This is a genomic window from Candidatus Eisenbacteria bacterium (assembly GCA_020847735.1).
In the GTDB taxonomy this organism is placed as follows: Bacteria; Eisenbacteria; RBG-16-71-46; order RBG-16-71-46; family RBG-16-71-46; genus CAIXRL01.
The window spans coordinates 57,672-115,342 of the sequence record JADLBL010000008.1; the positions used below are offsets into that span (position 1 = coordinate 57,672).

The following is a 57,671-nucleotide window of genomic DNA, read 5'->3' on the forward strand; positions in this document are numbered from 1 at the left end:
TGGGCGTGCCCTTCTCGGTCTTGAGCACGAGCTTCTCGAGGTCGCTCACCGACTTCACGTAGCCGCGGCCGCGAACCATGTACTCGCGGCCCGAGATCTCGACGAGACGCCCGCCCACGTCGTTGTTGCCCTTGCGTACGGCCGTGACTACCGCGTCGAGTGGCAGCCCGTACGCCGCGAGGCTCGCGGGGTTCACGGTGATCTGGTACTGGCGTACCTGACCGCCGACCGTCGCCACCTCGGAGACGCCGGGCACGCTCTGCACCGCGTAGCGCATGAACCAGTCCTGGTAACTACGGAGCTCGTCGGTCGAGTGCCGCCCGGAACGGTCGACGAGCGCGTACTGGAAGACCCATCCGACGCTCGTCGCGTCGGGTCCGAGTTCGGTCGTCACGCCCGCGGGGAGGCGCGACGAGATCTTGGAGAGGTACTCGAGCACGCGCGTGCGGGCCCAGTAGATGTCCGTCCCGTCCTGGAACACGACGTAGACGAAGCTGTAGCCGAAGTCCGAGAAGCCTCGGATGGCCTTGACCTTCGGCGCACCGAGCAGCGAGGTGATGATCGGATAGGTGACCTGGTCCTCGATGATGTCCGGGCTGCGGTCCCAGCGTGAGTAGACGATCACCTGGGTGTCGGAGAGGTCCGGCAACGCGTCGAGCGGGATGTTCTTCATCGTCCACACCGAGATCACCAGCGCCACCAGCGTCGCGGCGATGACCAGGTAGCGGTTCTCGGCGGAGAATCGGATGATCTTCTGGATCATGGCTTCTTCTCCGTCATGGCCGCGAGGGAGGCACGCAGCTGTGACTCGGAATCCACGAGGAAGTTGGCTCGCGTCACCACCTGCTCCCCTGCCTTCAGCCCGCTCTTCACCTCCACCTCGCTGCCGTTGCGCGCGCCGAGCTGTACTTCGCGGGGCGAGAACTTGCCCTCGCCCAGCGCGATGAAGACAACGTCCTTCGTTCCGGAGCGGATCACGGCATCCGCAGGGACGCGCAGGCCCGTGCGGTCGCGGCCCTCGAGCACGACGTCGCCATACATCTCCGGCTTCAACTCCAGCCCGCGATTCGCGAAGTGCATGTGGACCTTTGCCGTTCGCGTTGCCGGGTCGAGCAGCGGATCGATGAAGGCGACGTTTCCACGGAAGCTGCGGCCCGGGTAGGTCTTGACGGTCAGGACGGCAGGCATGCCGACATGAACCGATCCGAGATCGCTCTCGTAGGCGTCGGCCATGACCCAGACTTCGCTGAGGTCGGTGATCTCGTAGGGCGTGTCACCCACGTTGACGCTGGCCCCCTGCACCACATTCTTGGCCGTGACGACACCGCTGATCGGCGATACGAACGTCAGCGCCCGCGACGGAGTGCGCGTCTGTTCGAGCCGGTGAATCTCCTCGGCCGGCACGTCCCACAACTCGAGCTTGCGCCGCGCCCCCTCCACGAGCGCCGCGCCGCTGTTATCTGTCGAGCCTGCCTTGTTCAACGCGTCCCGCGTCTGCAGGGCGAGGACATACTCGTTCTCGGCGGCGAGCAACGAAGGGCTGTAGAGTGAGAAGAGCGGCTGGCCGCGGCGCACCGGCCTTCCCACGAAATCGACGAACATCTTCTCGATGTAGCCCTCCACCTTGATGTTCGTCTTGCGGACCCGAGTCGGGTCGACTTCGACCCTCCCGACGGTGCCCCAACTGCCCGAGACCGACCCGCGCGTCACGGGAGCAACGTGCAGTCCGATCAGTTGCTGCCGCGCCGGATCGATTGTCACGGTGGCCAGCCCGTCCACCGACGGCCCCCCGCCCTGCGCGTCGTCCTGGTAGACCGGGACGTAGTCCATTCCCATCTCGTCCTTGCGGGGTGTGGGCGACGTTTGGCTGGGATTCATGGGCGAGCGATAGAAGAGGATCTTGCGCTCGGCTTTGCCCGCGACGGCCGCCTCTTTGGCCTGTCCTTTCACTTCGACCAGCTTCATCCCGCAGATGGGACAATCGCCCGGATGGTCCGACGTGATCGTGGGGTGCATCGGGCACTGGTAGAGCGGTTTCTCCACGGAAGCCGACGTGCCGACGGGTGCCGCTCCGTGCTTTTGCATCGCCATCCAGGTCACGCCCACACCCAGAATCACTCCGGCGACGAGCAGCACGATCGCAACGGCCACGAGCTTCACCATCGGCTGCGACGACGCCGGCCTCGCCGTCCTGGTTTCCTTGGCCTCGAATGCGTTGTTCCAGTCGTTCACGATGTCCTCCGGGCTACATCTTCGGCATGGCCGACGAGGTGGATCCCGCGGCAGCCGCGGGGGGTGCGCTGCCGGCACGCGTGGGAGCCGAACCCATGCCACTGCTGCCGGACATGGACGCGCCTCCTATGCCACCGAGCGCCGGACCCGAGACCGGGTCGAGGCTGACTTCGTGCTGGGCGATGTCGATACGTTGGGCCGCGGCGACAGACTCGTAGAAGCCGACGAGGTCGGTCAGGTAACCGCTCAGTGCTTCGAGCACAGAGGCGAACGGAACTTTGCCGACTGTGTACTGCGCCATGGCGCTCGACACGGTGGCGTCCGACTGGATCAACAAGCCCGAGCGGTAAAGGCGGTTCGTCTCGAGCAACGCGGTGAGCATTGCTCGACGTTCCTCCAGCCGCTGCCGCACGAGCCGGCGGATGGTCTCCGCGCTACTCTCGGCCGCCTGACCACGCAGCCGATACTCGCGCACGGCATTGGACTGCTTGCTGCCCGCCCAGAGTGGCAGCGGCACCGACACGCCCGCCTGCCACATCGGCTCGAACTCACCGCCGCGCGGCATCACGCCACCGCTCACGGTCAGGTCCGGGTAGTACTCCTTCCTTGCGAGCGACACGAGTGCGCCCGACTGCTCGACCGCGAGCAGCGCCCTGTGCAACTCCGGGCTGCGGGCCTCGGCGTCGGCCGTTGCGCTCAACGAATCAGGCAGCGGAGGATCTGCGACTTCCCCAAGGGAAACGGCCGTGGGAATCACCTGATCCAGCGGGTGCCCCACCGAGCGGTTCAATACAGCAAGGCGACGCCTCTCCTCCGCCACGAGCGCCCAGCGCTGCTGCTGAAGCCGGGTTCGCTCGAGCTGGGCGCGCAGGACATCCGACTGCGCCCCTTCCCCGGTCTCGTAGCGTGATCTGGAGAGCCCTTCTGCTTGAATCCAGAGAGCTTCGAGCGTACCCAGGATCCGGATCTGGTCGCGCACGAGAAGCAGGTCCACGTAACCCCGCTCAACCTCTGCCTGCACCGAGAGACGAGCCCGCTCGAGGTCGGATTCGGACTGCTTCGCTCCCAATGACTGCGTCTTCGCACGGAGCGAGCGCTTGCCATACCAGGGGAATGTCTGCGCTCCGACGATGGACCAGTAGCTCGTCTCCATGGTCCCGATCTGCAGGCCCTGGAATCCGTCGTTCTGGACACCGAGCGAAAGTACCGGGTCGGGAAGTGCACGCGCCTGCGGAACCCGGGCCTGATCCGCCTGCACCGTCGCCTGCGCCTGCGCCAGTTCGGGCCGGTTCGCGAGGGCGTCACGCAGCAGCCCCGCAAGCACGGAGTCCCGTCCGAGTTCCGCACCGCCCGAGGCCGCGCTCACGGAGTGCACGAGCACGACTTGGAGGGAGAGAGCGAAACCGAGGGCGATCGTAAGCAGGCGCCGGAACGCCGGCTTCCGCCCGATACGTGGAATGCCCGCCATGGCCCCCTCGCTACTCGACGATCAGGCTGCCGGCGACCATGTCCATCGCGCAGGCGTAGCGGATGGCGCCGGGCTTGCGCGGCGTGAAGCGGACTTCGACCGGCTTGTTGAGGGGCAGCGGCTGCTTGATCCCGAACTCGCTGACGACGATGTCGGTCGCACAAGTGCGCTCGACGGTGCGGGTGACCACGAGACGCACAGGCTGGCCCGCTTTCAGGTGCACGGAGGCCGGCTCGAAGCCGTTCTTCGTCACTGTGACCACGATCCGCCGCTCCTGCCGCGTCGTGGTCGCAGCGCCCGCAGAAGTGGTGAGGGCAGCGAGGGTCGTCATGACCGCCAAGACGCCAAAAAGGATCTTCATGGACTTCTCCTGTCTGGTCGCAATGGACCAAAGGGTCGAACGAACGATCACAACAGGGATGGGGGGCGCTGCTCGAGCCGCAGGCTTGCCGGGACGCACCACGGGCCGAGGATCCGGCGCGACTGGAACGTTGAGCCGTCACACGCAGGGCATGCGTGTGCTCAACACGGCGGTCTGGGCGAGCTAGGCGGTGGCGGGCGGCGCGCGCAGGCCGTGCGCGCCGGGGTCATCCGGAAGTGGAGAACTCCCGACATCGAGCGCAGGGATCGTCTCCGAGACGATCAAGACCGGCGCGATGACCGCGGGGACGGCGAGCACCGCGAGGGGCGCCACCGTCGAAGCGTCAAGGACAACCACACCCGCAGCGGGCACCAGGATCGGAGCCATCTCGGGGCACACGCAGCCGTGCGGTGTCTGCTGATCATGCGACTGGTGATCAGCCGGGGTGGACGACTGCGAATCGCAGCACCCGTGCTCTTCGTGCGAAGCGACGGGCGCCGAACGCGTCTCCGATCCCAGGCACGCACAGTGCAACTGCTCGAGCGGCAGCAGCAGCGCCAGCGCGGCGGCAAGCACCAGATTTGGAATCGACAGACGCTTCATCGGCATCTCCGTCCGGGGGAGCCCGCAACGGCCGGCAACTCTGCCGACACGCATGGTAGCTCAACCCCGCCGATTGCAAGGGCAAGATTCGGGCCGCTGCCCGATTCGCCCCTCACCACCAGACAATCTGGTGGGGATAGTGCGCTAACCTCAAACGCGTTGCGCCACATCCCGGATGACGATTGCCGGCCTCTCAACTCTGAACCCAACCTGACACACTGACGGGCACTCCACCACAACTGGCAGGTATCGTTCGGCAACACGAACCCGCGAGCTCCCATGTCAGAGCCCCTTCGTTCGCAGCCGGAGTGCATTGCCGATCACCGAGACCGAACTGAGGCTCATGGCGGCCGCTGCGATGATCGGACTGAGCAGCCAGCCGAACGTCGGATAGAGCACGCCGGCCGCGATGGGCACGCCGAGGACGTTGTACACGAACGCGAAGAACAGGTTCTGGCGGATGTTGCCCATCGTCGCCCGACTCAGGCGCCGCGCACGCACGATGCCCCGCAGGTCACCCTTGACCAGGGTGACGCCCGCGCTCTCCATCGCGATATCCGCCCCGGTCCCCATCGCGATGCCGACCTGTGCCTGCGAGAGCGCGGGGGCATCGTTGATCCCGTCGCCGGCCATGGCTACGACCCGGCCGTCAGCCTGCAGTTCCTTGATCTTCGACGCCTTCTGGTCGGGCAGGACACCGGCGAGGACGTCGTCGATACCGAGTTGCCTTGCGACCGCCCTCGCCGTGGTCTCGCTGTCTCCGGTCAGCATCACGAGGCGCAACCCCTCCCCATGCAACTGACGGATGGCATCCGCCGTGGTGGACTTGATGGGGTCGGCGACACCGATCAACCCCGCGAGCGCCCCGTCCACGACGGCGTACATCACGGTCTGCCCCGATAGGCGGAGTTCCTCGGCCCGCGTGCCCGTCGCGCCGGGCTCGACTTGGGCTTCGCTCAGCAGCGCGGCGTTCCCCAGTTGCACGGCATGTCCCTCGACCTCGCCCGACACGCCCATCCCGGTCCGTGACGCGAAACCGGTGGCGTTGGCGAGTGCGATGGCCCGTTCCTCGGCGCCGGCGACGATCGCGGCGGCGAGGGGGTGCTCGCTGGCCCGCTCCAGGCTCGCGGCGAGCCGCAGCACGTCGGTCTCGGCCCAGGGAGCGATCGGGACCACGCTGACAAGCCGCGGCTTGCCCTCGGTGAGCGTGCCGGTCTTGTCCACGACGAGTGTATCGACGGTACGCAACACCTCGATCGCTTCGGCGTTCCTGAACAGCACGCCCATCGTGGCCCCGCGGCCGGTGGCCACCATGATGGACACGGGCGTGGCCAGCCCCAGGGCGCACGGGCAGGCGATGATCAGCACGCCGATGGCGTTGAGCGTGGCGTAGGCCATGCGCGGCTCGGGGCCCACGATGGCCCAGACGATGAACGTGATCGCCGCGACAATCACCACGGCGGGCACGAAGACCGCGGACACACGGTCGGCCAGCTTCTGGATCGGGGCGCGGCTGCGCTGCGCCTGCGCGACCATCTGGACGATGCGGGCGAGCAGCGTTTCGGCTCCGACGCGCTCCGCCTGCATGACCAGTGAGCCGGTTCCGTTGACCGTCGCACCGATGACGCGAGAGCCGCGGACCTTCTCGGACGGGATCGGCTCGCCCGACACCATCGATTCATCCACCGCGCTCTGGCCCTCGACGACCAGGCCATCCACTGGGACCTTCTCCCCCGGCCGCACGCGGAGTCGGTCACCCACGACGACCCTGTCGAGAGGAACGTCCTCCTCGGTGCCATCGGCCTTGATTCGGCGAGCAGTCTTCGGTGCGAGGCCGAGCAGGGCGCGGATCGCCGAACTCGTCCGGCTCCTCGCGCGCAGCTCGAGCACCTGACCGAGCAGCACGAGCGTGACGATCACCGCGGCGGCCTCGAAGTACGCGGCGACCCGGCCACCATGCTCCCGGAACGCGTTCGGGAACACCTGCGGCGCGACCGTTGCCAGCACGCTCTCCCCGAACGCCATGGAGACGCCCAGGGCGATCAGCGTGAACATGTTCGGACTGCGATTCGGGATCGACTGCCACCCGCGAACGAAGAATGGCCATCCCGCCCAGAGCACGACGGGCGTGGCGAGCACGAGCTGAAGCCAGGAGGAGACTGTCGTTCCGATCAGACGTTCGACGGGGCGCCCCGGCAGCATGTCTCCCATCGCGACGATGAGCAGCGGCACCGTGAGGGCAGCGCCCACCCAGAACCGCTTCGTCATGTCGGCGAGCTCTGGGTTCTCGGCTTCCTCGAGCGACACCGTTCTCGGTTCGAGGGCCATCCCGCAGATCGGGCATGCACCGGGGGCGTCGCGCACGATCTCCGGATGCATCGGGCACACCCACTCGGTCCTGGTGGTCGCGGCGGCCGGCTCAACGGGCTCCAGCGCCATCCCGCACCTCGGGCACGTGCCGGGACCGGCCTGCCGCACCTCCGGGTGCATGGGACAGGTGTATATCGCGGCGGACCCAGTCGGCGCAGCGGGATGAGTCGCGGAGGCGTGCAAAGCCGGCTCGGGCTTCGCGAGGTAGCGCTCCGGCTCCGCACGGAACTTCGCCAGGCAGCCCGCGCTGCAGAATCGGTACTCCACTCCCGTGTGAACGTGCCGGTGAGGCGACGTCCCCTTGACCTGCATCCCGCACACGGGGTCACGAGAGGTGTTCACCGCCAGAGCGTCGTTCACGGTATTCCTCCCTTCTGGATCATCCGCTCACCTGAGCTCGAGGGTGGCGAGCTTCACCTGAGGTGACATTCCGGCCTCGGTCCAGGCGATCAGGGTGGTCCGTCCCGACGTCAGCACGCGCGGATACCCGCTCGATCGGGCCGCCGACGTCCGCGCCACGGTGATCGCGGCGCCGGGCGCTCCGGAAGCGGAGACACGCCGCGTCCGCACCAGAGCGTCGTGGCCACTGGATTCCAGCCAGGTCACGAGCACGGAGCCGTCGGAGAGAAGCGTGACGCTGACCCGGCCGAGCGCGCTGCCCTCGTCAATCCGAACTGGCGGTTCGAAGTGCCGGCCAGCATCGTCAGAGAATGCTACGTAGACGCGGGGCGAATCCGCCGCGGCCGTGTACCACGCGATCGCCACGTGCGACTGCTGCGCGGCGAGCGCCGGCCCGCTCACGGGACACCCGGCGATATGCCAGTCGTCGGAGTGAACAGGTTGTGGCGACGACCAGCCGTCCGCCTCTCGGCGGGTGACGTAGATGTCTCGCACCTCGTCGGAGCTTCGGTCGCGGTAGGCCACCAGAACGCCTCGGTCCGTCACGACCGCGGCGGTCGGGCAGCAGTCGCACGTTCGGCTGTCGATCTCGCCCTCATTCCGCAGCCGTCCATCACTCGCGATGGACGCGGTTCTCAGGGTCATGTCCGGCATGGGCCCGGGCGATTCCTCATCGTGGCCCTCGGTCTTGCGGCCATCGAGCCAGACCGCCAGCACGCCGCCGGTATCCGCGACAAGCGAGACGAAACCGTGCTCGCTCGCTGTGCCGTCCCGATGCGGTGTGATGGGCCTGCTCCACGTCCGACCGGCGTCTGCCGATTGGCTCACGCGAACATCGTACGCGTACGTCCCCTTGCCGCTGCGCCACAGCCAGTGAGCCGCGATCCGATCGCCTCCGAGCGGTCGGATGCTCGGCACGTCCGCCCAGTTCACGAAGAACGAGTCGCCGACGGCGATGGTGGACGCCTTCGACCACCCCTTTCCGTCGAAGATCGCGAAACGGAGCGCCATGCTCTCGCCGCCCGCGGGCTCCAGCCAGCTCAGCGCGAACCGGCCGTCCGGCATCGTTGCGAGATACGGTTCACGGCTGCCCACCGGTGCAGGGGAGGCAAGTGGATTCGCGCCCGGGAGTGCAGCCACGACATTCGCGGTCACCGCACGGGCTTCCGGCTGGAGGACAGCGGTGGAGAACATCAGGGCGAGCAACGTCACGACACCCCACCGCATGAGTTCATGCGGTGGGGGCGTCGTGCGGGATGGCGTTGGGAGCGTCACGGAATCCTCCACTTTGGCGTCCGCTTCGTGCGCGACGCTGACCACTACTTCCCGCCGGTAACGGACTTGAGGGCACCCAGAACGGTCTCCAGCTTCGCGTACTCGGCCTGCGTCCCGCTCAGGTTGCCGGCGTCGCCGAGCTCGTCGAGCTTCGTGGCGGACGCCTTGACCTGGGCCACCATGCCGTCGAGCTTCGGCGCGCTCGCCGGCGATGCCGCCTTGGCCTTGTCCGCCAGCGCCACGACGAGGTCGCGGATCCCGAAGGCGAGGTGGTGGACATCCTTGAGCTGGCCGTTCTGGATTGCCGCCGTCAGCTTGGTCTGCTCGCCGGCGATCTGCGTCCAGATCTCGGGGATGGTGCCTGCCGGCATCACCATGTCGGGTGACATCTCGTGTCCAGCCTCGCCGCTCGGCGCGGACGCCGCGGGCGCGGGCTGGGAAGATGCCGCAGGCGCATCCGACGAGCCCTTGTTCGAAGAGCAGCCCGCCACGACCATCACCGCCATCACCATCGCAGCCGCTGCTGCGACCAAGACCCACTTCTTCAGATTCACGTTCATCCCACTCTCCCGTCTTGGAGGACACGGCTTCGTGCGCCCGCGGATCGAGCGCACCCCTACGACTCTTCCGAGGCTCCCGCCAGGTACTTCTCCGCCGACTTCCGTCCGAACCGGTAGAACACCGCCGGCGTCACGATCGTATCGAGCAGCGTCGAGCTGATCAGCCCGCCGAGGATGACCGTGGCCACCGGGTAGAGGATCTCCTTGCCCGGCTCGCCCTTCGCCAGCACCAGCGGGATCAGCGCCAGCCCCGCGGTCAATGCGGTCATCAGCACCGGCACCAGCCGCTCGAGCGAGCCGCGCACGACCATGTGCATGTCGAACTGCTCCCCCTCGTCCTTCATCAGGTGCAGGTAGTGCGAGACCATCATGATCGTGTTTCGCGAGGCGATGCCCGTCAGCGTGATGAATCCGACGAGCGAGGCCACCGAGAATGTGCCGCCGGTCAGGAAGATGGCCACAACGCTTCCGATGAGCGCCAACGGGATGTTGAGCAGGATCTGCAGCACGATCGGCACCGACCGGAAATGCGCGAACAGAACGAGGAACATCGCCGCGAGCGAGAACAGGCTCAGGATGCCGATCAGGCGCGTCGCGGACTCCTGACTCTCGAACTGGCCGCCGTACGTGACGAAGTACCCCGTGGGCAGCGAGACCTGCGCCCCCACCTTCTTCTCGATCTCGCCAACGACCCGGCCCAGGTCCCTGCCGCTGACGTTGGCCGAGACCACGATGCGGCGTTGGACGTTCTCGTGCTGGATGACGTTGGGTCCCCGCGATTCTTCGATCGTGGCGATCGCGGAGAGCGGCACCTTCGCGCCCGAGGGAGTGTCGATGAGCGCGTTGCGGATGGCCTCCAGGCTCCCGCGGGAGGCATCGTCGAACCTCACCATCAGGTCGAATGTCCGCTGCCCTTCGAGAACCTGTGACACGACACGGCCGTCCAATGCCGTCTCCAGCGCCTCGTTCAGGTCTCCGACGTTGAGGCCATACCGGGCGAGCGCCACCCGGTCGCCCTGGATCCGCACCTGTGGCACCAGCACCTGCTTCTCCGTCTGCAGGTCCACCACACCGGGCACGGTGCCCATGACCGCCTGGATCTCGGCGGCCTTGGCGCGCAGCAGGTCCAGATCGTTGCCGAACAGCTTGACCGCGATCTGCGCCCTCACACCCGAGAGCAGGTGATCGAGCCGGTGCGAGATCGGCTGGCCGATGTTGGAGAACACGCCCGGGATCTCGGCCAACCGCTGCCGAATATCGCCGAGCACTGCTTCGCGGCTCCGCTTGGAGTGACGGAAGTCGACATCGATCTCAGTGTAGTGCACGCCCTCCGCGTGCTCGTCGAGTTCGGCGCGACCGGTGCGACGACCGGTCGAGATGACCTCGGGCACGCTCAGCAGCTGCTGCTCGGCGATCGTGCCGATGCGGTTCGACTCGCTGAGCGACGTACCGGGGGCCGCGATGACGTTGATCGTGGCCGTCCCTTCGTTGAAGGGCGGCAGGAACTCGCGGCCCATGAGCGGCACCAGCGCGGCCGCCGCGAGCACGAGCACGATCGCCCCGCCGATCACGACCTCCGGGTGGGGCAGCGTGAAGTGCAGCAACCGCGTGTCCCACTTCTTCAGGTGCCGCACGACGAATGAGTCCCGCTCCTCGGCCATGACCTTCGCCTTCGGCAGGAGATACAGGCAGAGCGCCGGCGAGACGGTCAGCGAGACCACGAACGAAGCGAGGATCGAGACGATGTACGCCACCCCGAGCGGTGCGAACAGGCGGCCCTCGATCCCGCTCAGCGCGAAGAGGGGCAGGAACACGAGCACCACGAGGATGGTGGCGTAGACGATGGAGTTCCGGACCTCGGATGATGCCTTGTAGACGACCTCGAGGGCCGGCCGCGGCTCTGCCGCGTGGCGATTCTCGCGCAATCTCCGAAATACGTTCTCGACGTTGACGATTGCGTCATCCACGAGTTCGCCGATGGCGATGGCCAGCCCGCCCAGCGTCATCGTGTTGATCGAGATGTTGAAGATGTGGAACACGACCGCGGCTGTGACGAATGACAGCGGGATGGCGGTCAGCGTGATCGCGGTCGTGCGGAAGTTGAGCAAGAAGAGGAACAGCACGATGAGCACCAGGATGGCGCCATCGCGGAGTGCTTGCTCGACGTTTCGGATCGCCGCTTCGATGAAGTTGGCCTGCTTGAACAGGGGCCGCATCTTCACGTCCTTCGGCAGCGAAGGGCGAAGCTCCTTGAGTGCCGCTTCGATGCTCTTCGTCAGCTCGATCGTGCTGGCACCCGGCTGCTTCTGGATGGAGAGGATCACGGCCGGCTTGCCGTTGACGCTGCCATCGCCGCGCTTCACCAGCGTGCCGACCCCGACGCTGCCGACTTCCCTGAGCAGCACCGGCACGCCGTTGTGCGTCGCCACCACCGTGTTGAGCAGCTCATCGGGATTCCGCAGGCGCCCCAGGTTGCGGATCAGATACTCCTGCGACTGAGCTTCGAGGTAGCCGCCCGTGGTGTTCTCGTTGCTGGCCCCCACCGCCAGCTCGACGTCCTTGAGGGACAGGCCCAGCGCCGCGAGACGCTGCGGGTTCACCCGCACCTGGTATTGCTTGACCCCGCCGCCGATCGGGATGACCTGCGAGACGCCCGGGATGGTCAGCAGCCGCTGCCTCACCACCCAATCCGCCAGCGTCCGCATCTCCATCGGCGACGTCGTGCCGTCGGTGCTCTCCAACCCCAGCAGCATGATCTCGCCCATGATCGAGGAGACCGGCCCCATCGCCGGTGCGACGCCCTTGGGCAGGTGCTCCGCGGCGAGTTGCAGCTTCTCGCCCACCAACTGGCGATCCCGGTAGATGTCCGTGCCCCAGGCGAACTCGACCGTCACCACCGACAGCCCGATGCCCGACGTGGAGCGCACGCGCTCCACGCCCGGCGCCCCGTTGAGCGTGGTCTCGATCGGGAGGCTGACGAGGGTCTCGACTTCCTCGGGGGCGAGGCCCGGGGCTTCGCTCATGACGGTCACGGTCGGACGATTGAGGTCCGGGAACACGTCAACGGGCAGCTTGATGAGCACCATGCCGCCGTAGATCAGCAGCAGCACGGCTGCCGCAATCACGAACAGCCGGTTGCGCAACGCGAAGAGGATGATGCGATCGAGCATGGGTCGTTCCCCTCAGTTTCCGAGACTGACGACCGGAGCCGTCAGCAGGGGATAACCACCCGTGGCGACCACCCGGTCGCCGGGAGCGAGCTCGCCGGTCACCACGACGCGCGCACCGAGGCTGGTCCCGAGCGTGACTTCGCGTGCCGTGAAACGCTCGGGCGCGGTGTGGACGAAGACGAGTTTGCGTCCGTCCTTCTCGAATACGGCGCTTCTCGGGATCACCAGCGCCGATTCCACTCCGCCCTGCTCGATGCCGACGTCCACCAGCGCCCCGATCCGCAGCCGGCCACCGGGATTGGGGACCTCGAACCACACTTCGATGGCGCCCGGTACCTCGCCCTGCGTGACCCCCAGCGCGACGCGCCGGCCCGCAAGCGACAGGTCCGGCATGGTCTGTGACGTGATCACCGCATGCGTCGAGGCCTGGACGCTGGCGATGTCCGCCTCGTACACGTCGGCATGCACCCAGACCACCGAGGGATCGAGCAGGGTCATGAGCCTCTGCCCCGCCTCGACCAGTTGGCCGTTCACGACGAACACGCCCGTGAGCACGCCCGTTATGGGCACGCGAAGCGCGAGGTCGTCTACGACCCTGAGCTGCGCGATCGACTGCCCCTTGGTCACGCCCTGCCCCAGCACCGGGGCCTGCCCACCGGCGAAGAAGATGCGCCCCGACTGCGGGGCCACGATCTCGATCTCGCCGCCTCCGCGCGGAGCGACTCGCCCGAGCACGCTCAACCGCCTCTGAACCGGCCGGCGCGCGAGCGGCTCGGTACGGATCCCCATCAGGAACTGGGATTCCTTGGCGACATAGACTTGCGCGCCGGGACCGACCGGAGCGCCGGACGCTGTCGGCGCATCGTCGTGGCCCTCGTGCGCACGCGCGGTGGGCGCGAGCACGAAGCACAGGATGAGCGATGCCGCGACCGCCGGCGTGCGTCGACGCGCCAGGAGGACCAGTCCCGCGAGCAGAGCGACCGCGAGACCGAGCAGCCACAGCCACGGCCATCCACCCTGTGACGGGCGGGCAGTGTCCGCATGCTCGCGGCTCACCTCGAGCCCCGAGAGCGCGAAGCGTTCCTCCCCCTTTGGATCCGCAACCGTGACCAGCACCGTATACGAACCCGTGTCAGCCGGCGCCTGGAAGGAAGCCGTGTACACGCCCGGGCGCGCGGTCGCAGTCGCGGCCCCCGACCACAGTTCACGTGCCTCGGATCGCAGGACCAACCCGACCTTGGCCCCCGCGACGGGCGCGTTGGTCATGAAATCGCTGAGGTAGAGATCGAACTCGCTCTTGAGGCCGGGCGTGAGCGCGTCGTTCTTGAGCACGACTTCGTAGCGGTCCGACTGTGCCGAGAGCACGTGCCGGCTCGAGATCGCGGCGGCACCGGTCCCCGGCGCCGCGTCATGCCCTTCGTGGGCGTCCGCGACCCGGGCCAGAGTGCTTCCCGCGAGGAGGAGCACCAGGAGCGTGGCGAGGCGTCTCATCGGGCACCTGCCGCGTTGAGGTGAGCCAGATCGAGCCCGACCGCCGCTTCCAGTTGACCACGGGCGTCCCAATAGGCCTCACCCGCCTCCAGTTGCCCGAGCAACGTGTCCACGAGTCGTCCCTTCTGCGTGAGGTAGGAATCGAGCGAGATGCGTCCGTCGGTGTAGGCCTCGCGGATCAACGCAAGGTCCTGCCGCACGTGAGTCGATCGCTCGAGGTAGAGCCGGTAGAGCCCGGCGGCGTCCTCGAACCGCCGCACGGCACCCAGCACTTCCATCTGCGTCAGCAGGCGATAGCGGTCGTACTCCGCCACGCTGCGACCGATCTCGGCGGACGCCCGGGCGCGACCTGCCTGGTTCTTCTGCCACAGGGGCAGCGGAGCGCTGATGCGGGCGGTCCAGAGGTTGTCCGTGGAGCTCGCGCCTGAGATTCCACCGATGATCGCGGGATCGCCGCTGAAGTCACCACTGGAGAAGGAGCGGCGGTCCCTCGTCAGTCCCAGTCCCAGCGTGAGGTCTGGTCGTCCTTCGAGCTCCGCCACCCGGAGTTCCGCCTGGCGCTCGGCGATCTGGCGTCGGAAGACGTCGCCGGCTGCGCGCACCCGCAGCGCCGATGCCACGACGGAATCCTCGGGCGCTTGCAGCGAATCCACGCTCACCTCGCCGCTGAGGCGGATGGAGTCGGGAAGCGCCCGGCCGATCGCGAGGCCAAGCGAGACAAGCGCCTGACGAAGATCACTGCGCGCGCGGCGGCCCTGCGCTTCCATCCGGAGCAGGTCCAGCTCCGTCAGGCGTCCCGTCACGGGCGTGATGGAACCGTCCCGCACGCGAGCCTGCGTGGCCTGAACAACGTGGCGGTCCAGATCGGCCAGTTCGTCTGAGAGGACGAGGCGATCCTGAAGGAAGAGCGCACGCTCGAAACGCGCGCGGATGTCCGACTCGAGCTCCTGCCGTCTCGCGCTCCATTGCGCCGCGGTGGTCAGGGAGCGTGAAGTGGCGGCCGACTGGCGCGCCGAGCGCTTGCCCCAGAGCTCCAACTCCTGGCTGACGCCGAAGTCCAGCGTGCCCTCGGAACCCGAACCAAGCGTCTGGCCGCCCCGGGCCGTCTGTAGCTCGAGTTGCGGATTGAACGCGGGAACTCCGGCGAACGCCGAGTCGGCTCGCGCAACGGCAAGATTCCCTGCGGCGACGCGCAGGTCCGGATGCGAGTAGTAAGCGATGGCGAGCGCCCGCTCCAGCGTGAGAGGGCTCTCGAGGGGCTCGAACGAGCCGCTTGCCGAAGGAGTCACCGTTGCGCTACCTAGGTCGGATTGAGCGAGGGAGCGCCTCGCAGCTCCCGGCACGAGGAGTGCAGCGCACGCGATCGCGAAGAGGCGATGCGTCAGCCGTGAAGACATTCCATTTCCGCCTTTCCGTCAGGGCGCGATGGCACCTGACTCGCATTCCCGCACGCCATTCCATATGGCGCGCCTCGTCCTACGTCAGGACCAGAACGGGATGCTAGGCGAAGTAAGGAGGGCTACGCGGCGACTGCGATGCAGTCGAGGGATCGGGCGGCGAAGCCGATCGGGCATCCGGTTCGAGCCGGACGAAAGCACTCGGAGCGCCAGCCGTCGCCACGCTCGTCGCCACGACGGCGAATGACGTGGCCGCGGACACCGGGGCGTCGATGGAGACCGAGCCTGGCGAGGTGGCAAGCGGAAGCTGGATGTTCCCGCAACAGCAGCCGTCCGAGGGGGACGTCGGCTTCTGCATGGGACCGGACTCGGGGCAGCAGTCGTGATCGCCGTCGTCGTGATGGTCGGCAACTGCGGTTACGGCGGCCGCCTGCACGGGCATGAACGCGCAATGGCCCAACTCGAGCGGCATCAGCACCGCGACGAGAAGAGTCAACATCACGCGCAACCCGAGCAAGAGCTTCATCCGACCAGCACCTCCATGGATACTCGACTTCCAACAGCATTGACTCCCCAACGACCGACAGTCAAGGCTGTTATCGGCTTCTGATGCCCGTTCCGTAGGGTTGGTGCATGAAGTCACACGGGCCTGACGCGGCCCGGGCAGGCTGCATGCATCCTGCGGAGTCCCTCAGGCGTGCGCCTGATGTCCATTCACCTCATGCCTTGCCCAGCGCCCGCTGAAGGCGTTCGCGTGCTTCGCGCATCGGGCCTTCGAGCCCGGCCGAGTGCGGCGCGACCTTGAGCATGGCCTCCGGATCCAGGATCGAGACGACCGCGCTACCCTCATCGTCCTGTCTGACCACGACATTGCAGGGGAGCAGGAGCCCAACTCCCGGATCCGTGCTCAGCGCCTGGTGAGCCAAGGTCGGGTTGCACGCTCCCAGGATCACGTAGTTGGGAAAGTCCACGTTCAACTTGGCCCGGAGAGTTGCCCGGACGTCGATCTCCGTCAGTACGCCGAAGCCTTCTGCCTTGAGCGCCGCTTCGATGCGCCGTCGTGCATCCTCGTACGAGATGCCCTTCAATGTGCGTGTGAACCCGTATTCGGTGTCCAGCATGAGCCCGCCTCTCCTACTTTCCGCTTCGTCCCTTCGCGAGAAACCAGACAAGCACGATCAGGAGTGCAATCCCGCCGATCCACCACAGGACCATCTATCCGCCCTGCCCGTAGCCACCCATGTTTCCCATGTTGCCCATGCATCACTCCCCCGTAGGCCTAGAAGGCCCACATCAACTCGGCGATCGCGCTCTGGTCCCGAGACGCACCGGTCGACTTCAGGAACTGGGTCTCGAGCGTGAGCCGCACCTGAGTCTGCACCCAGAACGATACGCCCATCGTCGGCCCGTCGGTCGTTTCAGCGTCCCCGACGGGGACGGCGCGACTGGCGTAATCGTAGCGTGCGTATCCGGCCCACCGTTCCGCGAGCAGGACCTCGCCGAGCAGGAAGCCCCCCTTTGAGGCCAGGGACTTGTCGCCGGCCGGCTTGTCGGTCCCCCAGAGAAGCCCAAGTACGCCCTTGGTCTTCGGTCCGTAGGCATTGGCGAAGAGCGCCACTCTGTCGTAGTCCAGCGAAACCTGGTCGGGAGTTGCCTCGATCTTGCCCCTGTAGCCGAACCCGCTGAGCGCATTGCCCTTCTCGCCAATCAGGTACTCGGCGCTAGCATAGAGATCTGTGTGGCCTGGGCCGACGAGACCCTCGATCTGGGGCTGGCCGGCGCCCACATACGCGTTCCAGCGCGGCAGGTTCACCGCGCCGAGCTCAACTCCTCGCAAGAGCACCGCGGGCGCCCAAGGGCTATTTGCTCGCGAAGGCATCTCAAGGACCACCGGCGCCGACAGCGGCATTGCCGCGCCGACGCCGTTGAACAGGATCGCGAACGGAACGAGCTGGCCGAAGCGCACGGAAGCGAAACGCGGGCTCCATGATGTGTTGAACTGGGCGTAGGCCTGTTCCACCGCGACGCCACCGCCCTCGATATCGAAAGCGAAGTTAGCGAGTCCGGACCAGTGCTGATCGAGTGGTCCCCCGATCCAGCCATCGATCATCCCCGAGTGAAACGCGGCCTGCTCGTGATTGCGCGCCTCGAAGGTGTGATGTCCCATGACGGTCAGGTAGTGCTGCCATTCCAGCGGCAGCACCTCGCCCAGCGGCCGCTCGGTGGCGGCGACCGGAGGCTTCTCGGCCTCTCGCGTCCCCATGACCATGCCCGCCTGCGGTGTCATCCCTCCCCGCTCCTCGCGAAGGCCGCGGCGGATGTAGGAGTGTCCGTCCTCATTGAGCTCGGGCAGACGGAAGTGACACATCTGGCACTTGGCCGACTCGCGCCGCGCGAAGGCGGGCACCGCCTGAGAACTCCGGACCCGCAGAAGAGACAGGCCGGCACTGACCAGCAGCAGGCACAAGAAGCCAGTCGCCAGCTTCATTCGATTCTCCTGCGCGCGGGGATTCCGCAGCGCATGCGGGGCGTCGAGCATCAGTACTTGGGAGGCGCGGGCCGTCGGGTGCATGTTCCCGAGGAGTGCTGGATGCACTCCACTCCGAGCGCGTGATAGGCCAGATTCATGCCACCGCGCTACCGCTAGAGGCGGGCTACCAAGTGCAAGCGAGCACAACAGATGGGGCCACCAACACTTGATCCGGCGAGGCCTCACGACACCGGAGCAGGACCACCAACGGAGAAACCTGCACACGGCGAAGCAGGATCTTCAATGCGATCCCGAGTGAGTGCCCCCGACCTCGGCTGCTCACACGACCCAGAGAGCAGCGTCAGCCCACCATTCTGCAGTGGCAGTAGACGAACTCCTGTTCGCTGCCCCACGGAGTCAGGTGCATTTCCTCGCAGCTTTCGACCTTCTCGAACGGAGAGCCGAACTCACCGTGAAGCTCGTCGGGGCTGTATCGCGTGACCTCAAAGCCACTGCACTGCTTTGGGCCATGCGGCCCGAACGTGGCGACCACGATGTGTCCGCCTGGCTTCAAGGCACGTCGCACGGCTTCGACGTAGCGGCGGCGGGCCCCGGTCTCGCACAGGAAGTGAAACACGGCCCGATCGTGCCAGAAATCAAGGCAGTGCTCCTGGAGCTCTATCTGCGTGATGTCCGCGACCACCCAACTCACCTTTGCGGCTCGTGGGCCGAGTCGCCTCTTCGCTCCTGCGATGGCGGTCATCGAAATATCGAGCACCGTGAGATCTGTGAAGCCACGATCGAGCAGGTCGTCCACGAGGGTGGACGCGCCCCCGCCTACATCAATAATCGCGGCCCTCGCTTCGAGATGAGCGCCCTGGATGAAGGCCAAGGAGCGCTCGAGGTGCGGGCGGTACCAGCTCACTCGGTCGGCGGCTTTCTGGTGATAGATGGCATCCCAATCTTCCTGCTCGGTCATCTGAAGAAGCCCCCTCATCGCACGTCGCGTTCAAGCTCTCAGGGCTTGAGCGGGAGTTTCGGTGTGCAGTCTGCGCACGCAGGCATTCGAGCCCGCCGGACAATCAATACCGCGCTCAAGACGACGGAAAGTGTCGTGACTAGCGCAACCAGTGGCTTGAGGAGCCCCAGTATCGACGAACCGAAGAGGGAGAGGTAGACCGCCAGCATCGGCGAGCCGCAGCAACCGATCAGGAAGCAGCCGGCTCCGTAGAGAACGCCGAGCATGGTCACACCGCCGACGATGCCCTGTGCCGCTTGTCTCCGCTGGCGGATGGTCAGCGCGAGCGCGAAGACGGTGAAGGCAGCCGCGAGCGCGTAGGAGTAGCCGAACCAGTAGTCGCCCTGCCCGACATACCGCGCCCATGCGGATTGGTCAGGCGCGCCCGCGACATGTACCCAGTGCGACGCGACGTGGGCGTGCTGCCAACTGAGGACGCCAAAGTGCAGCCCCAGCGTCGCGGCGAAGGCGAGGGCCGCCAGGGCGAAGTCCGACCGGCTCACCGCACCGCCTCGACCCTTTCGGCACGTACGATGTAACGACCCGGCGTGGACTGCTCGAGGCGACCCGACACGCGCACGGCGCTTGCCGTCTCGGGCATTGCGCCCGCGAAGGCAACCGGTACCTCGTAAGAAGCGCACCCGAGTTCGCGGCAGGAGCGGTACTCCGCCTCGTCGATTACCGTGAACATGTGGCCTTCCGAACCAATCTCCGACACCACGCCGCGGACCGTGATGCCCCTGCCCGCGTAGCCCTCCGGCGATTTCGCGAGTTGTTCGACCCCGATATCAGCAGGCTGCGCCGCCTTGGCGAGAGGTTTGCGGTGGCAGCCGGCGAGCGTGAAGGAAGCGAGCAGTAGGACCACCGCGCCTCGAGCAGTTGCTTTCACGACTTCTTCCCTCCCAACATGATGGGGCTCGAGTGGCAGCCGCACCCGCTCCCGCATTCCGGCTCGGGGGCACGGTCCTGAACATAGGGCTCGCCCGTGGCGAGCGAACGTTCAGCGAGCGACAGTTCCTTCCCCAGGTACGCAGCGTGGTCGAGCCGAGACACGATGCCGCGGGTGATCACGGTCGCGACCATTTCGTCGGAGCGCACACCCTCCACAACGAGGGAGAGCACGCCGTCGTTCTTGTAGTGCTCGAGCACGATGACTCCGCGCGCGCGGTCAGGCAGCACGACGAAGTAGCCCTTCGGATCGAGCACCAGCCGAGCAGGAGGCTCTGCCCAGATCGGCGTCGGACCTACCCCAGCCGTCTCGGCCGGCCGGCGACTCTTCGACGGCGGCAGCGCTGCGACCGAGGCGAGGACGCCCGGCAGATCCTCGGTTCCGATGCGGTCGACGATGGCGATCTCGCGGCGGAACGTCTCAACGGCCTCCCGGGAGACGTTCTTGATGACCGGCCGCCGCCCCGGGGCCCCGATGATGAACCCCCGCTCATCGAGACCGTTCGCGACCAGGCTGAGCAGGCTCTGCCCAGGCAGGTGTCCGATCCGCTGCTGCGAGTCGGCCCCGCAGAGCAGCAGTGTGGTCAGGTTCGAGTTCGCCAGCACGTTCGTGAGGATCCGCTCGATCCCGAGGTTCTCGGTGTAGACGGCGCCGACGATTGCCACGCGAGCAGGTGCCGCGGTGGCGATGGGTTCGACCAGGTGTTCCGACGTGAGCACGCACACCGCCACGTCGCCTGCGGCATCGAGGACGCGGAAGTTCCCGGGATAGGGCGGCCATCCGGCCCGACGCTCGGGAATGTCGGTCGGGCACGCCGAATCCGCCTCGATCGCGGCTTCCGGGAACTCCTCGACGGCCAGGTTGAGTACATTGGCGGGCCAACACACGGTGCAACCGAGGCAGTCGTACTCGCTGGGGATCAGCCGCGAGAGCCCCTCGGTCACGACGGGCAGCAACTCGCGCGTCGCCTCGGCCGGCAGTGAGGGCATGACCTTGTGCAACTGTTCCACCGTGCCACGGAAGCACCCGCAACGATGGCACTTCTTTGCCGCGGTGGCGGAACGCAGGTCTGCGAGTAGCGTGGTCAGACGCTCGGCTCGCCCGGGCATCGCGCTCACCCCCTCGCGCTCGGGAGCAGGTGCGCCTTCTGGATTCCCAGCAGGCACTTGCCGTCCTCGCGCAGCCGGAGCCGCTTGCGCAGTTCAGCCCGGTCTCTCTTGACGTGATCGGCCGGAATGCCGGCTACCGCTTGAAGTACGAGTGAACGGAACGCCAGTCGATCGTCGGCAACCCGGTAGTAGATCCAGCGTCCCTCGCGCCGGCTCTCGAGAAGGCCCGCCGACCTGAGTGCCGCGCAGTGCTTGGAGACGTTGTACTGGGATTCCTCGAGGCTGTCGGCCAGCTCGCAGACGCAGAGCTCCGTGCCGCCCTCGAGCAGCAATCGCACCAAGCGCAGGCGCGTCGGATCGCCAAGCGCCTTGAAGACTGTCGCAAACTCCTGCATCGTGCCTCCCATGCTCATATGCGCAACTGGGCATATTATGGAGCTTGAGCTGACCGCGGACAAGGGAAGAGGGTGGACCGCTCCTAGGTGCGCGATCTCCAGCCGGCAGCCAGCGGTCAGCCACCCAGCGAGTTCACCTCACAACCGGCGGTGGAAGCTTCGCCGCTCGGTCCCTTCGGAACCTGTCTCCGAACCCAGAGATAGGACCCCAGCACGATGACGACGGCCAGCGCCTGTGAGCTCAGGCCCTCGAAGGTCGGGAAGGTCGCGAACCACACACCCATCCAGGTCGGGATCGGAAGCGCAGCCTGGTGAGTCGGGAGCCAGCCGGCCTGCTGAAGTTCCTGCGCGCTTTCTCCGACCATGACGATGAGCACGCCCGCCAGAAGGACTCCCGTGAAGATGAGCATGCGCCGATAAGGCAGCCGCCGGTGAGCGAGAAAAGTCAGCACCGCGACGATGCCAGTCAGCACGAGGCCGATCCCGACTCCGCCGAGCACGCTGCCAGTGCCGGCCTTCAGTCGGAGGTCCTGCAGGAAGAGCACGACCTCGAAGCCCTCGCGATAGATCGCCGTGAATCCAAGGAAGGCGAGGCCCATCGTCACGCTCGATGCTGTCGCGTTCGGCTCCTTGAAGAGCTGGTTTCTACGCTGGCAGTGGTGACAGATCCAGCCGGTCCAGTACAGCTTGTGGAAGAACCAGTTCATCACCACGAGCAGGACAACGATCGCAATGAGCCCGGTGGCCGCCTGGATCTGCAGTTCGGAGGCATTCACGGATGAGATGAGCGCAACCGCGACAAACCACGTGGCCACGGTCGCAAGAAGGGCGACGCCGACACCGAGCAGCACCGGTCGCCAGAAATCCGGTTTGTAGCGGGCCAGCCCCGCGGTCACTGCCGCGAGCACGAGAACCGCTTCGAGTCCTTCCCGGAAGACCAGGATCCCGCTGCTCAGTACAACCGCCGAGCGGCTCAAACCGGAGAGCGAGGGATCGGGAACCCCGTGCACTGCGAGCGCCTGCCACGCCAGCACCATGCCTACCGCGAGCAAGCCGGTCACCGCGACCACCAGTTGCAGCGGGGAGAGCGCTGCCGCGCGACGCATCGGGCCCGCGGGCGTGGCGGTGATGCTCACGAGCGGTACCTCGTGCAGCCGTAGATACGCTCCGCGACGCGAGCGAGGATTCCCTCGGCGGCCGAGAACACGTCGTGCAGGCCTTCGTCGGCGAGCGAGTAGAAGACGGATCGTCCCTCTTGCCGACTCGTGACCAGCCCGCAATCGCGCAGGCATGCGAGATGCCCAGACACGTTGGGCTGGGAAAGCTCCGTGCTCTCGACGATGTCCGACACGGAACTCTCACCCGCCAGCAGAACCTTCAGAATCGCCAGACGGGATGGATCGGCCAGTCCCCGAAACAACTTGGCTTCGAGGGTGATGGCCTCCCCACTCGGGAGGGGTCGCAGGGCTGAGGGCTTCGATCGGCTCATCAACGCATAGTTACATGATTATGTTTCGGGGCGCAACTACTCCGCCTTCGACGATGGTCAGCGTGCCGCCTCCTCGAGGATCTCGCTGACGGTCTTCCCCACCTGAGCCGCGACGTCCTCCCAAGTCTCCCACCCCAACCCTTGCCTCATCTGGAGCCGGGTATGGGGTCCGGCGAAGACGCAGTCTCCAGACTGCCCCGTGAAATCAGGGGAGCTGGTTGAAGCAGCCGCAGAGCATTGAGGATCACGAGCAAGGACGCTCCCATGTCCGCCGTGATTGCGCTCCAGAGTGTGGCCCGCCCCGCAAATGTGAGGACGACGAAGACCACCTTTACCAGCAGAGAGAAGGTGATGTTCTCCCGCATGATCGCCACCGTGCGCCGCGAGTGGGCGACCAGCCACGGCAGCTTCGACAGGTCGTCGGACATCAGCGCGACGTCGGCGGTCTCGATGGCGGCATCGCTGCCGGCTGCGCCCATGGCGATCCCGAGACTAGCCGTCGCCATGGCAGGCGCGTCGTTGACGCCGTCTCCGATCATGGCGACGGAACCGTACTGCCCGACCAGTTCACGAATGGCCGACACCTTGTCCTCAGGCAGGAGCTCGGAGCGCACTTCGTCGAATCGGAACGCTCGGCTCACGGCTTCGGCGGTGCCGCGGTTGTCGCCGGTGAGTAGCACCAGTCGCTCGATCCCGAGCTGGCGCAAACTGTCCAGCACGGCCTGGGTTTCAGCGCGTGGGCGATCGGACAAAGCGATCACCCCACAGACGTGGCGCTCGTTGCCGATGACGACGACCGAGCTGCCAATCCCCGATAGTCGTTCGATCATCGCATGGACCTCGGGCGCCTCCTGGCCGCGCTCCTCCAGGTAGCGGTGCGATCCGACCCAGAACTCGCGGCCATCGATACGGCCCGTCGTGCCTTTGCCAGGAACAAGGGTGACGCCGTCCGCGGCAGAGGCAGCGACACCCAGCCTGGCCGCATGTGCCATGACGGCCCGGGCGAGCGGATGGGAGGAGCTCGACTCGAGGGCCACGGCGCGCTCGATCAACTCCCGCTCCGTGTGACCGTTCAGGGGCTCAACGGAAGTGACTTCGAGTCGCCCCTCGGTCACGGTCCCGGTCTTGTCGAAGGCGATCGCCTTGAGGCGTGCGGGGATCTCCAGGAACAGCCCGCCTTTCACGAGCACACCGGCCCGTGCCGCAGAAGCGAGCGCCGCGACGATGCTCACGGGCGTCGAGATCACGAGGGCACACGGGCAGGCGATCACCAGCAGGACGAGCGAGCGGTAGAACCACATGCTCCAGCTTCCCAACGACAGCAGCGGCGGAACCAGAGCGAACACGAGCGCCAGCACCATGACCGTCGGCGTGTACCGGCGGGCGAACCGGTCGACCCACTGCTCGGCTGTTCCTCGCTTCGACTGGGCGTCGCGCACGAGGCGGATGATCTTGGCGAGTGTCGTGTCGCCGGCCGCGCGTGTGCTCCGGACGTCCAGCGCGCCATCGCCATTGATGGTACCGGCGAACACGTCGGCGCCGGGCTCCTTGAACACCGGCACGCTTTCACCCGTGATCGGGGCCTGGTTGATCGCACTGGAACCGGCCACGACGATGCCATCAAGCGGGACGCGGTCGCCGGGGCGCAGCAGGAAGATCGCACCCACCGGAACGGATTCGATCGGCATGGTGCGATCCCCCGAGGGCATCTTCACCCGTGCCGTGGGCGGGCTCAGGTCGAGCAGGGCCGCGACGGCCCGCCGTGCCCGGCCGATGCTCCACGCTTCGAGCGCCAGCGACAGCGCGAACAGGAAAGCCACGCTCGAGGCCTCGAACCACTCGCCCAGCGCGATCGCTCCGAAGATGGCGACCGTCATCAGCAGGTTCATGTCGGGGCGAAGCCGAACGGCGGAGATCCACGCCTTGCGGATGACAAATCGCAGGCCGGCGGCGATTCCGATCAGGTAGAGCGCCATGGAGGCGACGGGGACCGCGTGATCATGTCCGAGCCCCTCCCGCCCAAACGCCTCCAGCACACCGCCCGCGAGCACCGCGTGCGTTGCGAAGCCCGCGGCCGCGAACAACCCGCTCACTAGCGTGAACAGGTTCCGCTCACGGCGGTCGTCGTGCATCTGCAGCCCGCTCGCGTGCCTTGCCTCGACGACCAGCTCGGCACGCATCCCGGTCCGGGCCACGGCGGCCAGCACGACGGTCGCAGGCGGCGCCGCTGTCACGGTCATGATGCCGCCCAGGAGATCGAACGACAGGCGCTCCTCGCCCCCGACGGCGGGCCCGACCTCACGGCGAAGCGCTGCCACCTCTTCGGCGCAGTCGAGACCGTGGACTTTGACGCGCAGCGTATCGCTCACAGCGTGCTCCTAGACGACATGGTCGGGTGCCTGGCCACATTCGGCGGCACCGTCACCTCGTTCAACCTGGATGGTCGTGTGTTCGATCCCGAAGCGATCGTGAAGATCGCGACAGATCTTAGCCATGGTGTCGTCGTTGGTGCTCTGGTCGGGCACGACGAGATGGACCGTCAGCGCGGTCTCGGTGGTGCTCATGGCCCAGATGTGCAGATCGTGCACAGCCGTCACGCCTGGCAGACCTGCCAGCGCGGCCTGTACACCCTGTAGATCGATACCCTCGGGCACGGCATCCATCGCCAGCCGAAGCGACTCCCGGAGCAGGTTCCAGGTCCCGACCACGATAATCGCGCCCACGGCGAGACTGACGACCGGGTCCACCCAGGACTTCCCGGTCAGCTGGATGGCGATACCGGCGAGGATCACGCCGACAGAGACCGCCGCATCCGAGAGCATGTGCAGGAAGGCGCTGCGGACGTTGAGGTCATGGTGACGCCCGGACATGAACAACAGAGCGGCCAACCCATTGACGACGATGCCAATCGCCGCGACCACCACGACCGTTTCACCCTCGACGGCGTGCGGGCTGGCCAAGCGTTGCAGTGCCTCCCACGATATGCCACCAACGGCAACGAGCAGGAGGATGGCGTTGCCGAGCGAGGCGAGGATGGATGCACGTCGCATGCCATAGGTGTGTCGCTCGCTGGGTGGCCGCTGGGCCAGAATGACCGCACCCCACGAGAGCCCCAGCCCGAGCACATCGCCGAGATTGTGTCCCGCATCGGACAGCAAGGCGAGCGAGTGTGCTCGAAGCCCATACACGACTTCTACGATCACGAAGAGGACGTTGAGCCCGATCCCGATCGCGAAGGTCCTCGATGAAGTTGGGGCCCCGTGGTTGTGCCCGTGCACTCGTCCTCCTAGATGGCCTCGTCGCCCGATTCCCGGCTGCGGATGCTGACCACGGACTCGACGCTGGTCACGAATACCTTCCCGTCGCCGCGCCGGCCGGTGTGGGCCCCGCGGACCAGCGCCTCCACGAGGCCGTCGGCGTCGGAATCCCGGCAGAGGATCTCGAGCTTCACCTTGGGAGTGAAATCGACCGCATAGTCGGACGCATCGTGGGGGTAGCTCTCGTCCTTCTCGCGCCCGAAACCTCTCACGTCCGACACCGTGAGGCCATGGACGTGCGCTTCCCGAAGCTCGTGCATCACCCGGGTGAGCATGAAGGGCTGAATGTACGCCTCGATTCGCTTCATCGGCGACTCCTTTAGAACTCGACGTCCCGCCGTTCGAGCCAGCGGTAGAGGATGGGCAGCAGGAACAGGGTCAGCAGCGTGGAGGTGACGAGGCCGCCCACGACCACGGAAGCCAGCGGGCGCTGGATCTCCGAGCCGGGCCCGGACGCGATCAGGAGCGGGATCAGCCCCAGAGCCCCCACGAGGGCGGTCATGAGGACCGGCCGCAGGCGCAACTCGCCACCGCGCAAGACCGCGTCCTGAAGCGTGGCGCCCTCCCGCCGGAGCTGGTTGAAGTAGGACACCATCACGACGCCATTGAGGACCGCGACGCCGAACAAGGCGATGAACCCGACAGACGCAGCGACACTCAGGTTCTGCCCGGAGATGAACAGCCCGATGACACCGCCGATCAGTGCGAACGGGATGTTGAGCACGATGAGAATGGCGTTTCGCAGCGAGCCGAAGCTGGTGAACAGCAGCAGGAAGATGAGCAGCACGACCAGCGGCACCACGATGGAGAGCCGCGCCATCGCCCGCTGCTGGTTCTCGAACTGGCCGCCCCAGGTGATGAAGTACCCGGGCGGCAGGGCGACCTCGCGCGCCACGGCGCGCTGGGCATCAGCCACGAACGAGCCCATGTCCCTCCCCGTGACATTGCACTCGATCACGATCCTCCGCTGGCCGCTCTCGCGGCTGACCTGCGCCGGCCCCTCCTCCACCCGGATGTGCGCAAGCTGGCTCAGGGGTACCCGTTGGCCATCCTCGGCGGTGACCATCAGGTTCTCGAAATGCGCCGGATCGGAGCGCACGCCCTCGGGGAACTTCACGACCACGGCGAAGCTCCGCTGCCCTTCCCGTAGCGTCGTGGCTTCGCTGCCACCGATCGCGGTCTCGATGATGGCCTGGACGTCGGCCACGTTGATGCCGTAGCGGGCAATGCGCTCTCGGTCGATGTCCACGTCGAGATAGGCCGTGCCCGCCGTGCGTTCGAGATTCACGTCGGCGGCTCCTCTCACCTGCCGGATGACCCGCTCGACGGCCTCCCCCTGTTCGCGCAGCACCGCGAGATCGTCACCGACGATCTTGATCGCGATCTGGGCCTTCACACCCGACACGAGCTCGTCGACGCGCAACTGGATGGGTTGCGAGAAACTGTAGGACATCCCGGGGATGCTTTCGAGCCGCGTACGGATCTTCTCCACGAGCTCCTCGCGCGTCTTCGCGGTCTTCCATTCCGAGCGCGGGCGCAGGTTGGCGATCACGTCGCTGACCTCGAGCCCCATCGGGTCGGACGCGATGTCGGCGCGCCCGGTCTTGGAGACGACCGTCGTGATCTCCGGGAAGGAACGCAGCACCCGCTCCACCTCGAGCTCCATCTGCCGGGAGGTGGTCAGTGAGACGCTCGGCAGTCGGAATGTCTGCATCCCGATCGCGCCTTCATTGAGCGGCGGCAGGAACTCGCGGCCCAGCCGGGTGAAGAGCACGCCGCTCAGGATCAGCCCCCCCAGCGCCAGGCCCACCGGCACCTGCCAGCGCTTCAGGCACCAGGCGAGCGCGGGGAGGTAGAGCGCCTTGGCGCGGGCCACGACCCAGGTGTCCTTCTCCGAGAGCTTGCCCTTGAGGATGAACGTGCTCAGCACGGGCACGAGAGTCAGGGACAACACGAGGGATCCCGCGAGGGCCGCCGCGATCGTGAAGGCGAGCGGGGCGAACATCTTGCCTTCGAAGCCTTCGAGCGTGAAGAGCGGCAGGAACACGACCGTGATAATCGAGATGCCAAAGACGATCGGCCGCGCGACCTCAAGGGCGCTCTCGCGCACGACCTCGACGATGTTGCGCTTGCCGTGATCCTCGGCCAGGTGGCGGAAGATGTTCTCGGTCATCACGACGGCGCCGTCGACGATCATGCCAATACCGATGGCGAGCCCGCCGAGCGACATGAGATTGGCCGAGTACCCGAACGCGTTGAGCATGATGAACGCCACGAGCGCCGAGAGCGGCAGCACGAGGGTCACGATCAATGCACTGCGGATGTTGCCGAGGAACAGCATGAGGACCAGGAGCACCAGCACTCCGCCCTCGAGCAAGGCCTCGCTCACCGTGTGCATCGCTCGGTCCACGAGCTCGGTGCGATCGTAGAAGGGCACGACGCTCACGTCGCGGGGCAATGCTTTCTGGACCGTGGCGAGCTTGGCCTTGACCGCGGCGACGACGTCACGACCGCTCGCGCCCTTGAGCATGAGCACGATGCCGGCCACGGCCTCGCCCTTGCCGTCCCGCGTGACGAAGCCCTGCCGTGGCTCCGCCCCGGTGGTCACGTCCGCGATGTCGCGCACGAAGATCGGCGTGCTCCCTCGGTGGGCGACGACGACGCGGCCAAGGTCCTCCTTGGACTTGGCCAACCCGAGTCCGCGTACGACGTATTGTTCGCCACTGTGCTCGATGTAGCCGCCGCTGGCATTCGCGTTGTTCTCGGCCAGGGCTTCGAGCACTTCCCGGAGCGTCAGGCGGTAGCTGGTCAGCTGCTCGGGACGCACGAGGACCTGATACTGCTTCACGAGACCACCGAAGCTGTTGACGTCGGTCACTCCCGCGACTCCGCGGAGGATCGGACGCACGACCCAGTCCTGGAGCGTGCGGAGCTCCATGGCGTCGCGCTTGGGGCTCTCGAGCGTGTACTGGTAGATCTCTCCCAGCCCCGTCGAGATGGGACCCAGTTCGACGTCCACGCCGGGCGGCAGCTTCTCGCGCGCCTGCTGGAGCCGCTCGAAGACAAGCTGTCGGGCGAAGTAGATGTCGACGTTGTCCTTGAATACCACCGTCGTGAGCGAGAGCCCGAGCTTGGACAGGGATCGAGTCTCCGCCAGACCCGGCAACCCTCCCATGCTCACCTCGACGGGGTAGGTCACGAGCTGCTCGACCTCGACCGGCGCCATTCCGGGAGCTTCGGCGAGGATCTGCACCTGGACGTTCGTGACATCGGGGAATGCATCGATTGGGAGCTCGTTGACCGCGTGAACGCCGAAGCCGATCAGCGCGAGGCAGACGAGAATAATGAGCAGGCGCTGTCGCAGCGCGAAGGTGACGAGGCGGTCCATGGGCTCACTCCTCGCCCAGCTGGCTCTTGGACGCCTGCGACTTGAGCAGGAATCCTCCGCGGGTCGCGACCCGCTCGCCGGCACGAACGCCCGTGAGGATCTCGGCTCGGTTTCCGCCCAGCGAGCGCACTTCCACCAGCCGGACCACGAACGTCGAATCCGTCATCGCGACGTACACGACCTTGGAATCGCCCTGGGACTGGATCGCCGCTTCGTCGATCACGAGCGCATTGCGCGTCGTACCCGTTGCGATGCGGGCCGAGACGAACATGCCGGGACGGAGCTTGAGATCGGGGTTCCCCACCTCCAGCCGCACGTCGAGCGTGCGTGTCGTCTCCTTGATCGAACCTTCGAGGCTCACGACGTGCCCACGAAAGCCGAGGCTGGGAAACGCCGTCGCAGCAAGGACTGCCGGCTGCCCGACGTGCAGCCGATCGAGGTCACGCTCATAGGCGTCGACGACTGCCCACACTTCTCTGAGGTTCACAATGCCGAACAGGTCGGTCCCGCCCGGGACCTGCCGGCCTGTACCAGCTTCGACCTCCGTGACGACGCCAGAGATGGGACTGCGCAGCGGCAGGTACGGAATCGCTTCGTGAGTGCGATCGAGGCGATCGAGATCTTCGGCGCCCGCACCCAGGAGCTCGAGGCGTTGGCGCGCCGAATGCGCGACCTTCACGAACTCGCTGGCATCACCCGACATCGACTCGGCGCGTTCATGGGCGAGGAGGTAGTCACCTTCGGCTGCGGAGAACTCCGGGCTGTAGAGCGTCGCAAGGATCTGTCCCTTGGAGACGTGGTCGCCGATCACCGCCTGGACGCTCTGGATCGTCCCCGAGACGCGCGTCGAGACATGCGCCAGGTTGAGAGGCTTGGGTTGGATCTGGCCGTTCACGACCACGGTGTCGGCAAGCGGCACTGCGCGCATGGCTTCCACCTGCACCTCGCCGCTCGCCAGACTGGTCGCAGGGAGGTGGATCAAGGAATCCGCGGCGGCAGCTTCCGGCGCCGGGTCGCTCTTCTCGGAGCCACAGCTCGCGATGAGCATGGCCAGCGACAACATGGGCAGCAGGTACTTCGACAAACGGATGGCGAATCGCATCGGGGTGATCACTCCGCGACCGAGAGGTCGGTCAGGGCAAGCTCGTAGTTGAGCAGCGCCCGGATGTATTCGAGCTCGATCGAGCGGAAGGTCCGCAGCGTCTCGAAGAGTTCGAGCCCGTCGATCTGGCCGGTCTGGTAGTTCTGTGTGGCGGTTCGAATCGCGTCAGCAGCATCGGCCAGCAGCACGCGGTTGAACCGCTGCACCTGCTGTTCGGCGGAGCGGGCGGCCTCATAGGCGTTCCGCACGGCGAGATCCACCTCGCGTTGTGTGGTTTCCAACCGGGCTCTCGCACCACTCGATGTCGCGTGCGCCTCAGTGATGCGTGACCGGCGGTCTGTCCATGGTGCGAAGGGCAGCGTGAACGAGATCTCGCCGCCGATCCCCGGGCTCTCGGAGCCGGGCACTCGGTCAAGCCCGGCACTGATCGAGGCCGAGGGCATCCGGCCGCTACGAGCAAGCCCGACCTGCGATTCGCCGCGCTCGACCTCCAACTGTGCGGCTCGCAGACGCGGACGATTCGCCATCGCCGTTGTCAGCAGAGATTGGAGGCTGTCGGCGAGGGGGACATAGACCAACGAGTCCGCCGGCTCGAGTGGCTCCTCGGTGCCTCGTGCCATGAGGGTGTTTAGCGTTCGGCGATCCTCTTGGAGCGCGCGGAGGCCCTCCACCGCATCATTCTCAATCCGGGCCCTCTCCGAGCGAGCCCGAAGGACATCCAGGTACCGTGCGCCTCCCGTGCGAAGGCGAGCGCTCACCATCTGCTCGAAATCGACAGCCGTCCGGCGCAGGCTCTCCAGCCTGAGGAGGCTGAGGGCGTCAGCCTGCAGGCGGCGGTAGGCGCGAGTGGCGTCGCCTCTCAGCTTGAGGGCGAGGGATGCTCGCGTCGCCTCGGCGATCGCCAGCTCGGTTCGAGCGACCGTCTTGGCGCGACCTCTGGCGCCAGGCGCGCCCAGTTCCTGCGACAACCGCACAGAAGTTTCGTGCTCATCGCGACTGACTGGAGTGCCGAGCTTCCCCGCCTCATAGGACAGGCTCGGGGCTTCGAACGCTCCTGCTTGTCCGATTCGAGCTCGGGCCGCCTTGATGTCCTGATCGGCGACGCGAAGCCCCGGATTGTGAACCAAGGCCCGGACAACGCACGAGTCGAGAGTCAGCGCCTCGGATCGTGCTCGGCCCGGCAGGCCGACCAGCCATGCGCAGAGGCCGACGCATGCGAGACTGGTCCAGAGACGATTGGATCGGTAGAAAGCATGGAAAGGCTGCATCAAGGGATGGCTCCTCCGGAGAGCGAGTAAGGGACTCGGCCGAAATGGAAACGGCAGCGAGGACCATGTGGTCTCGCGGTCGAACGGCGGAGGAGCTCAGTTTCGGAGGACGGTCGTCCGGGAGGGTGGGAACGCCGGGCGAGAGGATTCGACTTGCGCCACGGCGACCCGCACAGTCGCACCGGTCAGGTCGGCGACAGGCGCGCTGCTCGCGTTCAGCGTCAGTGAGGCGAATGACGCGTGCGTGCTGGGCGCCCCGTGGTGCGCGGAGCTGAGGACCTGCTTGCCCATGGGGAGGTCGACACAACTAGCGCACCCATCCGGCGTCGTGCAGACGCCGGAGTTCTCGAGGTCTCTGCTGGAGGTGGCGGAATAGTCTCCGCACCTGCCCCCTCCCACCTCGATCGCCACGTGCCCGTTCGGGGCAACGCACAGCACGGCCCGGCAGGCACCAGCGGGCACACCGGCCAGGACCGCAAGGACCAAGTAGAAATGGGTCAAGTAGAGGAGGACGGAACGCATGAGCGTGTGAGGCTAGATGCGTGCCGATGGCTCTGTCAATGCCCATGCGTCGCGGGCGCCCCGACCTTGCTGACAGGCGAGGGCACGAAGGACTAGTCTGTCCAGACCATGTCTCCCACCCCTTCGATCGCTGTGAACCCTGAAGTCCTCCGCTGGGCCCGCGAGGAGAGCGGCTACGCGCCCGAACGGGTCGCCACCCGACTCCACGTGAAGGAAGAGCGAGTCCGAGCGTGGGAGAAAGGCGAGAGGCAGCCAACCGAACGCCAGCTCGAGGAGCTCGCCAAGTTCCTGCGGCGTCCGCTCGGGGTCTTCTTCCAGTCCCGCCCACCTCAGCTCGTTCCGCTTGGGGCCGAGTACAGACGGCTCCCCGGGGTTACACCGGGGCAGGAGTCTCCCGAGTTGCGCATCGCGCTTCGCCAGATGCTCGCGCGCAGGGAGAACGCGCTGAACCTCATGGAGGAACTCGGCGAGAAGGTCGAAACCTTCCCGCTTCGAGCTCGCCTGAGCGAACCCGCGGCCGAGGTGGCTTCCCGTCTCAGGCGCGCCACGGGGATCGACATCGACACCCAGTTTGCATGGCCGAACGAGTGGCGCGCCTGGGCAGGTTGGCGTACCGCCGTCGAGGACATGGGCGTCTTCGTGTTCGTGTTCCCGAGCGTCGCCCTCGACGAGGCTCGCGGCCTCGCCATACTCCGCGACCCCCTCCCCGTTGTCGCGATCAACAGCAAGGAGATGCCTGAGGCACGAGCGTTCACGCTCTTCCACGAGCTGGTGCACGTCATGCTTGCCGCCGGCAACGAGGAAGTCCCGGCGATCCGAGAGCAGCGTTCGACCGAGGCGTGGGCGGTGGTGGAGCGCTTCGGCGAAAGCGTGGCAAGCCACGTCCTGATACCAGAGCAGGTCCTTCGAGCCGCGCTGCCGTCTCAGGGTGCCGATCGCGCCTGGAGTCTGTCGGAGATTCGGGCGCTAGCGAGACGCTTCCGGGTCACGCCGCTGGCGATGGCCACGCGACTCCGCGAATCCGGGTTCATGAGTTGGCCCAAGTACAACGCCTGGCGCCGCGAGTGGGACGGTTTCGTGGCCACCCTCCAGCCGCGACGGGGTGGGTTCGCCACTCCCGTAGAAAAGGCTGTGAACCGGGCGGGCCGGCCTTTCGCCACCCTCGTGCTCGACGCCCTGGCGGCCAATCGCATCACGTCCGTCGACGCGGCTCGTTATCTCGATCTGAAGTTCGAACACTTCGAGAAGTTGGGCGATCACCTGCGCGAGGGCGCCCTGGGCGCCGGCGCTGGCGAGTAGGCTGGCCGTGGCCGCAATCTACTCGGTGGATTCCAGCTCGCTGATGGACTGGCAGGCCCGCCACTTCCCCACCGACGTCTTCGTGGGTCTGGCGTCGAGCATGGACGCTCTGGTTGGAGCCGGCCGTCTTATGGCCCCTGCACTGGTTCGAGAGGAACTCGACAAGGTCGGCACGTCTGGCCTCAAGCAGTGGACCGACTCGCACGCCGGGATCTTCGTGCGCACAGGGGACCTTCTGGCACCCGCTCAGGCCATCCAGGGCCAGTTCCCAGGGCTTCTCGATCCCAGAGCCGAGTTCGAGGAGGCGGACGCCTACGTGATCGCGTTGGCCCAGCTGCGCGACGGGATCGTGGTCACGCAGGAGACCCCAGCCTCCGAGAAGCGCAACCCACGGCGGACACATTTCATTCCCGATGTCTGCCGGGACCTCGGCCTTCCGTGCATCAACCTGTTGGGGCTGATGCGGCGTGAGGGGTGGCGGTTCTAGTGCCGCCTCACGCTGCACCCTTTTGGGGCCCTTGCGCGGCCTGCCACCGCTTCAACCCGAGCTCCGAGAACCGTAGGGCTTTCCTGGACAGCCGCCTTGCGAAGGGCAGTCTGGGCGCGTGCCGGTAGAGCCAGCGCGGCGTGACGCCGAGTCGTCCGGCGGCGTCCTCGACCGAGATGAGCCGGTCTTCCTCCTGCCGCCGGACCGGGCCCGGTTGGGCGATCGATGCCACGCGGGCCGCCAGCGTCGCTTGGATTGCAGCGACCTGAGCGAGCAACACGGCGGCATCCTCGACCTCGAGCTGATGCACGCGGCCTGGATCGGCCAGTACCGCGGCAAGCAGTGCACTGCGGTCGGAGTTCATGACCTGCCCTTTCCGTGATTCAGCGGCCGGGAGGCGCCGACCCGCTTGAGCCGCAGGTTCAACCTGCAGGCTCGGCGGTCCGGGAAGCCGTTCCGCTTGATCCCGCGCGTGCAGCCGGCGTGTTGCTCTCAGACTCGTCCGGTCACTCGCCGCCAGCCAGCAAGCCCCTGCCGAGGCGTCGAAGCCAACGTGAGCGCAGGCCGTGGTAGAGCACAAAGACACCGAGCACCAGCACGACGGGCTCGAGAATCACGTGCCCTGGGGGCCAGATCCCGGCCTCGTCCAGCTGAGCGCTGACGGGGTTCGGAGTGCTCAAGGCCACTGCCAGTCCCACGAGGACCAGCAACGTCTTCGGTTTGAAGCGTGCCAGCACGGACAACGAGTGCCACACCAGTCGTGAGACGCCCACGACGGGAAGCAGCACGAGCCAAAGGAGCGCGCCCAGGATTCGTCGAGACATAGGCATGTTGGTTACGGTTAGTGAGCCAACGCTCCCGGCCATCTTCTTTAGTCCTCTTCGAGTTCGGCGGTGGCGCTGTCGACACCGCCATCCATGTGGATCGAGTTGTTGCCGTCGTCGATCGCCTCCAGGTCGAGCGCCTTCTCCTCGGCCTCGGCCCCCGAGTTGGCGATGATGTTGTGGTAGCGAAAGACGTCCCAGCGCCTGACAGTCACGGTGAAGGTCGGACTCATGTCCACTCTCCCAGCGGGTCCCGGGTCACGGGCACGATTGTCGCGCCCCCTCCCGCGAGTTGCCGCAACAAGGCCTTGGCCGATCCACCCACGATTTCGTGAAGCATGGTCAGCCAGATCCGGACCGCCTCCTCCTGCGCGAGTCCGTGGGGCATCGACAGGCGCCACCACTCGCCGGCGAAGGCCAGCGACGAGAGGCGTCGCTTGAGCCAAGACGGCGATAACGTCGTCAGGGTGAGCACCTCGAGGTGGATGCCGGCGGCGCGGCACCCGACCCAGTACGACAGGTCCGGAACCCAACGGTGGGTGACGATGAGGAACTCGCGGACATCCCGCCGGCGTCGCGGGTCCAGGCTCGCGAGTCCGCGCGTCCAGCGGGACGAGCCGTCGAGACCGCAGCGCTCGAGTTCCACTTCGATCGCGTCGAGGAGTTCGGCGCCAAGGTCGGCAGCTCCCTCGAGCAGCAACGAATCTCGTTCCAGGATGAGATCCGCCCGAATCGGCCGACTCATGAGCGATCCTCCTCACGCCTCGGGGCCACGACGTAGTGCGTTTCGTCACGCGGATCGAGAGACACCCAGCCGTGCTCGAGCAGGCTCGTGCTGTGGAGGGCACCTCGTGTCGTGAGCCAGATGAAGCGCTTCGCCATCTCGTGCTCCATGGGCATGGAGCCCCATCGGTCCCGAATCGTCTGCACACGAGCAGCGGAGGCCGTTACCACGAGCACCCGGAAGCCGCGGAGCCCTTCTGGAAGGCCCAGCCGAGCTCGGAGACCATCGAAGGAACCGTTCACAAGGGCGCGAAGGTAGAAGCGCACGAACAACCCGACACCGCGCTTGGGGTCCCCCACGACCTCAGTCCCGCGATCGATCTCGACGAGGAAGAACGCTTGGCGCTCGCCACGCCGCATGGCGAAGGCGAGGTCCGGCGTATGCGTGATGCGCTCCGCCGGCTCGCCGCCGAACGCCACCGTCTCGGCGAGCAGCGCCCGCGGCTGCGCGGCCGCTGCAACAGCCGTGCGATCGGTGTCGGCGATCACATTCAACAGGTCGACATCCGGCCGCTGGCCGGCCGACAGCACAATGGAGATTCGGAAATCATTGACCTCGAGTTGGTGTCGCAGGAAGTAGGTGCCCGGCAAAGCGACGGGCCTACATCGCGCGACCGCAGCGCCAACGCCCGGCGTAGCGTTCGCGTTCAGAGTGGCCACTCCCAGCGGCGAGAGCGAGATGATCTGTGTCGGCACGCCGTCGCTCCGTCTGCGAACAACCAGCCCGGCCTGCTCGAGGCGACGGAGGCGGCGAAGCGCCGTCTGGGCCGACTGGAAGTGCAGCCGCTCGAGCTGCTCGCTGGTGAGCAGCCGGTACTCCGCAAGCGAGCGGAGAAGGGAGCGGTCGCGCTCCGTGACGATCGGGCCGGGGCGGGTCACAGTGCCTCTCCCGGGTTCAGGCCATTCAGGCCGTTCGTGCGCGGCGCGCGCTCGGCGGTGGCGGCGGGACGCGCGTAGCGGGCGCGAGAGCGGCGAATGACCTCCTCGCGCACTTTCGGGTGACCGCCCGCGGGTGGCGGAAGCGTCCTGAGCCGGAAGACGCTTCGGCCGATCCGGCACACGGCCTCGCCCGTGCGCAGGCTCACGAGCTGCTCCGCCTCCACCGGCATGAGGTGCCCGTCGACTTCGCCGACGAGTTCACGCGAGAGGCGGCGTGCGTCGCTGGCCCCGACCTGAAACGCGACAACCGTGCCGACGTTGCCGAGGATCTCGCGCATCAGGTTCTCGCCGATCTGGCCGGTCTGCTGGTGCGCGAGCACGAGTCCGAGACCGTACTTGCGAGCGCGCGACAGCATCACCTCGTACGAGGTTGCGGCCACGTTCGCGAAACGCTGGAACTCGTCGACGTAGACCATGAAGAGCCGGCGCTGGTGCTGCGGGATGTTCGCGCGACTCAGTGCTGCGATCTGCAGCTTGGCCACCACAAGCTGCCCGAGCAGTTGGGCGTTCTCCTCGCCCAAGAGTCCATCGGACAGCTTGAAGAGAATGACTCTCTGCTCGTCCATCGCCCGGCGAACGTTGAAGCTCGGGCCGGGCTGGCAGAGCAGGTTGCGCACCGTGCGCGGCCGCAGGAATCGCCCCAGGCGATTGACGAGCGAGAGGTGGGCGTCCTTGGGGTAGGCCGAGTAGATGTCGCGCCAAAACCGACGGGTCTCCTCATCTCGGGTCTGCTCGATGATCCAGCGGCGGAAGCCGTCGTCCTGGCGGTCGAGGAGTCGCTCGATGTCGAGCAAGGTCGTGTTGGGAATCGGCAGCAGAGCGTAGAGGGCCTGCCGCAGAATCATCTCCATCCGAGGCGCAGCAGTCGCCGTGTCCTCCGCCAGCCGCTGGAAGATCGCCATCAGCTCGGCGCTCTTGAGGTCGAGGTCCTCGCCCTCGTCTAGGTGGAGCGGGTTGAACGACACCGGGAAGTTCAGGTCCCCGGGGTCGACGACCACGACGTCGTCCCACCGCGACCTGGGGATGTACGGCAACAACTCGTCCGAGATCATCTCCGCCTCGGGGGCGACCACGGCGAGCCCGTGCCCCGCCTCGAGGTCTTGCAGGATCATCCGACGCAGCGCGGTCGTCTTGCCGGTTCCGGTCCGCCCCACCTGGTACTGGTGACGGGCCCGAAGCGAGTCCGGCAACCGAACCGGGATCTCCTCCCCGTCGCGGTCGAGGTAGCCGAGCAGCGGCCCGGAGATGGACTCTGCTCGGGCATCCAGTTCGGCCCTCAGGTCGGCCGGGGAGATTCCGCCATCGATCCAGCCGCGAATGTCCGACCCCTTGGCGACGTGGCCGGCGAGGTATCCGCGCGTGCTGTTGAAGTCGCGCAGCACAGCATCGCACTCACGTCGCCGGCGCGCATCGAGTCGCCGGCGGACCAGTGCATGCTCTTCCTGAGCCTGCCCGTGCCGCGCGTGGATTCGCGAGAGGGCGTACCCGCCAACCCCCAGCGCACCGAGTCCAACCAGCCAGCCATTCATGACCAGCGCCTCTCCGAAGTGAGGTCGATGCCCTCGCCACCCTGTATCTCGACCCCGTACAGGGCCTGTACTTCCGGTCCGTACAGGGTGCGCGGCTGCAACTCTTGGCTCTGCCGCGAGCTCACCATCGCTCGAAGCGCCCGACTGCCGTGCCTCATGGCCTACCTCTCCGCTGAGTGGTGCGTGGGGTCATCCAATGGGCCCTCGCTGGCAGTTGCGGAGCCCTGACGACTCGGGTGTTCCGCCTCGGCCGGAACTTCCTGACGAAGTGCCATGCCTTGAAGCTCAGATAGCTGGTGACGCCTAAGGCGAGCAGCACCGGTATCCAAGCGTGGTCACCCTGCACTGAAGCTCGGGCCGCACCGAATACGACAGCGCAGACGAGAAGCAGTCCGGCGAGTCGCTGGGCCGAACGGACGAGCCGGTCCATTACCAGTCCTCCCCGAAGGCGTCGCGGTACAGATCGCGAGCCTCGGCTGGCGAGAAGCCGAGCCCGAGCGGCTGGCCGTCCCGGCGCAGCTCGAAATGCACCTCACCCCATCCGTCAGGTCGATAAGCGTGGCTCGTTCCGGAGGCTCCGCTCATGCCGATGACCTCACCCTCATGCACTCGCGTGCCTGGCTTGAGGTCGGCGCGAACGGAATCCAGATGGGAGTAGCTGGCCGTGTAGAGGTGGCCATCGCGCACCCCCAGGTTGAGAGTGATGCGACGCCCGTGCAGCGCCCTCAAGACTTCGGGCGGCGTGTTCCCCAGCTCGCGGCACTCACGGAGCAGGGCGTTGCGCTGTACCTCAGGTAGCACGGGCTCGTTCTCGATCGTGAGTACGGTCGCATCCTCAGCCGCGTGGACAGGCGTTCCGCGCAGGCACCGGAAGTCGACTCCTTCATGAACGCCGCCGCGGTAGGCACGAGCAGCGCCGGGAAGCCGATCTGGTGACGTCGGCACGACGACGCCGTCGATGGGTTCCGCAAGTTCGGGCAGGTCCACCGGTATCTCGACCGCGGGTTCCTGAGCAGCATCGCGAACCACGAGATCACAGTCATCGACCGGCGTGGTCGCGATCGGGCGCGTGCGCTGCATCGCAACTCGCAAGGCAGCCCCCTGGACGCCGACACTCAGGACGAACAGCAGCAACGCCGCGTGCGAGCGCACGAAGCTGGGCGTGAGCCGGAGGAGGTCAACGAACATCGGCGAGCCCTCCCTCATCGACGGCCATCCGACGTCCGTCGGCCAGAAGGGCGGTGCTGCGTCCGTCATCGCTCCGCTCATGGAGCACACGATCACCAGGTCGCAGCACGACGCGTGAGCTGCCCGCGCCGCCGACCATGAGGCGGCGAACGACAGCTGGCACCAGAATCGTGCTCGGCGCGCCACTAACGTAGGCACCGAAGACCCACCCCGTGGCTCCCGAGTTCGTGGCGATCGAGACCCATCCGTCTCGCTGTTCGCGAATCTCTACCGGCTGCCGATCCATCAGCTTGGTCACGACGGCGTAGCCCAGCCCCGGACCCGCACGGAGGTTCACGTTGACTCCGCTGATAACGCCTCTTGGCGTGGATTCGCCGGGCGTCGGGCTCGCAGTCGTGTCCTGCCTCGGCTGAGCCACGATGTTCTCGAGAACCGAGGGGCGATCCCCGAGCCGATTGCCATAGCGCGCCCCGGCGTTGAGCGCGAGGGCTACCGCAATCCCAGCACAAACCAGCGCCATTCCGAACGGCACCGGCGCGGTGAACATTCGAGGCACGGGGATTCGGATCTCGAGAGGCTGGGCCGGCGGCAAGTTGGGCGCTGGTGGCACGAACCTCGGAGCCACTGGACGCACCGGAACGGGCGCAGGAATGTCGGCCCGCGCCGGCGGTACCGCAGCCGGTTGAGCCGCAGCCGGTACGACAGGTGCGGGCGCCCCGGCCGCCTCCGGCCACCCGATTTCAGGCGCGAGTGGCAGCGGACCATCGGGCACGTTCTGGATAGCGCGGGCGACCTCGGGCCGCAGCCGGCCGTTGTCGTCAGTCAGGTCGGGGCCGATGGTCACGAGCGCACCTCCGGAGACGAGCGGAAGCCGCACACAGGGCACGCGTCTTCGCGGATGACGCGCGCATGGACAACGTCCAGCGGTCGACGGAAGAGGTTCGAGTACTCCGCCTGCGGAGCGCTCGGGCCATGAAGGAGAGTGAAGCAGCCGTGTGCGAGCAGATCAGCTCGACTCCCCGCCGGGTCGAGCACGGCGAGCACGTGCGCCGCGACCACCGATGCGAGGTAAGTGATGTCCAGCCCCAGGCCTGGCTCGGCCGTGAGCCTGCTCATGTCGGCGCGCTGGTAGGCCTGCCGCCGCTCGTGTGGCCCCGCTGCCGGGGAGACGGTGGCCCTGAATCCGGTCGCGCAGTAGAGGCACGGCCCCTTGCCGGGACGCACGACCAGCACCTCGCCAGCTCGTGCGAGCTCGTACGCGCCCGCGAAGACGCCGATCTTGCCGGTTCGAACGACTGACTCGTTGACCAGGAACTGCACGACCGGCGAGTCGGTTGTGGCCACGACGACGTCAGCGGGCTTGAGGAGGAGATCCAGTTGGCGGTCGTCGACCTTCTCGATGTCGACCGTCACGCCAAGGGCGTTGCAGCCGGCCATCGAGAGGTGCTCAGTCGTCGCGATGGCCTTTTCACGTCCGAGATCGGTGAGTCCACAGATGTGGCGCGTGAGATTGGCGGTGTCGAGAACGTCGCGGTCGTAGACGCGATGAAGCCCGACACCCGCCTGGGCGAGCAGCAACCCAACTCCCGAGCCAAGCGACCCAGCGCCGACGTAGTGCGCCTCGAAGCTCGCCAGCCCATGCTCGGGGACCAGACCGCGGCGACGATCGTCGAGGTCGCCGACCCTGCCGAGCACGAGGAGAGAAGCAGGCGTCGGCAGGTCCTTCTCGAGCTCGATCTCGACCTCACCACCCTCGAGCGCGACTGAAAGGCGCGGGCCAAGGACGCGCGAGCCCGGATTCACCCATCCCACGCGACGGAATGCGGGATTGGCCTGCTTGAAGCGCGACAGCACCTGAACGAGCGATTCCTGCGGGCGGTAGATTCCAAAGAGGGGTTGGCGCCTCCCCGCGGTAGCTGCGGCGGCCAGCACCTCCGGGATCACGGCCAAGCGGGTCTGGGTGGGCATGTCATTCCTCCCTCGCACTCGCGGTCGGCCCGCCGAGTGCTTCGAGGATGAGCGGGTCGTCGTCAGGCACGACTTTGAACGGAATCTCACGGAAGTCGGGCGCGTCCCGGTGCATCAGGTATGCACGCACGCACACCTCGCCGTCGCGCACGATGGCGATCGGGAAGACCGCCTGGACGAGGTCCCAGCCCGCGTCGGTGACGATGTGGCGCGCGGTCGCGTGATCCACCGCGCTGGGCGAGTCGAAGTGGCCGGGGTGTCGGTGCCATGCGCCGACGAACGTGCAGCCGAAGTTCTCGTAGGCGTGGTCGAGCAACGCTTGCTGATACTCGACGTCCGGACTGAAGCGTGCCCGGGCCCTCACCGCCTTCGGACCACCGGGAATCGTGAAGGGTGCCACCAGCGCACCGCCGATCACGCGGCCGGGCAGCAGCCCACCGGTTTCGACGCCCGGGAAGGCGAAGATGCTCGATTCGATCTGCTGGAATCCGCGCTTGGCCGTCACGAACCGGGCGATCATCGGGACCACTCCCCGGTTCGCCGCCAGGTCTGGTAGTGACGAAGCCAGTCGGTCGCGTTCGCGATCGTCTGCACGACCGTGTCCCGGTCCGGGTTCCAGCGATTGAGATAGACGCAGAGCGAGCCGTCGACGTACCGGTGCGGGCAGCCACCAACGAGCGCAGGTGATAGGACGTGCAGCTTCGGCGCCTCGTTCGGATAGCGATCGGGCAACTCGGCGGAGACCTGATAGGTCCGGCCGCCACGAACACGCAGCCAGCCGCGCCATGCCAACCGACCACCTGGCAGCTTGAACAAACGGAACCCTGGGAAGTGCGCTCTCATGGCATGCAACTCCGCGCTCAGACGTGTGGCGCCTCGTTGGCTTGCGAACCACATGTTCAGCTCCTCCTCCCTTGCTCACTTGCTGTCGATTTGGGGTTTGGGTCGCGCCTGCAGGAGGCGGGGGCGGTCGTCAATCGGGGAGCCTTCGTGCCAACGGGCACTCGCCGCCACTGCGCGAAGGAACCGTTGGTCTAGTGGACCCGCAGTCGCACGACCACCCCGCTCCCACTCTTTCTAGGCCTTGCCGAACGTGTGCGGCGACAACTTCGTCGGCTTCACCGGCGTCGGCGCCAAGCCGGCCGCCTCGACTGGCTGCACATCGCGGACGACGCCGTCGGGCGTCAGCTCGACTTCACGTGCGCCATCGTCGTTGCCGGCGCCGGGCTGCTCACGCGTGTCCCTCATCTTCGTCTCCTCCTTTGATCTAGTGCCCCAAGAACCCTTGGGGCGGCGGAAGATGGCCCTAGGCCGTTCTCATGAACCTGGAGCCACAGCGGTTGCAGGTGGCGTCGAACTGGTCTGACGCCACGCGGACCTTCACCTCGCACTCGCACTGCCAGAGCCGGAGACGCGTGGTCTGCTTGGGTTGCTCAACGACCGAGAGCGCCGCATGCGGCAGAGGGCCGAGCGCATCGGCGATGGCGTTTAAACGACGGCCGAGTTCGGGCCCCGCCGTGGTCGCGGTTGGCGGTCCGACCAGCCCGCACGCGCGCGCCACTGTGACGAACTTGCCGCGGTGCCCACAGTTGGTACCGACGGCGGCGTGCACGAGCTCGTGCAGAAGCACGTCGAGGATCCGCTCCGCGTTCACCAGCACGGGTGAGACGAAGACGGCGGGGCGCCCGTCGGCTGCAGCCTGCTCGGGCCAGCACTGGCCGATTGATCGGCCCCGCCCACGGGCACCCTTCGGGAAGCCCATGGAGACCGAGACGGGAGGACACTCGACGCCGGCGTCGCGCAACAGGGGGCGGAGGTGCTCGCATGCCTCCAGGAGCCAGGCCTCGCGCGTGTCCATCGTCCTCATGCTCTCGCTCCCTTCGTGCTGCGCCGAGAACTCGGCGAAGGGCGAACAACAAGAACGCCCTTCCGCCGTACTGGCGAAAGGGCTGGGGCCCGTGAGGGCGCGCGCCTCTTCTACAAGGTGTCGCTGATCTTCCCCGGCTCGCGAAGCCGGTCAGTTCGCGCTCGGACCTCCCATTCGCCTAAGTGCGCTCAGCAGCGCTTGGATCTGGATGACACATCGTCGCCCCTGCCGTCGGATGACGATCTCGCCGTTGCGAAACGCCTCCGCCACCTTCTGATCGTCCGAGTTCCTCACCACGAGGCGATCCCCAGCCGGGAAGAACCGAGCAGCGTCGCCGCGAACATGCTCATCGCCGTTGTCGCGCCCCATGTCGACCTCCCCCGTGCCGAGTTGCACCTAAGTGATGCCAGGGGGCCGAAGACCCGCGGGAAGTCGCCTGCCGCGTCTCGGTTCGTCGCACTCAGGACTCATTCTGTAGCGAGTCCTCGCACCCCCCAGCGATCGAGAGCAAGGTCGCTCTCGAATGCCGACCAGCCGACGGGATGCGAAGCGGTTGCGGGGTTTCGTGGCCAGATCAGCCTCGGCCCCAGAACAACCGGGTCATCTGCTCAACCGCTTCGAGAAGCAGCTCTACCGTCTGCCATCCCACCTTCGTCGGGCCGCGGGAGCCGCCTGTGTGGCCTGTCGCTTCAACCTCGCGCCCCTGCCGCCCGACAGCCAAAATGGTGCCAGTTGCGGCGGGGGCGGTCAACCTCTATTTTATTGAGCTGCAATCAGTTGCGGGTATATTGCGGTCAAATATTTCGACGTCGCCTCAAGCTGATTCACTACTTTGGTGCAGGTTCGGCGAAGTTCCGTCAGACATTCACTCGATGTTTCAGCCGGATCTGGGAGTCATCGGCCCAATGTTCACCAATGGTTCCAAGAACTCCCTTGGCTGGCGAGCATTGAAGACCTGCTTCCACGCTTCGGGAAGTCGAGGTGCAAGATGTTCCCAAACACCAGCCATGAGTTGAACGAAGGGCTCATCCATGCCAGCTCGCCTGGGGCACACGCCCGACACGCTGAACGTGATTGAGTCAGCAGCAAACACCGGGACCATCGGGTAGGTCCTGCAGTCGACTGGCCGATGGGGATGAATCGCGCACCGTCGACTCTGAAAGAACGGACAGTGCTGACACCCCGCAATGCCCTTCACCTCTTCCAACGACACTCTCATGCCGGCGTGCTCGAGCCGCTGCACGATGAACTCGGCCTCGAACGGAAGGAGCGTCACCTGTTCTGGCCCGACCTCGCAGGGCGCATCTGCACAGTCCGTGCAGATCTTGAGTTCACCGCGCGGGTGGGCAGTCTCGGCGTAGATTCGTTCCAAGTGCGAGAACCATGCGCTCTGATTGTCTTCCATGGCTCCTCCGCTCAGCCCTTCCGCCCAACACGAGCCTTCTTGGCCGTTCGCTTCTTCGCATTCTTGGCAGACGAGGTCCGCCTGCCAGCTGAATCGCCCTTCTTCGTTGAGGGCAGTGTTGCCTTGGGGGTGCGGAAACCGAGCTCCGATACGAGCTCAAGGTAAGGACGTTCCTCCTCAACGGTCTTGGAGTTCAACTCGTAGGCGCCCGTCGTGGTCTCCTGAAAGTAGCCCTTGATGTCATTGATCGGCTTACTCCGCAAGTCGATCCGCTTGAGCACCTCATCCTCCGGGAGACTCACCTTGCCTGAGCACACCCTGACCGCGTGCTCCAGCGGAAACTGGTCGTCCATGTCTGCGAGTTCGGAAATGGCAAGCACGATCCGCGCGTCAGTCCGGTCGAGGATCAGAGTCGGAGCGGTGTAGTCCTCATGCAGCAGGTAGCGCTTGCCTGACTTGCCGCCTTTGAGCCCGAAATAGTTCTGTCGAAGGAAGACGGCACAGGCATCATCGATCACCTCTCGGTCGGGGCTTTCCTTCGCCCCGAAGTGCCGAGACAGCTCTTCGCTGATCTGGCGCTTCGTGAGGCCATGCCCGGCCTGCGGGCCGCGAACATCTGACTTGCGGCCCTGCACATTGTCGTGTGCCACAACGTAGAGAATCTTCGCGAAGTCGGCTCTCACGTCATGCCCCCTGGTGGATACGGCGGCTCTCGTGGCTGGGGTGGACGCCACCGAAGGATCTTTGAGGTGCACTTCTCGGGCGGATCTCAGAGGTTCACGGCAATGCTCCGCGGCCCCGCATGGTCTCGCTCCGAATTTCGTCTCTTGACGGAGTCTCGCCCCCCCGCCTTCAAAGCAGACCGGGAAGGCCGTGTATTCTAGAACATGAAGTTGAGCGACAACAGTCGGCTCCGCGACCCTGTATCGTGGCCCGCGACCAGCCTTGCCCTGTTGACTTGGGGCCCTGGTGTCGGGAGGTGCTGGGCCCAGCTCAGGTTGCATCTCTCCACGTCGTCAAGGAAGGAGCACCGATGGCTTCGATCGTCCTTGAACTTCAGCAGGATGCGCTCGACCGCACCGTCCGCGTCTCCGACCTGCTGCGGAAAGCGCTCGTCGTCGCTCGAAAGCTCGGACTCACTGAGATTCAAGGGTGGCTTGAGCACGAACTCAATGGCTACGCCGCATCCGAGCAGTGTCCCCAGTACCGCGAGGTCACGGGCCGTGTGATGGGATGGAACCCATATCGGGGGTGGATTCCCGTCGGCTTCAACGACGCCGAGGACCAGAAGCGACTCTCGGCTCGGAAGTGTGGGCAATCGATCGCAGAGCTCGAATCGCTCGTTACCGACTCAGGTAGAGATTCGGGCTACCACATGCCCTTCCCCGTGGACCAGACGCTCCGCCTCAGTTCCGGCCTCGAGTTGCGCACGCAACTCAGCCTCTTCACGCAGCGGTCAGCCCTCGTCGGGATCATCGACTCGGTGCGAAACACGGTCCTCGATTGGGCGCTGAAGCTCGAAGAAGGCGGTGTCTTGGGTGAGGGGCTGACCTTCTCTCCAACTGAGAAGGCAGCAGCGGCGACTGCAACGCACAATGTGACCAACTTCTACGGAGCTGTCTCCGGAGTGCAGGTTCAGCAGGCGGGGAGCAACGCGATTCAGCTCTCGACTACCCTGCCCGATCCCGAGGCTTTGGGAGCGTTCTTAGAGCAGATCCGAGCGGAGACACCAAAGCTGGGACTCAGCACCGAGTTGCAGGCCGAACTCGTAGCCGAAGCGGACACTCTCGAGATTCAGGCTCGCTCGCCTCGCCCAAAGCCGACAATCATCAAGGAGAGCCTGCGTTCGGTTCGCACGATCCTCGAAGGCGCAGCCGGTGGGGCTGCGGGGCAGGCTCTGCTCGTGGGCCTGACGAAGCTACTCGGGGGCTGAGCGACTTCTGCGCAGCCTGGACAGGTGAAAGGAGGCCGTCCATTGCCGGACGGCCTCGCGAAAAAACGGTTCAGTTGAGCGCAAGCTCTCTGCGGAACATCGCCGACAACCGCAGGCTCCCCTCCATCTGCGCGTGCGGCGCGTTGGCCTTCTGCACCTCCGTGAAGGCGTTGAAGAGCGACCAGGCCGTCCTCGGCGCGAACTCCGGGTGCGGAGGCTCCTCCCAGGCCTCGATCACCTTGGGGAGTCGCGAGGCTGGCAGGACGCGCGCGCGGATCGCCTCGACCATGATGTGATGCGCGTGAGCCTGCGGGAGATCGAGGGCCTTCATCGCCGCGATCTCCGCGTCCATGCGCTCCCGCATGGACGAGACCTGCCCGAGCATCCGGTAGATCAGGTCCGGCAGGTCGCGGAACACGTTGATCGTGTGTTTCCGGCTCATGGACACCTCACCTGAGAAGGCGAGGTTGTCGCAGACGAAGCAGCGACTTTATGGGCAGTTGCACATTATGCTCAGAAGGTCAGGGAGCCCGGCGCAGTACGCCGACTTCTCCCTGGCCTTCCTTCACATAACTACTCCCACCTGAACCTCGCACGCCCACTCGACTACTGCGCGGCCTTAAGGGTCCGCCCAGTACGCAGTCACTTCTACCTGCGCTTGCGGATTTCGGAGATCATGGCCGAACGCGTGCCCATGTCTAGCCTGGTCCCGTGTTTGAGGACGATTGTGCAGGTCACCTTGTCACCGGGCATCGCCCCCAGCGCGGCGTCATCACCGACGCTATGGCCGCGGCCAGAAGCGGACCACGACGCCACGACTGCGACCCGAATTGAAGCTGGCTTCCTCGCTGTCATGGTCAGCCGATACGATCCGGTCGTCGGTTCTCGGACGTAGAATCTGGTGTAGTCGAGGCTGTCCGGCACCCCGCCTACCTCGGGAACGTCGAGTCGCTGACATCCTTTGAAGGTGCTCTCCCTTCCCGCTGGAGTGATCAGGCTGGCGCGCCCTGCTGGGTCAAGTAGTACAAGGTCAGCGTACATCCCGGTCACGGTGATGGAGAGATACGCGTCGGGCCTAGGCCCGCTACGCTCTACGATGGGGGCTGCGGCCGCTAGTGCCAAGATGGACAGTACGAAAAGGACAAGAGCCAATGGTCGCTGGAGCATCTACTCGCTCCGAGAGTCGAGACGCAAGCAACGCGCCACGATGGTCTCACCGGCGGCCTGAAGGCGAACGAAGTACAGCCCAGCCCGCATGAGAGTTCCAACGTCCCCGCGCCCATCCCACACCTCAACGTACGACCCGGCCGCGAGGACTCCGTCGGTCAGGGTGCGCACCCGTCGTCCGCTCACATCGTAGATGTCGATGCGGCTCTTTCCACCGAAGGGCAGATTGAACGCGATTCGGGAACTCCCCGCCGAAGGATTGGGCGCAATGCGCATACGCAGGCTCGACGGGGTTGCTTCCTCAAGCACCCCGACGGTCGAGTTCAGGGTGAGGGCGACAGGGTTCGGCGCTGCGGGGTCGACCGTCATGCCGAAGTAGCCCCTGCCACCGTTAGAGAGCGTTGCGCTCACGGCGACACCGCGCGCGGAGCCAAGGCCGTCTCGGTAGGTTGCGCTAAGTGCCATCGCCCCCGCGGCGGACGCCGTAGCTGTAAGCGCATAGGTCGTGGGGCCACTTACCGGCAAAACGATGAGATCGGCTGGGACGTTGTCAGAGGCCGGTGCTGTGGAGTTCCCAGGCTGCGCTTGTCGGACGGCGATGGCACCCGGAATGTTTGTTGAGTAGTCGTCGGTCACGGAATCGTAGGTGAGCACCTCGCCACCCGAACCCGTGAATTGCAGGTGCGCGTTTCCCGTCTGCCAGAGAGTCACGGTCGCGGGTTCAGTCTGAACGCCCGTTGCCGCAAAGGGGCCAGCCTGGGGCTCGGATCCGGGAAGTAGGCGTCCAACCCACGCACCAACAAAGCGATTTGCGTAGGACGCGAAGAGACTCGAGAGACCTGTCAGGTCAATCGGATTTGCGATCCCATACGTGCCGCGCGCCGCATGAGCTGACACGAACGCGGGACGCCATCCCGCTGACAGCACCCAGTGGGGGTTGGTCTTGCTTTCGCCGACGAAGAGAAGCGACGGCAGCGAATCGATCATCGCCGATTCCACTGCCTGCGCGGGGCTGTGTGAGGGCCCAAAGTAATCAAAGCCCAGCTTGGTCGTGCTCGTCGCAGTCGCGAGTCTCGCGACCTTGTCCACGTTCACCCCGCGGTACACCCATCCCTGCTGCCCCGGAGCAATCGGCAAACCCAAGTCGGGATGCGTGAGAATCAGGGCGTGAGCGCTGTCCACCACGGTGAAAGTGGCCAAGGCACCGCTGTAGTTCTCCGAAGTGCGATTCACGACGAAATCCGACCAGTTGCTAATCGCCAGGGAGGGCAATCCTGGCGGCGGGCTAATGGTCACTGTATCGCCCACGGCCTGCCCGCTTACTGCGACAATCTTGCACACGGCCTCGGGCTCGAAGCCTTGGTCCATCTGCATCGCGGCGTTCAGGGCAGGAACGCTGATCGGCGTTCCAACGTAAGTAAGCGCCGTAGCCAGATCAGCAAGGAAACAGCCGTACCCTCCGACCGTATGGTACGAGCCGACGATTGCTCCCGTCACGGGATCCTTGTAGCCACCATAATCATCACCGGAATAGGATTGCCCGCTCTGGTATTGTGGCACGATGCCCGCCCCCGTGCGGCTCTGCAGGTCGAATCGTGGCCACAGCGAGACCGCGTATAGTCTGCACCCCGCGTAGATGTGCGGCACGAAAGTACTGCAGAAGTGATCCAGGCTGATTGCCTCGACGCGGATCTTGCTGACCTTCTTCGGGACGCGTGGCAGGCGCAGTTCCTGCATGTCCAGGTAGTAGCCACCCGAGGCATAGAGCTGAACGACTAGCGGATCGTACGGCAAGCTTGTTGCCGGGAAGATGACGGTTGAGCCGCAGTTCACGTTGCTCTGAACGAAGTTGCGCACGTGCTGCTCGACGTTCAGTGTCGCAGCCCACGTCGAATTGTCCTCGTAGGTTACGGTCACGGTCGTCAGCGGCTTCAGGAAGTCGTAGAACTGATCGAATCCCGCGAAGACTAAGTAGGCGTTCACGCTGACGGCGACTGAAGTCGTCAGCCGCGGTGGGATGACGGCAAACTCGGCGTACGACGCTGGCGTTGCGCCGTTGACCTCCATGCCGGTTGCATCGTTGGGCTGGAGATTCAGGAGCGCCACTGTGTCCGTCACGCTTCCCACTGTGTGGAGCACCAAGTAGGCGGTGTCACTGAGCGACACCGGATAGAGGTTGACGTGATCCGTGGTGCCCGCCGCTCCACTTCGGTCGGCGTAAAGCGAGAACGTCTTGAACGCCGCGGCGTCGTTCGATGGCTGCGCCTGACCAACAGCGAGGCGGGCATCGCTCGCAATGGCAAGAAGTACAACGAGCACTACGCTCTTTGCTTGCACGCGAGTCGTCATCGCGGCCCTCCGTTTGGGCGCGAGGTGCCGGCTTGCTCGCTGAGCCGGCATCGCCGGCCCCGGCACGGATGTGCGTCGAGAGCGAGAACCGCTCGCCCCTTGAGAGCTAAGACTACACCCGGTGCGACACGGGTCAATGCCTCCTTGGTGGATCACAGCGAGTCAAGCCACGCCAACAGCGCCGCATCCCTCCTCCATCGTGGCGGCCGTGATGGACGCGCAATGCCATCGACCTGCTCAAGAGCCTGTCGCTTGGTCTCGACATTCGCCTGAGCGTAGAGGAACGTCGTGTCGAGGTGCGAGTGCCCCAGCCAGCTCTGGATCACGGTGACGTCGACGCCGGCGGCGACGAGGTGGACGGCCGCCGTGTGCCGGAACGTGTGCGGCGTGACGCGCTTCTCGCGCAGGTGCGGATGCAGTCGCTCGGCGGCGATCACGTACTGGCGGAGCCGAAGCCGCACACCCGAGGCGTGTAGTGGCTGGCCAAAGCGGTTGGTGAAGAGCGGCTCATCCAGGCCACGCGGACAGCGCCCGAGCAAGGCGCCGATGAGGTCGGCGGTCTCGGGCCAGAGCGGGCAGATGCGTTCCTTCCGGCCCTTCCCCATGAAGCGGACCTGGGCCGGAGCATCGAGCCGGGTGGCGCTCGGCGTCAGGGTGAGGGCTTCCTGAATCCGGGCGCCGGTGTTGTAGAGCAGCGCCAACAGTGCGTGGTCACGCTGGCCGGTGAGACTCTTCCGATCTGGCTGGGCCAGGATCGCGGCGACCTATTCGGGATCGAGGTAAGTGATCGATCGACGCGTCGACCGCTTTGTCGGAATCCTCAGCACGGCCGCACACTGCTCCGCCACGAATGGCTCGCGCGCGGCTACGAACAGGAAGAAGCTGCGCAGCGCCGCCAGCCGACAGTTGCGCGTGCTGACGCTGCCGTGCCGCACGCGCTCAACATGCTCGAGGAACGCCAGCACCTCGACCGCAGTGAGATCAGCGAAACCGAGAGCGGCCACCTCGCGGCGGCGGCGTCCGGCCACAAAGCGCAGGAATAGGCGCCAGCTGTCGCGGTAGGCATGGATCGTGTGGGGTGAGGCGTCGCGCTGCCGGGCCAGCCAGTCGTGGAAGAATGCCTGGAGCAGTTGCGGGAGCGACGGGGTCGTGAGCATGATGTCCTCCATCGAGGCTGGCGAGGAGCGCCGCACCGTGGGCGCGGAAACGCTCGCTCGCCAGGCCGAGCAACTCCTGGGTGATGGTGAGATAGACGAGCGTCGCGTGGATGTCGCGGTGCCCGAGATAGGTTGAGAGGTAGGGCAGTCGGCTCTGCGGGTTGATCCCTTGTCGGTACCACTCGAGCATCCGGTGGACGACGAACGTGTGGCGAAGATCGTGGACGCGAGGCCCGCGACGGCCCGCCTCCGGCTTGAGGCCCGCGGCGCGGATGACGAGGCGCAGGAGTTGTTCGGCAGTGATGTACGCGTAGCCACCCGACTCGTGGCAGAACAGCCGCGCATCGGGCTGTTGCGAGAGCCCGGCCCGTGCTCGCAGTTCGAGGTAGTCGCTGAGGGCGGCCACAACCGTCGGCTTGATCGGCAATCGGCGGGACTTGAAGAACTTGGTCTCGCGGATCTCGAGCGAGTTCTCCCCGGGCCGGAGATCACGCAGTTCCAGCCCGACGATCTCGCCCATCCGCAGGCCGACGCAGTAGCCCAGGACGATCATGGTGTGGAGCGTCGGCGGACGCAGTGGAGCGTGCGGCGATGGGAACTCGCGTGCCGTGCGCAGCAGGAGCCCGATCTCTTCGCGCGAATAGATGTGCGGGCGGCGCCGCTGTCGGAGCACGGCTTGCTTCAGCAAGCGGTCGAGAGCCGGCGGAGCCGGGACCTGCTGGTCGACCCGCTGCAGGGCTCGCAATAGCGTCCGTCCGATCCGGACGTGTTCGTACTTGTGAACGAACATGGAAAAGTGATCCATCCCGAACATTGAAAAGTAGACCACCCCTGTCGGGGGGCTCCGCCGGGGCCACGACCCGACACGCCGTAGGCTGACCCTCCGAGAGGGCGCGTGGAGCGCCCCGGTCCGGAGGGAGCCGATGGTCCGACAGGAGGTCTGGATGGACATCAAGCTGATGCACCGGCAGGGCCAGTCCCTGCGACAGATCGCCCGGGTCACCGGGCTCTCCCGCGTGACGGTGCGACGCATCCTGAGCTCGCCGGCGCCCAAGGGCTATGGCCCGCGCCGACCGCGACCGAGCAAGTTGGAACCGTACGTTTCCCGGGTCGAGGCGCTGCTGGCCGAACGCCCGCGCTCGACCGCGAGTTGGTTGCACCGCCAACTCGGCCGCGAGGGCTTCGCCGGCTGCTACGAGACGGTGAAGCGCTGGGTCCGCGAGCGGCGACGCGAAGAGCGGGCTCGCGCACGAGCGTGCGTGCGCTTCGAGACTGCAGCCGGGATCGAGGCGCAGTTCGACTGGAAGGGCCCGGTCCGCGGCCTGATCGAGGGGCAGCCTGGCCTGCCGGTGCACTTCTTCCGCTTCGTACTCGCGTGGTCGCGCGCGCGCTGGACGCTGGTCGTGCCCGACCTTCGGCTCGCCGCGACGCTGGCGGCGATCCGCTGGGCGTTCGAGCGTGCCGGCGGCGTGCCGGCCCGGCTGGTGCCCGACAACCCGAAGACGCTGGTGCTGCGGCCCAAGCCGCATCTCGAGATGCACCCGCAGTTCCTCGCGTTCTGCCGTCACTACGGCTGCGAGCCCGACCCGGCCTGGCCGTATCACCCCGAGCGCAAGGGCAAGACCGAGCGATCGCTGCGGGACCTCGACGAGGAGGGCGTGCTCGGGACAACCTACCCGAGCGTCGCCGCGCTGCAGGCGGCGGTCAGCGGCGTCGACGCGCTGCGCTTGGAGCGCGTGCACACCACCACGGGCGAAGCCCCCGCGGCGCGACTCGAACGTGAGCGTGCGGCGTTGCAGCCGCTACCCGAGATCGCGTTCGATCCGCGCGTCGCCGAGATCCGGCGCGTCCTGTCCGACTGCACCGTCAGCCTGCACGGTGCGCGTTACTCGGTGCCCTACGTGCACGTCGGCCGACGCGTCGTGCTCAAGGCCGATCCGCTCGGGGACCAGCTCGAGATCTTCGCGGGCGCCGAGTGCGTGGCGCGTCATGCGCTGGCCTCGCGCGGCACCTGGACGGTGCTCGAGGAACACGTGGCGCCGCTGCGCCGGCCACGCTTCGAGCGGTTGCGCGAACGGGCTGCGGTCGCGACGCCCGCACCGACCCCGCCGGCGCCGCGATCGGTCGTGCCGTGGCCGCTCGAGCGCGTCGAGCAGCGCGACATCGCCGCGTACGAGCAGGCCGTGGGAGGTCCGCGATGAGTCAGCCGACCTACGATCGTCTCGTCACCCATCTGGACCGGCTCGGGCTGGTGCGCGCCAAGGACATCCTGCCCGAGGTCTTGAAGGCGGCGGAGCAAAACGCCGATGGCCATGCCGCCGTGCTCGATCGGCTGTTCGAGGAGGAGATCGCCGCCCGCGAGGAACGCCGCATCCGCGGCTCGCTGCGCCTGGCCGGGCTGCCGTTCGTGCGCACGCTCGACACGTTCGACTTCGCCTTCCAGCCCTCGCTCGATCGGGCGCAGGTCCTCGACCTCGCCTCGCTGGCGTTCCTCGCGCGCAAGGAGAACGTCCTGCTGCTCGGGCCGCCCGGCGTCGGCAAGACGCACCTCGCCGTCGCACTCGCCATCTGCGCGTGCCAGAACGGCGCCTCGGTCTACTTCACCACGCTCGACGACATGATCCGCAAGCTGGCAGCCGCCGATCGTGTCGGCAAGCTCGACGCCAAGCTGCGCACGTTCACGACCAAGAGCCAGCTGCTCGTCGTCGACGAGGTCGGCTACCTGCCGCTGACGCGAGCCGAGGCCAACTACCTCTTCCAGGTCGTCTCGCACCGCTACGAACGCACCAGCGTGATCCTGACGTCGAACAAGTCGGTCAGCGAGTGGCCGGAGGTCTTCGGCGACCACGCCATCGCCACCGCGATCCTCGACCGGCTGCTGCACCACAGTCACGTGCTCTCGATCAAGGGCAACAGCTACCGGCTCCGCGAGCGGGCCATCGCTGCGACCCGCGTCCCCGAACCCCAACCCGTACCGGTGGCGTGAGGACCCCGGACGACCCCGTCCACACACCGCCCCGCCCCAGGGGGTGGTCCACTTTTCAATGTTCGAAGTGGTCTACTTCTCAATGTTCGTTGACAGTACTGGACTGCCGGCGAGCGGGGCTCGGCGGCGTAGGCGTGGATCAGACCATCGAGCGGCTCCGTGTCAGCCCCGGCTCGCTCCTGGGCAAAGCGGTCCAGGCGGAGGTACGGCTTCTCGTCGCACTTGTATCCGAGTGCCCGCATGCGCTCGACGTGATCCCGCAGCGCCGGGCCAACGTGGCTGCCGTAGCGAGGTGGTGGCCGCAGTCGTGCGAGAGCTGCGTCTGGATCCTCACTGAGCAGAGCGGGCACGATCGAGCGTGTTCCGCGGGGGCGACACGCCGCACGCAGTTCCGCAAACGGGTTGGCTTGCAGGTGGCCGCCGGCCACCAACCAGTCGAGGAAGGTGTCAACGATCTGGGCACGTCGGATCACGAGGGAGCGCGGCGAGACCGTGTCTCCCGCCCGCAGCCATGACTCGATCACTCCTCGGGACAGGGTCGTCGTCCGCGATCGCGCCATTACGAACCGCTGGAAGCGTCGCAGGACCGAAGCACAGCGTCGCCGCGAACGCAGGCCCCGATAGCCGAGTTGATCGACGTACTGCTTGAGCAGTGCGAACGAGGCATCCGGCCAGCCAGTCATGGCGTCACCTCCGGTGGCAACTCCAGCCCGACGTCGCGAAGGTCCTCAGTGGCGAGCTTGAGGTAGCTGTCGGTGGAGCTCGGTGAGCGGTGGCCGAGGATGTCGCTGATCGCCTTGAGCGAGACGGCCGCACGCAAGAGGCTGACCGCCCGGGCGTAGCGGAAGGCGTGGCAGCCGTGCTTGCCAGTCGGGGTGATCCCGGCCTGGCTTAGGCGTCTCCGGACGATGGAACCCAGCGACGATCCGCACGCGAAAGGTCGGTAGGGCGCGCGGGTAAAGAGAAACACCTGGCGATGCTCACTTCGAGGCCGCACGTGCTCGAGGTAATCGAGGATCGCGCGTCCGACGGGCGCCAGCAGCGGCAACTGCGATGGGCGATGGCTCTTGGACTGCGTGATCGAGAATCGCTCCCGCCGCCAATCGATGTCGTCGAGTCGCAGTCGGGTGATCTCACCTGCGCGCAGCCCGTAGGTCGAGAGCAGAAGCAAAATCGCGTAGTCGCGCCGACCAACGTCCGAGCGGTCACGGCGCGTCGTTGTGAGCATCGCCCTCACCTCTGCCTCCGTGAACGCCGAGGGGATGCCCTCGTTCCAGTAGAGCGGCGGGCGCGTGACGCATGCAGACAGGTCGCGACCAATGAAGCCGGCGCCGTGGAGGTATCGCAGGAAACTGCGCAGCCCCTGACACACGCCAACGCGGGTCGCGCGCCGAATCCCGGGCGCGCGCCAGGCCAGGAAGCCGTCGAGATCGGTCGGACCAAGCCCCTGAAGCGAGGCCGGACTTGCCCGAGTGCCAAGCCAGTCGAGGAATCGGTCGGCGGTACACCAGTCCTTGGTGAAGGTCAGGACAGAGAGCCCACGGATCTCCATCATCCAGTGGCGGTAGCCGTCATGCAGTTCCTTGCGGAATCGCTCGCGTGGGGTCGCTGGCGGCGGTGGAGGTGGTGGCCAGCTCCCTTGCGCCAAACGAAAGAGCAGGTGGATGGGCGCCGCATGACGCGTGAGCCATCCACCTGCGTTGGGATCTCGGCCGTGGCGCCGCTGGAAACGGCGGCGCTCGGCCGCAAGGTACGAACTGACGTGGGAGCACTGGGCGCTGCTGATGTCGACACGTCGGCGTTGCAGGAACGCGAGGAAACGGCGTGTCGTGGCACGAAAGCGCTTGAAGGTCTCGACCGTGTAACCGTGTGCGGCCAGGTGGACCCTGCCGCGTTCCACCCACGGCTCGTCCGAATCGAAGCGCGTCATGGTGCACCTCCCCGGGTTGGAACCGGAATGGTGCACCCCTCCCGTTATGTTGAGGAACAGTGGTTCGATCTGTCGGCCGGGGCGGCTTCTGTGGCGTCAGATGCGCATAATCAGGCCCTGCCCATAATGCCGGTTATGACGAGGTACGCATAAGCGGGAGCCGAACGTGGCGCCAACGGCCAGGGACCGGTCGTACGACGACCTGAGCCCGATCGCGAGCGCGTAGTCGCGGGCGCTGTGACCGTTGGTGCAGGTCAGGACGCCGAACATCTGCGCCCCTTCCCGCGCCAGCGCGAACTGCGACGACGTGATCTCGAGCCCGAAGCGCGGGATGTGCAGCTCGACTTCTTCGACGAAGCGGTCGTACGGCACCGGGAAGTAGCTCTCGGTCGGCTCGGGAACGGGAACGGCGGCGAGGTCGGCCTTGGTGGCCTCCCACCCGCCACGGTGCAGCATGAGCGTCATGGCGCCCTCCTATGATCTTGGGCTTGGGGTGATTGCCTTGTCGGGATTGAAAGGTACGATGCGGGCGGCGAGTGAAGCCTCCCGCGCGGCGAGATCCGCCGGGAACACCGACCAGTCGCCGTAGTACGTGCCGTCGTAGAAGACGAGGTCTTCGACGAAGTGGAGATCGCCGTCGCCGGCAGGCTCAGGAAGCCCCAGCTTGATCTCGCTTAGGTAGGTCACATGCACGTAGTCCACCAAGAAGACCGGGCCCTGCGAGCCCCAGTTGTCGAGGCTCTCGTCGGGGCGCAAGCGTCCGTGGAACAACTCGAGGGCCACCTGGGCGCTCACAGCAGCTGCCGCGAGCGGAAGCTCACGACACCGCGACTGGCGACCACGACGTGATCGAGCACGCCGATGCCCAGCAACTCGCCAACCTCGACGAGTCGCTTGGTGATTGCGAGATCCTCCTCTGAGGGCTCGGGGTCGCCCGAGGGGTGGTTGTGCACCAGCACCACGGAAGCGGCTGAGGCCAGGATGGCGGGCTTGAACACCTCGCGCGGATGAACGATCGAGGCGTTGAGGCTGCCGACCGAGACGGTCTCGACGGCGTCCACCTCGTGCCGAGCGTTCAGCAGGACCACGAGGAAGTGCTCGCGCTCGAGCCGCCTCATACGCGGCAGGAGCTTGGCGACGTCCTCGGGGCCTCGGATCAGGACGGGCTTCCTTCCACGGTAGCGGCGGCGGGTGAGTTCTCGGACATACACGGGGTGGCTCCTTGCAGGGGCGGGAAAGAAGAAGGGCCCCAAGCGACGTGCGCGAGGAGCCCCATGGTTGGAAAGAGCGAACAACTGACGGGAGAAGGTGCGACGAGTCGCCGACGTTTCGGAATCAGCAGCCGTCCGTGGCCCCCGATAGCACGCAACGACCACTGAGGGTCCTACGCGCCAGCGATCTCGCCGACACCTTCCCCGTCACTGATGGCCACGAGTTGCTCGTCGGGCCAGGTGCCGCGCCACTGTTGGCAGTGGGCGAAGTACTCGCACTCGGTGCAACGCCAGCT

General features: G+C 66.4%; 54 protein-coding genes and 2 pseudogenes (2 of these 56 cut by a window edge). 5 read left to right on the plus strand and 51 right to left on the minus strand.

Translation table 11 applies throughout. The annotated features are described in order from the left end of the window. From IT347_03900 to IT347_04030, 27 genes are all read right to left on the minus strand, one after another. Positions 1-763, minus strand: the 5' portion of a protein-coding gene (locus IT347_03900) for an efflux RND transporter permease subunit (protein ID MCC6348721.1). Its footprint begins 2,579 nt before the window's first position; 763 of the gene's 3,342 nt are visible here — the first part of the coding sequence; its start codon is at positions 761-763; its stop codon lies beyond the left edge, outside the window. Continuing rightward, a complete protein-coding gene (locus IT347_03905) occupies positions 760-2,163 on the minus strand; it encodes an efflux RND transporter periplasmic adaptor subunit (protein ID MCC6348722.1) in 1,404 nt (467 codons plus the stop codon). The genes IT347_03900 and IT347_03905 overlap by 4 nt, the downstream gene beginning before the upstream one ends. An 82-nt stretch (positions 2,164-2,245) precedes the next feature. Then, positions 2,246-3,700, minus strand: a complete 1,455-nt coding sequence (locus IT347_03910) for a TolC family protein (GenBank protein MCC6348723.1) — start codon at positions 3,698-3,700, stop codon at positions 2,246-2,248. Between the two features lie 10 nt (positions 3,701-3,710). Further along, a complete protein-coding gene (locus IT347_03915) occupies positions 3,711-4,061 on the minus strand; it encodes a cupredoxin domain-containing protein (GenBank protein MCC6348724.1) in 351 nt (116 codons plus the stop codon). Between the two features lie 183 nt (positions 4,062-4,244). After that, positions 4,245-4,664, minus strand: coding sequence for a hypothetical protein (locus tag IT347_03920; protein MCC6348725.1), 420 nt, complete (start codon positions 4,662-4,664; stop codon positions 4,245-4,247). A gap of 282 nt (positions 4,665-4,946) precedes the next feature. Beyond that, a complete protein-coding gene (locus IT347_03925) occupies positions 4,947-7,346 on the minus strand; it encodes a heavy metal translocating P-type ATPase (GenBank protein ID MCC6348726.1) in 2,400 nt (799 codons plus the stop codon). A 75-nt stretch (positions 7,347-7,421) separates the two neighbouring features. Further along, positions 7,422-8,639, minus strand: coding sequence for an exo-alpha-sialidase (locus IT347_03930; protein MCC6348727.1), 1,218 nt, complete (start codon positions 8,637-8,639; stop codon positions 7,422-7,424). A gap of 113 nt (positions 8,640-8,752) precedes the next feature. Beyond that, a complete protein-coding gene (locus IT347_03935) occupies positions 8,753-9,268 on the minus strand; it encodes a hypothetical protein (GenBank protein MCC6348728.1) in 516 nt (171 codons plus the stop codon). A 56-nt stretch (positions 9,269-9,324) separates the two neighbouring features. Next, positions 9,325-12,438, minus strand: coding sequence for an efflux RND transporter permease subunit (locus IT347_03940; GenBank protein ID MCC6348729.1), 3,114 nt, complete (start codon positions 12,436-12,438; stop codon positions 9,325-9,327). Between the two features lie 12 nt (positions 12,439-12,450). After that, positions 12,451-13,929 (minus strand): efflux RND transporter periplasmic adaptor subunit, encoded by a 1,479-nt coding sequence (locus IT347_03945; protein MCC6348730.1) that lies wholly within the window; start codon positions 13,927-13,929, stop codon positions 12,451-12,453. Beyond that, entirely contained in the window at positions 13,926-15,326 is a 1,401-nt protein-coding gene (locus IT347_03950; GenBank protein ID MCC6348731.1) for a TolC family protein, read from the minus strand. The genes IT347_03945 and IT347_03950 overlap by 4 nt, the downstream gene beginning before the upstream one ends. Before the next feature lie 103 nt (positions 15,327-15,429). Next, positions 15,430-15,852: a hypothetical protein gene (locus IT347_03955; protein MCC6348732.1), complete on the minus strand. Its 423-nt coding sequence runs from the start codon at positions 15,850-15,852 to the stop codon at positions 15,430-15,432. Positions 15,853-16,045: 193 nt separating this feature from the next. Then, the gene (locus tag IT347_03960; protein MCC6348733.1) at positions 16,046-16,447 is read right to left on the minus strand and encodes a DUF302 domain-containing protein; all 402 of its coding nucleotides are present in this window, start codon (positions 16,445-16,447) and stop codon (positions 16,046-16,048) included. 158 nt (positions 16,448-16,605) lie between these two features. After that, positions 16,606-17,814 (minus strand): hypothetical protein, encoded by a 1,209-nt coding sequence (locus IT347_03965; protein ID MCC6348734.1) that lies wholly within the window; start codon positions 17,812-17,814, stop codon positions 16,606-16,608. A gap of 343 nt (positions 17,815-18,157) precedes the next feature. Then, the gene (locus tag IT347_03970) at positions 18,158-18,775 is read right to left on the minus strand and encodes a class I SAM-dependent methyltransferase (GenBank protein ID MCC6348735.1); all 618 of its coding nucleotides are present in this window, start codon (positions 18,773-18,775) and stop codon (positions 18,158-18,160) included. Positions 18,776-18,813: 38 nt separating this feature from the next. Continuing rightward, positions 18,814-19,317, minus strand: a complete 504-nt coding sequence (locus tag IT347_03975) for a hypothetical protein (GenBank protein ID MCC6348736.1) — start codon at positions 19,315-19,317, stop codon at positions 18,814-18,816. Beyond that, entirely contained in the window at positions 19,314-19,679 is a 366-nt protein-coding gene (locus tag IT347_03980; GenBank protein ID MCC6348737.1) for a hypothetical protein, read from the minus strand. The genes IT347_03975 and IT347_03980 overlap by 4 nt, the downstream gene beginning before the upstream one ends. 20 nt (positions 19,680-19,699) lie before the next feature. Next, positions 19,700-20,881 (minus strand): DUF4346 domain-containing protein, encoded by a 1,182-nt coding sequence (locus IT347_03985; protein ID MCC6348738.1) that lies wholly within the window; start codon positions 20,879-20,881, stop codon positions 19,700-19,702. Then, complete coding sequence (locus tag IT347_03990) at positions 20,878-21,267, minus strand: helix-turn-helix transcriptional regulator (GenBank protein MCC6348739.1); 390 nt, start codon at positions 21,265-21,267, stop codon at positions 20,878-20,880. The genes IT347_03985 and IT347_03990 overlap by 4 nt, the downstream gene beginning before the upstream one ends. A 116-nt stretch (positions 21,268-21,383) precedes the next feature. Beyond that, positions 21,384-22,403 carry an FTR1 family protein gene (locus IT347_03995; protein ID MCC6348740.1) on the minus strand — a complete coding sequence of 340 codons (1,020 nt, stop codon included), beginning with the start codon at positions 22,401-22,403 and terminating at the stop codon, positions 21,384-21,386. Beyond that, the gene (locus IT347_04000) at positions 22,400-22,756 is read right to left on the minus strand and encodes a winged helix-turn-helix transcriptional regulator (GenBank protein ID MCC6348741.1); all 357 of its coding nucleotides are present in this window, start codon (positions 22,754-22,756) and stop codon (positions 22,400-22,402) included. The genes IT347_03995 and IT347_04000 overlap by 4 nt, the downstream gene beginning before the upstream one ends. Before the next feature lie 146 nt (positions 22,757-22,902). Beyond that, entirely contained in the window at positions 22,903-25,113 is a 2,211-nt protein-coding gene (locus IT347_04005) for a heavy metal translocating P-type ATPase (protein ID MCC6348742.1), read from the minus strand. Positions 25,114-25,134: 21 nt separating this feature from the next. Then, positions 25,135-26,034 carry a cation transporter gene (locus tag IT347_04010; GenBank protein MCC6348743.1) on the minus strand — a complete coding sequence of 300 codons (900 nt, stop codon included), beginning with the start codon at positions 26,032-26,034 and terminating at the stop codon, positions 25,135-25,137. An 8-nt stretch (positions 26,035-26,042) separates the two neighbouring features. Then, a complete protein-coding gene (locus IT347_04015) occupies positions 26,043-26,381 on the minus strand; it encodes a P-II family nitrogen regulator (protein ID MCC6348744.1) in 339 nt (112 codons plus the stop codon). An 11-nt stretch (positions 26,382-26,392) separates the two neighbouring features. Next, the gene (locus IT347_04020) at positions 26,393-29,461 is read right to left on the minus strand and encodes an efflux RND transporter permease subunit (protein ID MCC6348745.1); all 3,069 of its coding nucleotides are present in this window, start codon (positions 29,459-29,461) and stop codon (positions 26,393-26,395) included. Between the two features lie 4 nt (positions 29,462-29,465). Then, positions 29,466-30,563 (minus strand): efflux RND transporter periplasmic adaptor subunit, encoded by a 1,098-nt coding sequence (locus IT347_04025; protein ID MCC6348746.1) that lies wholly within the window; start codon positions 30,561-30,563, stop codon positions 29,466-29,468. 8 nt (positions 30,564-30,571) lie between these two features. Beyond that, on the minus strand, positions 30,572-31,834 hold the full coding sequence (locus IT347_04030; protein MCC6348747.1) for a TolC family protein: 1,263 nt from the start codon (positions 31,832-31,834) through the stop codon (positions 30,572-30,574). A gap of 627 nt (positions 31,835-32,461) precedes the next feature. Here IT347_04030 and IT347_04035 point away from each other — a divergent pair. Then, the gene (locus tag IT347_04035; protein MCC6348748.1) at positions 32,462-33,652 is read left to right on the plus strand and encodes an ImmA/IrrE family metallo-endopeptidase; all 1,191 of its coding nucleotides are present in this window, start codon (positions 32,462-32,464) and stop codon (positions 33,650-33,652) included. A gap of 7 nt (positions 33,653-33,659) precedes the next feature. Next, positions 33,660-34,139, plus strand: a complete 480-nt coding sequence (locus IT347_04040) for a DUF4411 family protein (protein MCC6348749.1) — start codon at positions 33,660-33,662, stop codon at positions 34,137-34,139. Positions 34,140-34,146: 7 nt separating this feature from the next. Here IT347_04040 and IT347_04045 read toward each other — a convergent pair whose 3' ends face one another. From IT347_04045 to IT347_04115, 15 genes are all read right to left on the minus strand, one after another. Continuing rightward, positions 34,147-34,503, minus strand: a complete 357-nt coding sequence (locus IT347_04045) for a hypothetical protein (GenBank protein MCC6348750.1) — start codon at positions 34,501-34,503, stop codon at positions 34,147-34,149. A gap of 142 nt (positions 34,504-34,645) precedes the next feature. Further along, on the minus strand, positions 34,646-34,963 hold the full coding sequence (locus IT347_04050; protein ID MCC6348751.1) for a hypothetical protein: 318 nt from the start codon (positions 34,961-34,963) through the stop codon (positions 34,646-34,648). 47 nt (positions 34,964-35,010) lie between these two features. After that, on the minus strand, positions 35,011-35,196 hold the full coding sequence (locus tag IT347_04055) for a hypothetical protein (GenBank protein MCC6348752.1): 186 nt from the start codon (positions 35,194-35,196) through the stop codon (positions 35,011-35,013). After that, positions 35,193-35,708 (minus strand): hypothetical protein, encoded by a 516-nt coding sequence (locus IT347_04060; GenBank protein MCC6348753.1) that lies wholly within the window; start codon positions 35,706-35,708, stop codon positions 35,193-35,195. Before IT347_04060 ends, IT347_04055 begins: the two co-directional genes overlap by 4 nt. Then, positions 35,705-36,625, minus strand: a complete 921-nt coding sequence (locus IT347_04065) for a replication-relaxation family protein (GenBank protein ID MCC6348754.1) — start codon at positions 36,623-36,625, stop codon at positions 35,705-35,707. The genes IT347_04060 and IT347_04065 overlap by 4 nt, the downstream gene beginning before the upstream one ends. Next, positions 36,622-38,214: a type IV secretion system DNA-binding domain-containing protein gene (locus IT347_04070; GenBank protein MCC6348755.1), complete on the minus strand. Its 1,593-nt coding sequence runs from the start codon at positions 38,212-38,214 to the stop codon at positions 36,622-36,624. Before IT347_04070 ends, IT347_04065 begins: the two co-directional genes overlap by 4 nt. A 429-nt stretch (positions 38,215-38,643) precedes the next feature. Beyond that, the gene (locus tag IT347_04075; GenBank protein MCC6348756.1) at positions 38,644-39,402 is read right to left on the minus strand and encodes a M23 family metallopeptidase; all 759 of its coding nucleotides are present in this window, start codon (positions 39,400-39,402) and stop codon (positions 38,644-38,646) included. After that, positions 39,392-39,949, minus strand: coding sequence for an SH3 domain-containing protein (locus IT347_04080; GenBank protein ID MCC6348757.1), 558 nt, complete (start codon positions 39,947-39,949; stop codon positions 39,392-39,394). Before IT347_04080 ends, IT347_04075 begins: the two co-directional genes overlap by 11 nt. Before the next feature lie 293 nt (positions 39,950-40,242). Next, complete coding sequence (locus IT347_04085; protein ID MCC6348758.1) at positions 40,243-41,370, minus strand: ThiF family adenylyltransferase; 1,128 nt, start codon at positions 41,368-41,370, stop codon at positions 40,243-40,245. A gap of 1 nt (position 41,371) precedes the next feature. Further along, positions 41,372-41,890 (minus strand): Mov34/MPN/PAD-1 family protein, encoded by a 519-nt coding sequence (locus tag IT347_04090; GenBank protein MCC6348759.1) that lies wholly within the window; start codon positions 41,888-41,890, stop codon positions 41,372-41,374. Beyond that, the gene (locus IT347_04095; protein ID MCC6348760.1) at positions 41,887-42,213 is read right to left on the minus strand and encodes a hypothetical protein; all 327 of its coding nucleotides are present in this window, start codon (positions 42,211-42,213) and stop codon (positions 41,887-41,889) included. Before IT347_04095 ends, IT347_04090 begins: the two co-directional genes overlap by 4 nt. Positions 42,214-42,447: 234 nt before the next feature. After that, positions 42,448-42,618: a hypothetical protein gene (locus IT347_04100; GenBank protein MCC6348761.1), complete on the minus strand. Its 171-nt coding sequence runs from the start codon at positions 42,616-42,618 to the stop codon at positions 42,448-42,450. A 58-nt stretch (positions 42,619-42,676) separates the two neighbouring features. Continuing rightward, positions 42,677-43,237, minus strand: coding sequence for a hypothetical protein (locus IT347_04105; GenBank protein MCC6348762.1), 561 nt, complete (start codon positions 43,235-43,237; stop codon positions 42,677-42,679). Between the two features lie 877 nt (positions 43,238-44,114). After that, positions 44,115-44,642 carry a YkgJ family cysteine cluster protein gene (locus IT347_04110; protein MCC6348763.1) on the minus strand — a complete coding sequence of 176 codons (528 nt, stop codon included), beginning with the start codon at positions 44,640-44,642 and terminating at the stop codon, positions 44,115-44,117. A gap of 11 nt (positions 44,643-44,653) precedes the next feature. Next, positions 44,654-45,325: a hypothetical protein gene (locus IT347_04115; GenBank protein MCC6348764.1), complete on the minus strand. Its 672-nt coding sequence runs from the start codon at positions 45,323-45,325 to the stop codon at positions 44,654-44,656. 350 nt (positions 45,326-45,675) lie between these two features. Between IT347_04115 and IT347_04120 the strand changes: the two genes are divergently transcribed. Then, the gene (locus IT347_04120) at positions 45,676-46,575 is read left to right on the plus strand and encodes a hypothetical protein (GenBank protein ID MCC6348765.1); all 900 of its coding nucleotides are present in this window, start codon (positions 45,676-45,678) and stop codon (positions 46,573-46,575) included. Positions 46,576-46,645: 70 nt separating this feature from the next. Here IT347_04120 and IT347_04125 read toward each other — a convergent pair whose 3' ends face one another. The 4 genes and pseudogenes from IT347_04125 to IT347_04140 all read right to left on the minus strand — a co-directional run bounded on the left by IT347_04125 (position 46,646) and on the right by IT347_04140 (position 52,281). Further along, complete coding sequence (locus IT347_04125) at positions 46,646-47,017, minus strand: DUF932 domain-containing protein (protein MCC6348766.1); 372 nt, start codon at positions 47,015-47,017, stop codon at positions 46,646-46,648. Positions 47,018-47,742: 725 nt separating this feature from the next. Continuing rightward, positions 47,743-50,091: a T9SS type A sorting domain-containing protein gene (locus IT347_04130; protein MCC6348767.1), complete on the minus strand. Its 2,349-nt coding sequence runs from the start codon at positions 50,089-50,091 to the stop codon at positions 47,743-47,745. A gap of 152 nt (positions 50,092-50,243) precedes the next feature. Further along, positions 50,244-51,248, minus strand: a pseudogene (locus IT347_04135) (tyrosine-type recombinase/integrase). Between the two features lie 43 nt (positions 51,249-51,291). Continuing rightward, positions 51,292-52,281, minus strand: a pseudogene (locus tag IT347_04140) (tyrosine-type recombinase/integrase). Between IT347_04140 and IT347_04145 the strand changes: the two are divergent. Both IT347_04145 and IT347_04150 read left to right on the plus strand, forming a co-directional pair. After that, the gene (locus tag IT347_04145; protein ID MCC6348768.1) at positions 52,193-53,449 is read left to right on the plus strand and encodes an IS21 family transposase; all 1,257 of its coding nucleotides are present in this window, start codon (positions 52,193-52,195) and stop codon (positions 53,447-53,449) included. The pseudogene IT347_04140 and the gene IT347_04145 sit on opposite strands and share 89 nt — an antisense overlap. Then, positions 53,446-54,234 carry an ATP-binding protein gene (locus IT347_04150; GenBank protein MCC6348769.1) on the plus strand — a complete coding sequence of 263 codons (789 nt, stop codon included), beginning with the start codon at positions 53,446-53,448 and terminating at the stop codon, positions 54,232-54,234. Before IT347_04145 ends, IT347_04150 begins: the two co-directional genes overlap by 4 nt. 679 nt (positions 54,235-54,913) lie before the next feature. Here IT347_04150 and IT347_04155 read toward each other — a convergent pair. The 5 genes from IT347_04155 to IT347_04175 all read right to left on the minus strand — a co-directional run. Further along, positions 54,914-56,164, minus strand: a complete 1,251-nt coding sequence (locus IT347_04155; protein MCC6348770.1) for a tyrosine-type recombinase/integrase — start codon at positions 56,162-56,164, stop codon at positions 54,914-54,916. 96 nt (positions 56,165-56,260) lie between these two features. Beyond that, entirely contained in the window at positions 56,261-56,629 is a 369-nt protein-coding gene (locus IT347_04160) for a hypothetical protein (protein ID MCC6348771.1), read from the minus strand. 9 nt (positions 56,630-56,638) lie between these two features. After that, a complete protein-coding gene (locus IT347_04165) occupies positions 56,639-56,959 on the minus strand; it encodes a hypothetical protein (protein MCC6348772.1) in 321 nt (106 codons plus the stop codon). Next, positions 56,956-57,540, minus strand: coding sequence for a DNA repair protein RadC (gene radC, locus IT347_04170; GenBank protein MCC6348773.1), 585 nt, complete (start codon positions 57,538-57,540; stop codon positions 56,956-56,958). Before radC ends, IT347_04165 begins: the two co-directional genes overlap by 4 nt. Before the next feature lie 8 nt (positions 57,541-57,548). Then, positions 57,549-57,671, minus strand: the final stretch of a protein-coding gene (locus IT347_04175; GenBank protein MCC6348774.1) for a PD-(D/E)XK nuclease family protein. It continues 711 nt past the right edge of the window; only the last 123 of its 834 coding nucleotides appear in the window; its start codon lies off the right edge, out of view; it ends in the stop codon at positions 57,549-57,551.

Coding starts and splice junctions, on each gene's coding strand:
- IT347_04015 (MCC6348744.1), bottom strand. CDS start 26,381: ATGAAGCGAATCGAGGCGTACATTCAGCCCTTCATGCTCACCCGGGTG.
- IT347_03955 (MCC6348732.1), bottom strand. CDS start 15,852: ATGAAGCTCTTGCTCGGGTTGCGCGTGATGTTGACTCTTCTCGTCGCG.
- IT347_03915 (MCC6348724.1), bottom strand. CDS start 4,061: ATGAAGATCCTTTTTGGCGTCTTGGCGGTCATGACGACCCTCGCTGCC.
- IT347_04000 (MCC6348741.1), bottom strand. CDS start 22,756: ATGAGCCGATCGAAGCCCTCAGCCCTGCGACCCCTCCCGAGTGGGGAG.
- IT347_04095 (MCC6348760.1), bottom strand. CDS start 42,213: ATGAGAGCGCACTTCCCAGGGTTCCGTTTGTTCAAGCTGCCAGGTGGT.
- IT347_04160 (MCC6348771.1), bottom strand. CDS start 56,629: ATGACGCTCATGCTGCACCGTGGCGGGTGGGAGGCCACCAAGGCCGAC.
- IT347_04085 (MCC6348758.1), bottom strand. CDS start 41,370: ATGCCCACCCAGACCCGCTTGGCCGTGATCCCGGAGGTGCTGGCCGCC.
- IT347_04020 (MCC6348745.1), bottom strand. CDS start 29,461: ATGGACCGCCTCGTCACCTTCGCGCTGCGACAGCGCCTGCTCATTATT.
- IT347_04105 (MCC6348762.1), bottom strand. CDS start 43,237: ATGAGGACGATGGACACGCGCGAGGCCTGGCTCCTGGAGGCATGCGAG.
- IT347_04050 (MCC6348751.1), bottom strand. CDS start 34,963: ATGTCTCGACGAATCCTGGGCGCGCTCCTTTGGCTCGTGCTGCTTCCC.
- IT347_04145 (MCC6348768.1), top strand. CDS start 52,193: ATGGACATCAAGCTGATGCACCGGCAGGGCCAGTCCCTGCGACAGATC.
- IT347_03925 (MCC6348726.1), bottom strand. CDS start 7,346: ATGCAGGTCAAGGGGACGTCGCCTCACCGGCACGTTCACACGGGAGTG.
- IT347_04080 (MCC6348757.1), bottom strand. CDS start 39,949: ATGTTCACCGCGCCGGTGCCGTTCGGAATGGCGCTGGTTTGTGCTGGG.
- IT347_03940 (MCC6348729.1), bottom strand. CDS start 12,438: ATGCTCGATCGCATCATCCTCTTCGCGTTGCGCAACCGGCTGTTCGTG.
- IT347_04025 (MCC6348746.1), bottom strand. CDS start 30,563: ATGCGATTCGCCATCCGTTTGTCGAAGTACCTGCTGCCCATGTTGTCG.
- IT347_04130 (MCC6348767.1), bottom strand. CDS start 50,091: ATGACGACTCGCGTGCAAGCAAAGAGCGTAGTGCTCGTTGTACTTCTT.
- IT347_03960 (MCC6348733.1), bottom strand. CDS start 16,447: ATGCTGGACACCGAATACGGGTTCACACGCACATTGAAGGGCATCTCG.
- IT347_03945 (MCC6348730.1), bottom strand. CDS start 13,929: ATGAGACGCCTCGCCACGCTCCTGGTGCTCCTCCTCGCGGGAAGCACT.
- IT347_04045 (MCC6348750.1), bottom strand. CDS start 34,503: ATGAACTCCGACCGCAGTGCACTGCTTGCCGCGGTACTGGCCGATCCA.
- IT347_04100 (MCC6348761.1), bottom strand. CDS start 42,618: ATGAGGGACACGCGTGAGCAGCCCGGCGCCGGCAACGACGATGGCGCA.
- IT347_03970 (MCC6348735.1), bottom strand. CDS start 18,775: ATGACCGAGCAGGAAGATTGGGATGCCATCTATCACCAGAAAGCCGCC.
- IT347_03950 (MCC6348731.1), bottom strand. CDS start 15,326: ATGTCTTCACGGCTGACGCATCGCCTCTTCGCGATCGCGTGCGCTGCA.
- IT347_04110 (MCC6348763.1), bottom strand. CDS start 44,642: ATGGAAGACAATCAGAGCGCATGGTTCTCGCACTTGGAACGAATCTAC.
- IT347_03905 (MCC6348722.1), bottom strand. CDS start 2,163: ATGGTGAAGCTCGTGGCCGTTGCGATCGTGCTGCTCGTCGCCGGAGTG.
- IT347_03910 (MCC6348723.1), bottom strand. CDS start 3,700: ATGGCGGGCATTCCACGTATCGGGCGGAAGCCGGCGTTCCGGCGCCTG.
- IT347_03920 (MCC6348725.1), bottom strand. CDS start 4,664: ATGAAGCGTCTGTCGATTCCAAATCTGGTGCTTGCCGCCGCGCTGGCG.
- IT347_04035 (MCC6348748.1), top strand. CDS start 32,462: ATGTCTCCCACCCCTTCGATCGCTGTGAACCCTGAAGTCCTCCGCTGG.
- IT347_04060 (MCC6348753.1), bottom strand. CDS start 35,708: ATGAGTCGGCCGATTCGGGCGGATCTCATCCTGGAACGAGATTCGTTG.
- IT347_04075 (MCC6348756.1), bottom strand. CDS start 39,402: ATGTTCGTTGACCTCCTCCGGCTCACGCCCAGCTTCGTGCGCTCGCAC.
- IT347_04155 (MCC6348770.1), bottom strand. CDS start 56,164: ATGACGCGCTTCGATTCGGACGAGCCGTGGGTGGAACGCGGCAGGGTC.
- IT347_04070 (MCC6348755.1), bottom strand. CDS start 38,214: ATGAATGGCTGGCTGGTTGGACTCGGTGCGCTGGGGGTTGGCGGGTAC.
- IT347_04120 (MCC6348765.1), top strand. CDS start 45,676: ATGGCTTCGATCGTCCTTGAACTTCAGCAGGATGCGCTCGACCGCACC.
- IT347_03990 (MCC6348739.1), bottom strand. CDS start 21,267: ATGCAGGAGTTTGCGACAGTCTTCAAGGCGCTTGGCGATCCGACGCGC.
- IT347_04055 (MCC6348752.1), bottom strand. CDS start 35,196: ATGAGTCCGACCTTCACCGTGACTGTCAGGCGCTGGGACGTCTTTCGC.
- IT347_04125 (MCC6348766.1), bottom strand. CDS start 47,017: ATGAGCCGGAAACACACGATCAACGTGTTCCGCGACCTGCCGGACCTG.
- IT347_04150 (MCC6348769.1), top strand. CDS start 53,446: ATGAGTCAGCCGACCTACGATCGTCTCGTCACCCATCTGGACCGGCTC.
- IT347_04090 (MCC6348759.1), bottom strand. CDS start 41,890: ATGATCGCCCGGTTCGTGACGGCCAAGCGCGGATTCCAGCAGATCGAA.
- IT347_03965 (MCC6348734.1), bottom strand. CDS start 17,814: ATGAAGCTGGCGACTGGCTTCTTGTGCCTGCTGCTGGTCAGTGCCGGC.
- IT347_03935 (MCC6348728.1), bottom strand. CDS start 9,268: ATGAACGTGAATCTGAAGAAGTGGGTCTTGGTCGCAGCAGCGGCTGCG.